The sequence below is a fragment of the Janthinobacterium lyxosi genome (assembly GCF_051380665.1).
Lineage (GTDB): Bacteria > Pseudomonadota > Gammaproteobacteria > Burkholderiales > Burkholderiaceae_D > Janthinobacterium.
Map to the genome: position 1 here is coordinate 1 of NZ_JBNYXM010000038.1, position 44,891 is coordinate 44,891.

Annotated in this window: 37 protein-coding genes, 1 tRNA gene and 3 pseudogenes; 19 read left to right on the forward strand and 22 right to left on the reverse strand. The window is 61.7% G+C overall.

Translation table 11 applies throughout. The features are described 5' to 3' along the window. Positions 1-150 precede the first annotated feature (150 nt). From ACQ4WP_RS25540 to pepN, 3 genes are all read right to left on the reverse strand, one after another. Positions 151-226, reverse strand: a tRNA-Thr gene (locus ACQ4WP_RS25540). A 117-nt stretch (positions 227-343) separates the two neighbouring features. Then, entirely contained in the window at positions 344-1,345 is a 1,002-nt protein-coding gene (locus ACQ4WP_RS25545) for a class 1 fructose-bisphosphatase (protein WP_436525544.1), read from the reverse strand. 33 nt (positions 1,346-1,378) lie between these two features. Further along, the gene (gene pepN, locus ACQ4WP_RS25550; protein WP_436525546.1) at positions 1,379-4,033 is read right to left on the reverse strand and encodes an aminopeptidase N; all 2,655 of its coding nucleotides are present in this window, start codon (positions 4,031-4,033) and stop codon (positions 1,379-1,381) included. A gap of 196 nt (positions 4,034-4,229) precedes the next feature. On the opposite strand from pepN, the gene ACQ4WP_RS25555 reads away from it, so the two are divergent. Continuing rightward, on the forward strand, positions 4,230-4,859 hold the full coding sequence (locus ACQ4WP_RS25555) for a DUF4136 domain-containing protein (protein WP_436525548.1): 630 nt from the start codon (positions 4,230-4,232) through the stop codon (positions 4,857-4,859). A gap of 170 nt (positions 4,860-5,029) precedes the next feature. Here the strand turns inward: ACQ4WP_RS25555 and ACQ4WP_RS25560 are convergent, their stop codons facing one another. From ACQ4WP_RS25560 to ACQ4WP_RS25575, 4 genes are all read right to left on the reverse strand, one after another. Continuing rightward, on the reverse strand, positions 5,030-5,959 hold the full coding sequence (locus ACQ4WP_RS25560) for a quinone oxidoreductase family protein (protein ID WP_436525608.1): 930 nt from the start codon (positions 5,957-5,959) through the stop codon (positions 5,030-5,032). Between the two features lie 93 nt (positions 5,960-6,052). Further along, entirely contained in the window at positions 6,053-6,442 is a 390-nt protein-coding gene (locus ACQ4WP_RS25565) for a methylglyoxal synthase (RefSeq protein WP_436525550.1), read from the reverse strand. A 29-nt stretch (positions 6,443-6,471) separates the two neighbouring features. Further along, positions 6,472-7,392: a DMT family transporter gene (locus tag ACQ4WP_RS25570; protein ID WP_436525552.1), complete on the reverse strand. Its 921-nt coding sequence runs from the start codon at positions 7,390-7,392 to the stop codon at positions 6,472-6,474. Between the two features lie 80 nt (positions 7,393-7,472). Next, a complete protein-coding gene (locus ACQ4WP_RS25575; RefSeq protein WP_436525554.1) occupies positions 7,473-9,944 on the reverse strand; it encodes an alkaline phosphatase D family protein in 2,472 nt (823 codons plus the stop codon). A 229-nt stretch (positions 9,945-10,173) separates the two neighbouring features. On the opposite strand from ACQ4WP_RS25575, the gene ACQ4WP_RS25580 reads away from it, so the two are divergent. The 9 genes from ACQ4WP_RS25580 (at position 10,174) to rng (ending at position 18,146) form a co-directional block, all read left to right on the forward strand. Continuing rightward, on the forward strand, positions 10,174-10,899 hold the full coding sequence (locus tag ACQ4WP_RS25580; protein WP_010401062.1) for a YebC/PmpR family DNA-binding transcriptional regulator: 726 nt from the start codon (positions 10,174-10,176) through the stop codon (positions 10,897-10,899). A gap of 73 nt (positions 10,900-10,972) precedes the next feature. Beyond that, positions 10,973-12,241: a phosphoribosylamine--glycine ligase gene (gene purD, locus ACQ4WP_RS25585; RefSeq protein WP_436525557.1), complete on the forward strand. Its 1,269-nt coding sequence runs from the start codon at positions 10,973-10,975 to the stop codon at positions 12,239-12,241. 125 nt (positions 12,242-12,366) lie between these two features. After that, positions 12,367-13,161 carry a hypothetical protein gene (locus tag ACQ4WP_RS25590; RefSeq protein ID WP_436525559.1) on the forward strand — a complete coding sequence of 265 codons (795 nt, stop codon included), beginning with the start codon at positions 12,367-12,369 and terminating at the stop codon, positions 13,159-13,161. A 103-nt stretch (positions 13,162-13,264) separates the two neighbouring features. Beyond that, entirely contained in the window at positions 13,265-14,179 is a 915-nt protein-coding gene (gene hemF, locus ACQ4WP_RS25595) for an oxygen-dependent coproporphyrinogen oxidase (protein ID WP_436525561.1), read from the forward strand. Next, positions 14,176-14,847, forward strand: coding sequence for a nicotinate (nicotinamide) nucleotide adenylyltransferase (gene nadD, locus ACQ4WP_RS25600; RefSeq protein ID WP_436525563.1), 672 nt, complete (start codon positions 14,176-14,178; stop codon positions 14,845-14,847). The genes hemF and nadD overlap by 4 nt, the downstream gene beginning before the upstream one ends. Next, positions 14,848-15,534, forward strand: a complete 687-nt coding sequence (gene rsfS, locus ACQ4WP_RS25605) for a ribosome silencing factor (protein ID WP_436525565.1) — start codon at positions 14,848-14,850, stop codon at positions 15,532-15,534. A 6-nt stretch (positions 15,535-15,540) separates the two neighbouring features. Beyond that, the gene (rlmH, locus tag ACQ4WP_RS25610; protein ID WP_034747108.1) at positions 15,541-16,011 is read left to right on the forward strand and encodes a 23S rRNA (pseudouridine(1915)-N(3))-methyltransferase RlmH; all 471 of its coding nucleotides are present in this window, start codon (positions 15,541-15,543) and stop codon (positions 16,009-16,011) included. Between the two features lie 7 nt (positions 16,012-16,018). Continuing rightward, positions 16,019-16,639 carry a Maf family protein gene (locus ACQ4WP_RS25615; RefSeq protein ID WP_436525566.1) on the forward strand — a complete coding sequence of 207 codons (621 nt, stop codon included), beginning with the start codon at positions 16,019-16,021 and terminating at the stop codon, positions 16,637-16,639. 43 nt (positions 16,640-16,682) lie between these two features. Then, positions 16,683-18,146: a ribonuclease G gene (rng, locus tag ACQ4WP_RS25620; protein WP_034747098.1), complete on the forward strand. Its 1,464-nt coding sequence runs from the start codon at positions 16,683-16,685 to the stop codon at positions 18,144-18,146. Between the two features lie 118 nt (positions 18,147-18,264). Here rng and ACQ4WP_RS25625 read toward each other — a convergent pair whose 3' ends face one another. From ACQ4WP_RS25625 to ACQ4WP_RS25660, 8 genes are all read right to left on the reverse strand, one after another. After that, positions 18,265-19,077: a c-type cytochrome gene (locus ACQ4WP_RS25625; RefSeq protein WP_436525568.1), complete on the reverse strand. Its 813-nt coding sequence runs from the start codon at positions 19,075-19,077 to the stop codon at positions 18,265-18,267. Continuing rightward, positions 19,077-20,696 (reverse strand): b(o/a)3-type cytochrome-c oxidase subunit 1, encoded by a 1,620-nt coding sequence (locus ACQ4WP_RS25630; RefSeq protein WP_436525570.1) that lies wholly within the window; start codon positions 20,694-20,696, stop codon positions 19,077-19,079. Before ACQ4WP_RS25630 ends, ACQ4WP_RS25625 begins: the two co-directional genes overlap by 1 nt. Continuing rightward, entirely contained in the window at positions 20,683-21,258 is a 576-nt protein-coding gene (locus ACQ4WP_RS25635; RefSeq protein ID WP_436525572.1) for a cupredoxin domain-containing protein, read from the reverse strand. The genes ACQ4WP_RS25630 and ACQ4WP_RS25635 overlap by 14 nt, the downstream gene beginning before the upstream one ends. After that, entirely contained in the window at positions 21,255-21,428 is a 174-nt protein-coding gene (locus tag ACQ4WP_RS25640) for a hypothetical protein (RefSeq protein WP_436525574.1), read from the reverse strand. Before ACQ4WP_RS25640 ends, ACQ4WP_RS25635 begins: the two co-directional genes overlap by 4 nt. Before the next feature lie 9 nt (positions 21,429-21,437). Beyond that, positions 21,438-22,721 (reverse strand): c-type cytochrome, encoded by a 1,284-nt coding sequence (locus ACQ4WP_RS25645; protein WP_436525576.1) that lies wholly within the window; start codon positions 22,719-22,721, stop codon positions 21,438-21,440. A 12-nt stretch (positions 22,722-22,733) separates the two neighbouring features. Then, a complete protein-coding gene (locus ACQ4WP_RS25650; protein WP_436525578.1) occupies positions 22,734-23,459 on the reverse strand; it encodes a c-type cytochrome in 726 nt (241 codons plus the stop codon). A gap of 296 nt (positions 23,460-23,755) precedes the next feature. After that, complete coding sequence (locus ACQ4WP_RS25655; protein WP_436525580.1) at positions 23,756-24,298, reverse strand: hypothetical protein; 543 nt, start codon at positions 24,296-24,298, stop codon at positions 23,756-23,758. Positions 24,299-24,833: 535 nt separating this feature from the next. Next, on the reverse strand, positions 24,834-25,859 hold the full coding sequence (locus ACQ4WP_RS25660) for a LacI family DNA-binding transcriptional regulator (RefSeq protein ID WP_436525582.1): 1,026 nt from the start codon (positions 25,857-25,859) through the stop codon (positions 24,834-24,836). 207 nt (positions 25,860-26,066) lie between these two features. Between ACQ4WP_RS25660 and ACQ4WP_RS25665 the strand changes: the two are divergent. The 4 genes and pseudogenes from ACQ4WP_RS25665 to ACQ4WP_RS25680 form a co-directional block, all read left to right on the forward strand. Beyond that, a pseudogene (locus ACQ4WP_RS25665) lies at positions 26,067-27,305 on the forward strand (malic enzyme-like NAD(P)-binding protein); the annotation flags it as partial. Between the two features lie 251 nt (positions 27,306-27,556). Beyond that, a complete protein-coding gene (locus ACQ4WP_RS25670) occupies positions 27,557-28,768 on the forward strand; it encodes an O-antigen ligase family protein (RefSeq protein ID WP_436525584.1) in 1,212 nt (403 codons plus the stop codon). Positions 28,769-28,819: 51 nt separating this feature from the next. Further along, positions 28,820-30,553 (forward strand): lipid A export permease/ATP-binding protein MsbA, encoded by a 1,734-nt coding sequence (msbA, locus tag ACQ4WP_RS25675; RefSeq protein ID WP_436525586.1) that lies wholly within the window; start codon positions 28,820-28,822, stop codon positions 30,551-30,553. A gap of 35 nt (positions 30,554-30,588) precedes the next feature. After that, positions 30,589-31,689 (forward strand): glycosyltransferase family 9 protein, encoded by a 1,101-nt coding sequence (locus ACQ4WP_RS25680; RefSeq protein WP_436525588.1) that lies wholly within the window; start codon positions 30,589-30,591, stop codon positions 31,687-31,689. Between the two features lie 14 nt (positions 31,690-31,703). On the opposite strand, the gene ACQ4WP_RS25685 is transcribed toward ACQ4WP_RS25680, so the two are convergent. From ACQ4WP_RS25685 to ACQ4WP_RS25700, 4 genes are all read right to left on the reverse strand, one after another. Further along, complete coding sequence (locus ACQ4WP_RS25685; protein WP_436525590.1) at positions 31,704-32,315, reverse strand: response regulator transcription factor; 612 nt, start codon at positions 32,313-32,315, stop codon at positions 31,704-31,706. Further along, a complete protein-coding gene (locus ACQ4WP_RS25690) occupies positions 32,302-33,897 on the reverse strand; it encodes an ATP-binding protein (protein ID WP_436525592.1) in 1,596 nt (531 codons plus the stop codon). The genes ACQ4WP_RS25685 and ACQ4WP_RS25690 overlap by 14 nt, the downstream gene beginning before the upstream one ends. 112 nt (positions 33,898-34,009) lie before the next feature. Then, a complete protein-coding gene (locus ACQ4WP_RS25695; protein WP_436525594.1) occupies positions 34,010-35,398 on the reverse strand; it encodes an ATP-binding protein in 1,389 nt (462 codons plus the stop codon). Then, positions 35,395-36,081 (reverse strand): response regulator, encoded by a 687-nt coding sequence (locus tag ACQ4WP_RS25700; protein WP_436525596.1) that lies wholly within the window; start codon positions 36,079-36,081, stop codon positions 35,395-35,397. The genes ACQ4WP_RS25695 and ACQ4WP_RS25700 overlap by 4 nt, the downstream gene beginning before the upstream one ends. A gap of 157 nt (positions 36,082-36,238) precedes the next feature. On the opposite strand from ACQ4WP_RS25700, the gene ACQ4WP_RS25705 reads away from it, so the two are divergent. The 4 genes from ACQ4WP_RS25705 to ACQ4WP_RS25720 all read left to right on the forward strand — a co-directional run bounded on the left by ACQ4WP_RS25705 (position 36,239) and on the right by ACQ4WP_RS25720 (position 39,095). Further along, a complete protein-coding gene (locus tag ACQ4WP_RS25705; RefSeq protein WP_436525598.1) occupies positions 36,239-37,060 on the forward strand; it encodes a MipA/OmpV family protein in 822 nt (273 codons plus the stop codon). Positions 37,061-37,148: 88 nt separating this feature from the next. After that, entirely contained in the window at positions 37,149-37,703 is a 555-nt protein-coding gene (locus ACQ4WP_RS25710; RefSeq protein ID WP_436525600.1) for a universal stress protein, read from the forward strand. Between the two features lie 46 nt (positions 37,704-37,749). Next, positions 37,750-38,745 (forward strand): VirK/YbjX family protein, encoded by a 996-nt coding sequence (locus tag ACQ4WP_RS25715; RefSeq protein WP_436525602.1) that lies wholly within the window; start codon positions 37,750-37,752, stop codon positions 38,743-38,745. A gap of 119 nt (positions 38,746-38,864) precedes the next feature. Then, positions 38,865-39,095, forward strand: a complete 231-nt coding sequence (locus ACQ4WP_RS25720) for a DUF6139 family protein (RefSeq protein WP_436475555.1) — start codon at positions 38,865-38,867, stop codon at positions 39,093-39,095. A gap of 65 nt (positions 39,096-39,160) precedes the next feature. On the opposite strand, the gene dnaE is transcribed toward ACQ4WP_RS25720, so the two are convergent. Continuing rightward, positions 39,161-42,700: a DNA polymerase III subunit alpha gene (gene dnaE / locus ACQ4WP_RS25725; RefSeq protein WP_436525604.1), complete on the reverse strand. Its 3,540-nt coding sequence runs from the start codon at positions 42,698-42,700 to the stop codon at positions 39,161-39,163. Between the two features lie 137 nt (positions 42,701-42,837). Between dnaE and ACQ4WP_RS25730 the strand changes: the two genes are divergently transcribed. Further along, on the forward strand, positions 42,838-43,731 hold the full coding sequence (locus ACQ4WP_RS25730) for a sulfurtransferase (protein ID WP_436525606.1): 894 nt from the start codon (positions 42,838-42,840) through the stop codon (positions 43,729-43,731). A gap of 144 nt (positions 43,732-43,875) precedes the next feature. Here the strand turns inward: ACQ4WP_RS25730 and ACQ4WP_RS25735 are convergent. Continuing rightward, positions 43,876-44,767: pseudogene (locus tag ACQ4WP_RS25735) on the reverse strand (integrase core domain-containing protein); the annotation flags it as partial. Between the two features lie 2 nt (positions 44,768-44,769). Next, positions 44,770-44,891 (reverse strand): annotated as a pseudogene (locus ACQ4WP_RS25740) (IS481 family transposase); the annotation flags it as partial.

The following is a 44,891-nucleotide window of genomic DNA, read 5'->3' on the forward strand; positions in this document are numbered from 1 at the left end:
AATTTGCCAGGAAATGGAGAGTGTCATCGAGCATAGCCATACAGGTTAACAGCTGGTCCGGGCGTTTACAAGCCCCAAAATAAAAATGCCGTCCAGTCTTAACTGAACGGCATTACCGTTTGAGCGGTGGTTTTTTCTACTGCGAATACTTGGTGCCGTTGGCCGGAATCGAACTGGCGACCTTCACATTACGAATGTGCTGCTCTACCAACTGAGCTACAACGGCGAAGACCCACATTCTACAAACAATGCACAAAATTTGCTAGTGTCAACGCGATCTTTTTTCATTTTTTTTAGCGGCCCGGCTGCGAGCCGCTAAAAAGCGCTGAAAAGTGCGGTTTTTTTACTCAACGTGATAGGCCGTCACGCGGGCCACTTCTTCCTTCGAGCCGAGGAACACGGGCACGCGCTGGTGCAGCTTGTGCGGGGCGATGTCCATGATGCGCTGCTGGCCGTCGGTGGCGGCGCCACCGGCCTGTTCGACGATGAAGGCCATCGGGTTCGCTTCATACATCAGGCGCAGCTTGCCCGGCATCGACGTATCGCGCAGGTCGGCCGGGTACATGAAGATGCCGCCGCGGTTCAGGATGCGGTGCACGTCGGCCACCATCGAGGCGATCCAGCGCATGTTGAAGTTGCTGCCGCGCGGGCCCGTGTCGCCGGCCAGCAGTTCATCGACATAGCGTTTCACGGGCGGATGCCAGTGGCGCGCGTTCGACATGTTGATGGCAAATTCCTTGGTCGTCGGCGGAATCTGCATATTGCTTTGCGTGAGGACCCACGAACCCATCTCGCGATCCAGGGTGAAGCAGTTCACGCCATTGCCGAAGGTCAGTACCAGCATGGTTTGCGGGCCGTACACGGCGTAGCCGGCGGCGACCTGCTTGCTGCCCGCCTGCATGAAGTCCTGCTCGGTCGGCTGCCCCATGCCTTCCGGCGCTTTCAGCACCGAAAAGATGGTGCCGATCGAGACATTGACATCGATGTTCGACGAGCCATCCAGTGGGTCGAACAGCAGCATGTATTCGCCCTTCGGATAGCGGTTCGGAATCGGGTGAATCGATTCCATCTCTTCCGACGCCATGGCCGCCAGGTGGCCGCCCCATTCGTTCGCTTCGAGCAGGATCTCGTTGGAGATGATGTCGAGCTTTTTCTGCACTTCGCCCTGCACGTTTTCCGTGTCGGCCGTGCCCAGCACTTCACCGAGGGCACCCTTGCCGACAGCGTGACTGATGGTTTTACAAGCGCGCGCGACGACTTCGATCAGCAGGCGCAGTTCGGCCGGAATGCTGTTGTTCGAGCGCTGCTCTTCAACCAGGTATTGCGTAAGACTGATGCGTTTCATGAAATCCCTTTTGTTTTGATGATTATTGCGGTGTTAATTGGCCAGCGCCTTGCTGACGACTTCCATCACATCATTCGACAAGCTGGCCTGGCCGGCGACTTTTTCCAGTGCGTCGCGCATGTGGCTTTGCAGCGCAGGCACGTAACGGCGCCAGCGATCCATGGAGCGCGCCAGGCGCGCGGCCACTTGCGGGTTCAGGGCATCGAGCGCGATGACTTGCTCGGCCCAGAAGGCGTAGCCGCTGCCGTCTTGCGCATGGAATTGCGACGGATTGCCGTTGGTGAAATTGAAGATCAGGCTGCGCGCGCGGTTCGGATTTTTCAAGGTGAAGGCCGGATGCGTCATCAACTGGCGCACGGCCTGCACATCGGTCGTTGGCGCGGCCGCCTGCATGGCGAACCACTTGTCGACCACCAGCGCTTCGTTCTCGAAGTCGGCATAGAAACTGACCAGTGCGGCCTGCGCGTGCGATGCGGAACCCGAGTGTATCAGGGCGCCAAGGGCGGCCGCGCGGTCCGTCATGTTGCCGGCGCTGTCGAACTGCTGCTGCGCCAGCGCCAGTTCAGTATTGCCTGGTGCGATCAGCAGGTAGGACAGGGCCAGGTTTTTCAGCGCGCGCTTGCCGGCCGACAGCGCGTCCGGGCTGTAGTCGCCCGGCGTCTGGTTGGCGTGGTATTGCGCCAGCAATTCGGGCGTCAAGGCGGCCGCGATGGTGCGGCGCATGAACTGGCGCGCCGTGTGGATCGCCTGCGGGTCGACTTGCGCCAGGCGCTCGGCGATGATGGTTTCCGATGGCAGGATCAAGGCCAGTTCGCGGAAAGCCGCATCCAGCGTTTCGTCGGCCAGCAAGGCGCGCTGCGCTTCGATGAAAGTGTCGTCCAGCACCAAGGCCTCTCCGGCGGCGACGGCACCCGTGAGTTTCAGCAGGCGCTCCATGGCCAGGCGCTGGCCAGCTTCCCAGCGGTTCACCGGGTCGCTGTCGTGACGGAACAGGTGCAGCAGCTGCGCATCGGTATAGCCGCATTCCAGCACCACGGGCGCGGAAAAGTCGCGCAGCAGCGAAGGTACGGGTGCTTCCTTCACATTCGTGAAGCGGAAGGTCTGCGACGCTTCGGTCAGCTCCAGCACGACGCTGGTGGCGCCGTTCGACGCCACGCCGTCCACGTACAGCGGCAGGTCGCGGCCGTCCGCTGCCAGCAAGCCGACGGTGACGGGAATGTGGAATGGCAGTTTCTTCGGCTGGCCCGGCGTGGCGGGGCAGCTTTGCGCCAGGGTCAGCTCGAACGTCTGGCTGGCAGCGTCGTAGCGCGTGGAAGCCGTCACCACCGGCGTGCCGGCCTGGCTGTACCAGCGTTCGAATTGCGTAAAATCGCGGCCATTCGCGTCCGCCATGGCGGCGCGGAAGTCGTCGCACTGCACGGCCTGGCCATCGTGGCGTTCGAAGTACAGGTCCATGCCCTTGCGGAAACCGTCGCGGCCCACCAGGGTCTGGACCATGCGCACCACTTCGGCGCCTTTTTCGTAGATCGTGACCGTATAAAAGTTATTGATCTCGACGAAAGAATCGGGACGCACGGGATGGGCCATCGGACCGGCATCCTCAGGGAACTGCGCCTGGCGCAAGGTGCGCACCTGGTCAATGCGCGTGACGGCGCGGCCCGTGTCCGTGCCGATCATGTCGGCCGAGAATTCCTGGTCGCGGAACACCGTCAAGCCTTCCTTCAGCGACAGCTGGAACCAGTCGCGGCACGTGACCCGGTTGCCGGTCCAGTTATGGAAGTATTCATGGCCCACCACCGCTTCGATGCCTGCGTAATCGACGTCGGTCGCCACGCGCGAATTGGCCAGCACATACTTGGTATTGAAGATGTTCAAACCCTTGTTTTCCATGGCGCCCATATTAAAATCGCCCACGGCGACGATCATGAAGCGGTCCAGGTCCAGTTCCAGGCCGAAGCGCTCCTCGTCCCAGCGAATCGAGTTTTTCAGCGACTGCATGGCGTAATCGGTTTTATCCAGGTTACCGTCTTCCACCCACACCTGCAGCAGCACTTCGCGGCCGGACTTCAAGGTGTAGCGCTCTTCCTGGCACACCAGGCGCGCCGCCACCAGAGCGAACAGGTAGGATGGTTTCTTGAACGGGTCTTCCCACTTGGCGTAGTGGCGGCCATCACCGAGGTCGCCCTCTTCGATCAGGTTGCCGTTCGATAGCAGCACCGGATATTTGTCCTTGTCGGCGCGCAGCATGACCGTGTACTTGGCCATCACGTCCGGGCGGTCCGGGAAGAAGGTGATGCGGCGGAAGCCTTCCGCTTCGCATTGCGTGAAGAAATTATGGTTCGACACATACAGGCCGGACAGCGAGGTATTGTCTTGCGGCGCCAGCACGGTCTCGATATCGAGCAACACCTCGTCGGGCGCCTTCGGAATGGTCAGCATGCTGGCCGTCAGCTTGTACTGCGACGGCTTCAGCAGCTTGCCATTCAGGCGCACCATCACCAGTTCGATGTGTTCGCCGTGCAATTCGATGCTACGGCTGCTGCTGGCCGGGTTGTGGCGCATGCGGATCCGGCTCGCCACCACTGTGCGGGCGGGATCGAGATCGAAACCAAGTTCGACGCTGTCGACCAGGAAGCTGGGCGGCGTGTAATCTTTGCGGTAAATCGTCTGAGGGCTGTCTGTGCGCATAGGGATTTGGGTGGGAGCGGAGGCAAAAGCCTATTTTACCAACACCAGCCCCCGATAGTCGCGATTCAGCTCAGGAATGTTGGATTCCCTTACACGCAGACATCTCAGGTAACATTCTGTAATAATGAATGGAAACAAATAGAACTATTCTTATAATACTAAGCGATGAATTGCGTCTACTATCAGGAGGTCTGCAATGAAACGATATCTCACCATCATGATGGCCGCATTGACCGTGTTGCTGACCGGATGCGCCACCACCATACGCAGCGATGTGACCGTCTTCCATGAATGGCCTGCGCAATTGCAGGACAAATCGTATGCGTTTGAAGCGCCAGCGGCGGAAAACGACACGCTGGAATACCGCAGCTACCAGAACCTGGTGCGCGCGGAACTGGCCAAGCACGGCTTCGGCGAAGCTTCCGGCCCGGCGGCAGCCAATTTGCGCGTGGCGATGCATTTTTCCACCGTCGACTATCCTGAGCGCGTGCTGCAGGCGTCCGATCCATTCTGGTATGGCCCTGGCTACTGGCCTGGCCGCTACGGCTACCGCTACGGCGCCTGGCCAGGCTATGGCCGCTTTGGCTACAACCCCTACTGGTATGGTCCGATGGAAGTCGAAGAAAGCGTGCGCCATAAATACGAACGCGAATTGCGCGTCACGATCAATGACCGCAGCGGCAAGAAACTGTATGACGTGACCGTGCAATCGACCAGCAACAAGCGCGCCACGTCGCAGGTAATGCCGGCCATGGTAGCCAGCGCCTTTGCCGACTTCCCTGGACAAAGCGGCGTGCCCCGCAAGGTGGAAGTCAAAGTGGAATAAGTAGCTGACGCTCTAAAAAAACCGGCTTGTGCAGCAATGCGCAAGCCGGTTTTTTCATCCTTAAGAATAATACGCCTCGGCGGCAAAGGTGAGCACGCCGATCAGGGCCACGGCCAATAACAACACGACCAGCAGGCGGCCGAACTTCGGCGTGCCGTCATTGGCGCCGCTCATGGCACGATGATGGTCGAGCCGGTGGTCTTGCGCCCTTCCAGATCCGTGTGCGCCTGGGCGATATGGGCCAGATTGTAGCGCTGGTTGATCTCGATCTGTACTTCGCCGCTGCTGACGACGCCGAACAGCGAGGCGGCCATCTCTTCCAGGTTCGCGCGGTTCGAGGCATAGCTGAACAGGGCCGGGCGCGTGAGGAAGAGCGAACCGCGCGAGGCCAGCTCGGACAAGGTAAACGCCGGCACGGGGCCGGAGGCATTGCCGAAGCTGACCATCATGCCCAGCGGCGCCAGGCAGTCGAGCGAGCCCGTAAACGTATCCTTGCCGATGGAATCGTAGACGACAGAAACGCCCTTGCCGCCCGTGATCTCGCGCACGCGCTCGACGAAGTTTTCCGTGTTGTAGTTGATCACGTGGGCCGCGCCATGCGCCTTTGCCAGCGCCGCCTTTTCATCGGAACCGGCCGTGCCGATCAAGTTCACGCCCAACACTTTCGCCCACTGGCAGGCGATCAGGCCCACGCCGCCCGCGGCCGCGTGGAACAGGATGGTGTCGCCCGCCTTCAGGGCTACCGTGCGGTGGAACAGGTATTGCACCGTCAAGCCTTGCAGCATCATGGCGGCCGCCGTATCGAAAGCGATGCGCTCGGGCAGCGCCAGCAGCAGGGCCGCCGGCAAGTTGCGCTGCTGCGCATACGCGCCATTGATGCGCGCCGCGTACGCCACCCGGTCACCGACCTTGACTTCCGTGACGCCCTCGCCCACCGCCTCGACGATGCCCGCGCCCTCGACACCGAGGCCATTGGGCAGCGGCTGCGGATACAGGCCTGAGCGGAAATACACATCGATGAAATTGAGGCCGATGGCCTCGTGTTTCACGCGCGCCTCGCCGGGACCGGGCGGCGGCAGTTCCACATCCACATACTCCATCACGTCCGGGCCGCCCACGCGCTGTACGCGGATGGCCTTGGTGGTAATCGTTGCGCTCACAATATGCTCCTTGAAGAAGAATCGGGAAAAACGTCAGGCGGCCGCGTTGGCCCGCGCCTGCAGCTGCGACAGCACCAGGTGCGCCGATGACAGATTCGTTGCGCACGCCACGTTGTGCACGTCGCAGGCGCGCACCAGGGCGTTGATGTCCGGCTCGTGCGGCTGCGGCGTCATCGGGTCGCGCAGGAAAATCACGCAATCGATCAAGCCTTCCACCAGCAGGGAGCCGATCTGCAAGTCGCCGCCGAACGGGCCCGAATGCTTGCGCTCCACTTGCAAGCCCAGCTCATTGATCAGGCGGCCGCCCGTGGTGCCCGTGGCCGACAGTTCGCAACCCTTGAGAAAGTCCAGGTATTCGCCCGCCAGGGTAATCATGTCATCTTTTTTCTTATCGTGGGCAATCAGGGCGATGCGTGTTTTCATGGTGAGGACCATTTCAGTGGGTGGAGGAATTATTTCTTTTTCGATAGCAAGTAAATACCGGCCAATACCAGGCTGGTGCCTGCCAATTGCCAGTTGGTAATCGGTTCATCGAGTATCAAGGCGCCCAGGAACAGGGTCGAGACGGGGCCGATCATGCCCGCCTGCGAGGCGACGGGTGCGCCGATGCGTTCGACGGCGATCATCGTCATGAAGACGGGCATCACCGTGCAAAAGATGCCATTGAGCAAGGACAGGCCATACACGGGCATGGGCTGGATCAGCAGTTCAACGGGACGCAAAATAAAAAACTGGGCGATGCAGGCAAAGCTGGCCACGCACATCGCGTAGGAAACGAGCCGCATCGAGCCGATACGCTTGACCAGCTCGCCCGAGCCCAGCAGATACACGGCATACGAACAGGCCGAGCCCAGCACCAAAGTGGAACCCAGCGCCACATTGCTGGCGCCGCCCTGCAAGTCGTGCACGAAGACCAGCACGATGCCGCAATACGAGGTCAGCAAGGCCAGCCATTGCAAGCGGCTGATGCTCTGCTTGAAATACACGGTGGTAATCAGGAGCACGAAGGTGGGCGTGAGAAACAGGATCAGCCGTTCCAGCCCCACAGAAATATATTGCAAGCCAAGAAAATCCAGATAGCTGGACAGGTAGTAGCCGACGAGACCCAGCCCGACCAGGCGCCAGCGGTCGCTGGTCGACAGCGGCGGCTCCGTGCGCATCTTCCACCAGGCGATGACGGCGAAGACGGGCAGCGAAAAAATCATCCTGAAGGCGATCAGGGTGACGGCGTCGATCTGGTAGCGGTACAGCAGCTTGGCGACGATGGCCTTGGTGGAAAACAGCACCGCCCCGCCCACGGCGATGGCCAGGCCACCGAGGTAGACGGAACGGGGAAGCGAAGATGGGGTTGCTTGCGGGGAACTGGAGCTCATGCCCAGATTGTAATGGATAAGCACAAGTTTGCCGGGCCGGCCCCTCCGCACCGGCCGCCAGCCCCCATTCCAGCGGCGGCTTAGGAAATACTGACCCCCGCCGTACCAGCCGCTACCGTGGCGGTCGTCACGCGCGCAATCACGTTCGCCGGCGCAGCCGTGCCGATCAGCTTGTTGACTTGCTTGAACTGCGCCACCAGCTTGCCCGGCGTCAAGGTGACCACCGTGTAGCCCTGCGCATCCGTGTTCAGATGCTTGATCCACGGATTGTTACCCAAGCCGGACAATTGCTGCGCCAGGCCCAGCAGGGTTGCATTGAAGTCAGTGCTCGCTTTCAAGCCCGCCTGCACGGCCGCCACTGTGGCATCGAGCTGCACTTCCGGCACGCCCTTGGCTGCCAGCGCACCGCGCAGCTGCACGCGCAGTTGCTCAAGCAGGCTGTCCACGGTAGGCGCCGCCTTGCCCATGGTGTAGTCGAGCAGATTGATGTCGAGATTGACCGTGCCCAGGCCCGTGACGGGAATGGCCAACGGATAGCTGACGAGAGTGCCGATATCGCCCATGCTGCCGGCGGCCGACTTCAGGTAGCTGAAGAAGGAATCGGAGCTGACACCGGCCGACACCAGGTCCACCATGACGGGCGTGCCGCCGCCAGCCGCATCGAAGTCATCGCTGACCGTGCCCGCAAAGAAGGAGTGGATATCGCCGGTAATCGCCACCACGTTGCCGATGGCATTCGTTTTCAAGTGCGCCATCAGGTTCTTGCGCTCGCTGTTGTAGCCATCCCACTGGTCGCAATTGAGCAGGAAGCGCGTGAAGAATGGCGCCAGCGCCGCTTGCTGGCCGGACGCGGCGACAAAGCTCGATGCTGCGCCCTTGGCCTGCACATCGGGCTTGATCCAGCCAAAGGCGATCACTTGCGCCGCGGCGACGGGCGAGCCGCTGTTGTAGGCGGCTACCGTGATGCCGGCCTGGGCCGCGCTCAAGCCGGCGCCCACGGCTGCGGCCCCCTGCGCACCGGCGTTGGCTGCGGCGCCGGCAATCGCCATGGCCGCCGTTTGCGCCACGCCCGATGACGCGCCCGCCGTCGAAGCGGCCACGATGGCGCAGGCCAGCGGCACGTTGCCGCCCACCAAAGGCAGCGTGCTGGCGATGGCCTTGCCCACGTTCGCCATGGCGCTCAGGGCCAGCAGGGTGGCAATCGCATCCGTGCCATTGAGGCCCATGCGCAGCAGGGACACTTCATTGCCCCACAGCTTCCAGGTGGACGTGGCCGCCTTCATCTTGCCCCTCCACCAGTCGCGCTGCGTGCTGCCCAGCATGCCCACGGCTGCCAGCGGGTCGGCGCCGGCCTTGGTGGCGGCGGCCATTTTCTGCCCTTCCACGCTGTCGAACAGCGCTTGCGGCACCAGGTAGCGGCTGCCGATGCTGCCCAGCGGCTTGCCCGTGGCGGGGTTGATAGTCGACTCGGCAATCGCATGATCGGCGCGGTACAGGCGCTCGTCCGTCATCACCAGCTGCATCAGTTTGCCAAACTGGAAATCGCGGTAAATCTGGATATTCTGGAACGTTGTCGCGGCGGCATCGAAGGTGACGTCGGCCGGCATGTATTCGAACCAGGCCTGGTTGGCGCTGCGGCGGCGATTTGGCTGGTGCAGGTCGCTGCCGTCCGTCGCCACGATGCCTTCATAGGTGGAAGCGTCCTGCCAGGCGTCGTCCGTGAACTCGTGGTCGTCCCAGATGGCGATGAAGGCGAAGCGCTCGTGCACGGCTTGCAGGCGCGTATCGGTGCGGTATTTCTTGTACAGGTAGCGATAGTCGGCCACCGTGGTGGCGTACTTGGCGCCGGCGTTGCCGCTCTTGTAAGTGCCATCCGGCAATTTCAGCTGGTCATGGCGGCTTTCCACGGCGCCGCTCTGGAAGGCCTCGCCCACCGTTTCATAGATGTAATCGCCCAGGTGGACGATGAAGTCGAGCGACTCGTTGGCGGCGATATGCGACAGCGCGCCCCAGTGGTTGATGCTCCAGTCCTGGCACGTCAGGTAGGCGAACTGCAACTGGCTCACGTCGGCCGCGACAGCAGGCGCCGTCTTGAAGCGGCCCACGTTCGAGCGCACGTCGCCGGCGATGAACTGGTAAAAATACACCTGGCCTGGTTGCAAACCCGTCACCTTGTGGCGCAAGGTGTTGTCGAAATCGGCTTTCAGCGGCAATGTCGCATCGACGATCGGTGTGCCGGCCAGGGCCGTGTTGCTGCCCAGCGCGGCCGTATTGTCCGCCACGCTGACGATCAGGCGCACGGTCACGTCCGACTTGCCGGCCACGGCGGGCGCGACGGCGTCGAAACTGGCGGGCACGACGCGTGTCCACAGCATGGCGCTGTCGGCGCGCGGATCGCCCGAGGCCACGCTTTGCGGGAATTTCCAGTCGCTGCCGCTGGCCAGGGGCACGCCATGGTCGCTGTAGTCGGTGCTGCCGCAGGCGGTGAGCCCGGCGGTAGCCACGGAAACCGTGATGAAGCCGCCCAGCTTCAGGAACTGCCGTCTATCCATTTGACTTGCCATGATGTCGCGCCCTTTATTAATCTTAGTTATGAGTGGAGGTGATGGGATGATGCATGAGTTCGTGCATGCGCAGCCGCATCAAATAATGCATAAGATGAAAGCGCGTCATTTTAACAACAAAATGTGTCGGCTTGATGACGGGGCCATGCCGCTTGGCAGGGGGGCAATATGCTAAAATGTCGGCCACAATTGAACACCCGTCTAAGGAAGATTCGACATGGCAGGACATAGCAAATGGGCCAATATCAAGCATAAAAAGGCTGCCACCGATGCCAAGCGCGGCAAAATCTGGACGCGCCTGATCAAGGAAATCACGGTCGCGGCCCGCATGGGCGGCGCCGACGCCATCACCAATCCGCGCCTGCGCCTGGCGGTCGACAAGGCGGCTGACGCGAACATGCCGAAAGACAACGTCCAGCGCGCGATCAACCGCGGCAGCGGCGGTGTCGATGGCGCCAACTACGAAGAAGTGCGCTACGAAGGCTACGGCGTGGGCGGCGCAGCCGTCATCGTCGAATGCATGACCGACAACAAGGTGCGCACGGTGGCCGAAGTGCGCAACGCCTTCAACAAGAACGGCGGCAACATGGGCAACGAAGGCTCCGTCGCCTTCATGTTCCAGCACTGCGGCCAATTGCTGTTCGCGCCGGGCACCGACGAAGACAAACTGATGGAAGCGGCGCTGGAAGCGGGCGCCGACGATGTCATCGCCGACGAGGAAGGCGGCTTCGAAGTGCTGACCCCCGTGCACGATTTCGCCACCGTCAAGGAAGCGCTGGAAGCGGCCGGATTCAAGGCCGAAGTGGCCGAAGTCATCATGAAACCGGCGACGGAAACCGTCTACGCGGGCGACGACGCCATCAAGATGCAAAAGCTGATCGATGCGCTGGAGCTGCTGGACGACGTCCAGGAAGTCTTCACCAACGCATTAATAGAGAATTAATCTAGAGAATTAATCACTCTGCACACAAGGGCGGCACCGCCGCCCTGCAACCCACACTGAACGAACGGTCCCTATGAAAATTCTGGTAGTCGGCTCTGGCGGCCGCGAACACGCCCTGGCCTGGAAACTGGCCCAGTCCGAACGCATACAGATGGTGTATGTCGCGCCGGGCAATGGCGGCACCGCGCGCGATGCGCGCCTGGTCAATCTCGACATCAGCGACCCGCGATTGCTGGCCGACTTCGTTCAGCAGGAACACATCGGCCTCACGGTCGTCGGTCCGGAAGTGCCGCTGGCGGCGGGCATCGTCAACCTGTTCCGCTCGCGCGGCCTGAAAATCTTCGGCCCCACGAAAGAGGCGGCGCAGCTGGAATCGTCGAAAGACTTCGCCAAGGCCTTCATGCAACGCCATGGCATCCCGACAGCCGCTTACCAGACGTTTTCCGATGTCGCTCCAGCGCACGCCTACATCGACGCCATGGGCGCGCCCATCGTCATCAAGGCCGACGGCCTGGCCGCCGGCAAGGGCGTGGTGGTTGCCATGACCTTGGAAGAAGCACACCAGGCGGTCGACATGATGCTGGCAGACAACCAGTTCGGCGACGCCGGCGCGCGCATCGTCATCGAGGAATTCCTCGCCGGCGAAGAAGCGAGCTTCATCGTCATGTGCGACGGCAAGAACATCCTGCCGCTGGCCACCAGCCAGGACCACAAGCGCCTGAAGGACCACGACCAGGGCCCGAACACGGGCGGCATGGGCGCGTATTCGCCGGCACCGATCGTCACGCCGGCCATGCATGCGCGCGTCATGCGCGAAATCATCGTGCCGACCATCCAGGGCATGGCCAAGGACGGCATCACGTTTACGGGCTTCCTGTACGCCGGCCTGATGATCGACGACAAGGGCACGCCGAAGACCCTGGAATTCAACTGCCGCATGGGCGACCCGGAAACGCAACCCATCATGACGCGCCTGAAAACCGACCTGGTGACCGTCATGGAGCACGCCGTCAACGGCACGCTCGACGCCGTGGAGCTGGAATGGGATCGCCGCACGGCCGTCGGCGTCGTGATGGCTGCCGCCGGCTACCCGGACGATACCGTCAAGGGCACGCCGATCGGCGACATCCCGGCCGAAACCATCGACTCCGTCACCTTCCATGCGGGCACCCGCATCGAAGGCGAGCGCCTGGTCACCAACGGTGGCCGCGTGCTGTGCGTGGTGGGCCTGGGCGACAGCATCAAGATGGCGCAGAAGCAGGCGTATGAAACGGTGGAAAAAATCCATTTCGACGGCGCGCAGTACCGCCGCGACATCGGCTGGCGCGGCCTGAAGCACTAAGCATGCCGTTGGCGGCAAACGGCGGGGCCGGCGCGGAATGCATCCGCGCCGGCCCCGTTTGCATAGGCGCGCCGGAAAAACGGGGCTTGCGCTAAGATTTTGCCTTTCAGGCAAAGTTACAGCCCATGACCAGTCACATCCATCCCGCCCTCACCCAGGTACGCCAACTCCGCCTGATCACGGACAATGAACTCGACGACGCCATCGCCGAACTGGAGATTCTCGCCCTGGACGAGGAAGACGACGTCGACATGCCACGACTGGCGGCCGACGCGAGTGCCGCCGAGGCGCTGGCATGGCTGCTGCGCACCGACCTGCTGCCGCAGGACGACTTCCTGCGGCGCGTACAGGAGCTGCCGCGCCGGCATGGCGGCGCGGCCCTGCTCGAACGCCAGCAACTGGCCGCCGACGCGCTAAAGCTGGTCAACCGCCAGGCCATCAACACCCTGTACGACGAAGATCTGATCAGCCAGTGGCAACGCGACGCCGCCCACGCCAGATTGTCCGGGGACCGTCTGCTCGCCTCGCCCATCGCCGCCCTGCGCGACATGCTGCGGCAAGGCACCTTGACGGCGCAGCAATTCGAGTTACTGCGCACGCGCCAGCACGGCTCGGAGCTGGGCCGCATCATCGTCGACGCCGCCGCGCGCCAGGCCCGCCGGGAGCGCCCCGCCTATGCGCGCCCGGGAACCTGGGTGAGGGCCGCGCTGATACTGCTGGTACTGGCCTTTGCGGCCCGCGCCATCGTCTCCAGGCAGGCGTCCGCTCCCGCCGCAGCCACCGTCGCCGCGCAAAGCGTTGAGCGGCGCGACCTGCAACAGCGCGCCGCGCACGCTGTGGAGAGTGCGCGCCTGCCCGGCGCCGGCGCAGACCTGTCCATCACCGTGGTGCAGGACGGCGCCACGCCACCGGCGCCCTAAACCACAACAAAAGCGCACAGCGCAAGCGCCGCCCTATCACAAAAACGCGTAACAGGGTACAATCCGTCCTTACTTTTTTATTTCGGCCTCGTCGGCCCACGCGATGTCGTCAACTCCCTCTCCTTCGGCCGTCAAGGCTTATTTGCTCGATTTGCAAAGCCGTATCGTGCAGGCGCTCGAAGCGCAGGACGGCAAGCCCTTCCTGACCGATGCCTGGCAGCGCCCCGAGGGCGGCGGCGGCATTTCGCGGCTGATCGAGGAAGGCAATGTGTTCGAGCGTGGCGGCGTGAATTTTTCGCACGTCACCGGCGCCGCACTGCCGCCATCGGCAGCGGCCGCGCGCCCTGAACTCGGTGGCAAGGCGTGGGAAGCGATGGGCGTGTCGCTGGTGCTGCATCCGCGTAACCCGTATGCGCCCACGGTACACATGAATGTGCGCTTTTTCAGCACCGTGAATGCCGCTGGCGAATCCGTATGGTGGTTCGGCGGCGGCATGGATTTGACGCCGTATTATGGCGACGCGGGCGACGTGAAGCACTTTCACCAGGTGTGCCATGACGCGCTGGCACCGTTTGGCGCGGAGCTGCATCCGAAGTTCAAGCAGTGGTGCGACGATTATTTCTACCTGAAGCACCGGCACGAAGCGCGCGGCGCCGGTGGTATCTTCTTCGACGACTTCAACGCCCTTGGCTTTGACAACAGCTTTGCCATGCTGCGCAGCGCCGGCGACGCCTTCATTGAGGCCTATGTGCCGATCCTGGCGCGCCGCAAGGACACGCCCTACGGCGAACGCGAACGCGATTTCCAGTGCTACCGGCGCGGGCGCTATGTCGAGTTTAACCTGGTGTTCGACCGCGGCACCCTGTTCGGCCTGCAATCGGGCGGCCGCACCGAGGCGATCCTGATGTCGATGCCGCCCGTGGTCAAGTGGCGCTACGACTGGCACCCGGAAACGGGCAGTCCCGAAGCGGCGTTGTATACTGACTTCCTCGTGCATCGCGACTGGCTGCAGGCGTGACCGAAGGTAGTACGGCATGCGTGACGCTGCTGGGCGGCAGCTACGATCCGGTACATAGTGGCCATGTCGCGCTGGGCACGCATTTTTCCAGCCTGCTGCACGCCGATGAACTGCGCGTGATTCCGGCCGGCGCGCCCTGGCAAAAGGGTAAGCTGGGCGCCACCGGCCAGCAGCGCGCAGAGATGGCCAGCCTGGCTTTTGCCGGCCTGCCCCTGTCCGTGGTGATCGACCGCCAGGAGATCGAGCGCAGCGAACATGGCCAGGCCAGCTACACCATCGATACCTTGCGCCAGGTACGCGCAGAACTGGGACCGCGCGCTTCCATCGTTTTCCTGATGGGCGCCGACCAGCTGCAGCGCCTCGCGACATGGCGCGAATGGCAGCAATTATTTGAATACGCGCATATCTGCGTCGCGGCCCGCCCCGGCTTCGCGCTGAATGACACCGCAGTACCGCAAGTGGTCGCCGACGAATTTTCGCGCCGCCTGGGGGCACTGGACAGCATCCGCAACACGCCGCACGGTCTGACTTATCTGGCACAGGACTTCGCGGTGGATATCTCCGCCACCGAAATACGTGCGGCATTACAACGGGGGAATCGGGCAAACTCGCTTGTTTCCCCGCTAGTGCTAGACTATATTGAACAACATAATTTATACAAAAGCTAAATGGACATCAAAAAACTGCAAACCCTCGTCGTTGACGCCCTTGAAGACGTCAAAGGCCAAGACATCGCCGTCTTCGAAACGAGTCACCTGACCAGCCTGTTCGACCGCATCGCGATCGTCTCCGGCACCTCGAACCGTCAAACCAAGGCGCTGGCCGCCTCGGTGCGCGACAAGGTCAAGGACGCCGGTGGCCAAATCATCGGCATGGAAGGCGAGGAAACGGGCGAATGGGTACTGGTCGATCTGGGCGACATGATCGTCCACATCATGCAAGCACCTATCCGCGCCTACTACCGCCTGGAAGAAATCTGGGGCGACACACCGATCAAGCTGGGTGCCGCCAAGCGCGCGCCGAAAAAAGCCAGCGACGACGAGCCGAAGAAAATCAGCGGCCATCTGGCGGCCAGCAAGGCCAAGGTCGAAGTTTCGCCCGTGATCGAGAAAAAGACACCGGCCAAGAAAGCCACGGCAGCCACCGCCGCCAAGAAAGCCCCGGCGAAAAAAGCCGCCTCGAAAGCTGTCGGCAAGACCGTGAAAATCGCACCGACCAAGACCGAAGCGGCTGCCGTGAAAGCCCTGAAAGCGCTGCCAGAGAAAAAAGTGCGCACCCCGCGCGCGGCCAAACCGGCAGCCGATGCTGCACCGGCAAAAACCGTGATCAAGCGTATCAAAAAAGTCGAAGCGTAAGCCTCGATGCAGCTCATCATCGCTGCGGTCGGCCATAAAATGCCGGCCTGGATAGAGACGGGCTTCGCGGAGTACGCGAAGCGCATGCCGCCGGAACTGCGCATCGTGCTGAAAGAAATCAAGCCGGTGGAGCGTTCCGGCAGCAAGACCGCCGCTACGGCGATGGCGCTGGAACGCGAACGCATCGAAGCCGTCCTGCCCAAGGGCGTGCGCATCATCGCCCTCGACGAACGCGGCAAGGACCTGACCAGTGTCGGCCTGTCGCAGCAGTTGATGGCGTGGCAGCAGGATGGCCGCGACACGGCTTTTTTAATCGGCGGCGCCGACGGCCTCGATCCGCAACTCAAGGCGCGTGCCGAAGGCATGCTGCGCATCTCCAGCATGACCCTGCCGCACGGCGTGGTGCGCGTGATCCTCGCCGAGCAGTTGTACCGTGCCTGGTCGATCACGCAAAACCACCCCTACCACCGCGTCTGAACTCCCCATGAAAACGGCTGATCACAAGATCTACCTTGCTTCCAAAAGCCCGCGCCGGCGCGAACTGCTGCGCCAGATCGGCATCGATTTCGAATTGCTGCTGCTGCGCAGCGACGGCCCGCGCGGCGCCGATGTCACCGAGGAAGTCCTCGCTGGCGAATCGGCACTCGACTATGTCGCCCGCGTGTCGAATGAAAAAGCCGCCTTCGCCTGGGACCTGGTGCGCCGCCGCCACCTGACCCCGCGCCCCGTGCTGGCGGCCGACACCACCGTCACCATCGACGGCATCATCCTCGGCAAACCAGCCGACCGGGCGGAAGCCGTGGCCATGCTGCAGCAGCTGTCGGGCCGCACGCATCAGGTGCTCACCTCGATCGCCGTGCACTACAAGAACTTCGCGGAGCAGCGCACGCAGGTGTCGCAAGTGCGCTTCGGCGTGCTGTCGCCCGCTGCCATCGCCGCGTATTGCGCCACGCCGGAGCCGTACGACAAGGCCGGCGGCTACGGCATCCAGGGCAGCGCCGCGCTGTTCGTCGAGCATATCGAAGGCAGCCATTCCGGCATCATGGGCCTGCCCCTGTACGAAACTGCACAGTTGCTAAGGCTGGCAGGTTTGCCCCTGCCCTGAACACGGGTATGATGTCATTCGTTGCCTCCACTCCCCCGCCTCCATGAACGAAGACATCCTGATCAATATCACGCCGCAAGAAACCCGCGTCGCCCTCATCCTGCAGGGCGCCGTGCAGGAATTGCACATCGAGCGCACGCTCACGCGCGGCCTGGCCGGCAATGTGTATTCCGGCAAAGTGGTGCGGGTGTTGCCGGGCATGCAATCGGCCTTCATCGACATCGGCCTGGAGCGCGCCGCCTTTCTGCACGTGGCCGACATCTGGGAAGCACGCGGCCACGATGGCCAGAACGCCACGCCCGCTCCCATTGAAAAAATCCTCTTCGACGGCCAGGTGCTGACGGTGCAGGTGATCAAGGACCCGATCGGCACCAAGGGTGCGCGCCTGTCGACGCAGATTTCCATCGCCGGGCGCATGCTGGTGTACCTGCCGCAAGACAAGCATATCGGCATCTCGCAGAAAATCGAAAAGGAAGCGGAGCGCGAACAGTTGCGCGTACGCCTGCAAAGCCTGCTGCCGCCCGATGAAAAGGGCGGCTACATCGTGCGCACCATGGCCGAGGACGCCTCCGACGCGGACCTGAAGGCGGACGTCGATTATTTGCGCAAGACCTGGAGCACCATCACGCACGGCGCGCGCACGCGTCCCGCCACCAGCCTGCTGCACCAGGACTTGAGCCTGGCGCAGCGCGTACTGCGCGACTTCGTCGGCGATGAAACGGCCACCATCCAGGTCGATTCGCGCGAAAACTATGTGAAATTGCGCGAATTCGCGGAAATCTATACGCCCAGCGAACTGACGCGCTTGCAGCACTACACGGGCGAGCGCCCCCTGTTCGACCTGTACGGCGTGGAAGAAGAAATCCTGCGCGCACTGGGTCGCAGAGTCGACCTGAAATCGGGCGGCTACCTGATCGTCGACCAGACGGAAGCGATGACCACCATCGACGTCAATACGGGCGGCTTTGTCGGCGGACGCAATTTTGCCGACACCATCTTCAAGACCAACCTGGAAGCGGCGCACGCCATCGCGCGCCAGCTGCGCCTGCGCAACCTGGGCGGCATCATCATCCTCGACTTCATCGACATGGACAACGCCGAGCACCGCAACGCCGTGCTGGCCGAACTGAAACGCACGCTATCGCGCGACCGCACCAAGGTGTCGGTGAGCAATTTCTCACCGCTGGGTCTGGTGGAAATGACGCGCAAGCGCACGCGCGAGTCGCTGGCCCACATCCTGTGCGAACCCTGCCCCGCCTGCGCCGGCAAGGGTCAAGTCAAGACCTCGCGCACGATCTGCTATGAAATCCTGCGCGAACTGCTGCGCGAGGCAAAACAGTTCAACCCGCGCGAATTCCGCATCCTCGCCTCGCAGGAAGTCGTGGATCTGTTCCTGGAAGAAGAGTCGCAGCACCTGGCCATGCTCGGCGACTTCATCGGCAAGAAAATCTCGCTGCAGGTGGAGAATGCCTACCATCAGGAGCAGTACGACGTGATTTTGATGTAGGCGACCACGCTCTCTTCCCAAGAAAAAAACCGCTGGCCTGGGCCGGTTGCTGCTGTATGCCCCATGCGGGCGCCGCCACCTCGGTGACGTATGGCGCCTGGATGGTGCTGGCGCGTGATCACTGGTGCCCGGGCGCCGCCTTTCTGGCATAGAACGTGGCCACGCTGTCGATTTCCTCGTCCGTCATCGGCCGGGCCATATTGCGCATTTGCTGTTGCCCGTCATTTGTGCGCCGGCCATGTTTGAAGTCCTCCAGTTGCTGTACCAGATAGGGTTTTGGCATGCCTTCCAGCCATGGCGCGCCCAGTTTCTGGTCGACGCCGCCATGGCAGGAAATACAGGGGGCGATATTGCGCATGGGGTCACCCACGCGCACCAGCGCCGGCAAGGCTTCGTCGTAGGTGGTTGGCGCCGTGCGCGCCTTCGGCAGGCTGGCATAGTAGGCCGCCAGATCGGCGATGTTTTCTTCTGTCAGGTTTCTGGCCAGCGCCGTCATGATCGAGCTTGCCCGCTTGCCGCTCTGGTAGTCGAGCAGCTGCTTACGGATCACCTCCGGATATTGCCCTGCCAGGTTGGGCGCGTCAGAGCGGCTCATGCCGAGCGCGCCGTGGCACATGGTGCAGTTCAGGGCCAGCGTGGCGCCCCGCCCCACCGATACCGATGACGCTGGCTTGCCCATCGCCGGCAGCAGCACCACATTGGTGGCGACCGTCGGCGCACCTTCCCGCCGCCCGGCGCCGTCCAGCCATTTCCCGGGCACGCCGGCGGCGCGGCAGATGCTATCCCACAGGCCTTGCGCGCGGAAGTCTGCCTGCGCCGAGGGCAGCCAGGCAAAGGCGACCAGCGCCGCGACAAGAGTAAACACGGTGAGGCCCACGGTGCTCGCCCATGCCACGCGATTGGTTTTGGAGAAAAAGCCGTGTTCTCGCATTATCGCGCTCCGATTGGAACAATAGGGACGGACGCCTCGGGCGTCAGTGCCAGCTGCAAGATGGGATAGCCGTAGTTGACGACGGTGAGTGCGATCATCATGGTCACCCACAGGCCAAAGCCATTCAAGGCGGCCGGCACCCTGGCGTTGGGATGAACCGCCTGGCTGAACGTGAACGCGGGCACCTGAGCGTCCTGCCGTCTGGCCGCGGCCAGGATGTACAGAAATATCGCCGCGGAAATCACCAGTATCAGGCCGCCAAAGGTGGACATGGTGACCGTGATGGCCTGCGGCGCCAGCAAGGGATGCGTGTAGTCGTAATAGGCCATGCGGCGCGGCGCACCGAGGAGGCCCACCAGATGCCATGGCATGGTCAGTATCATCATGCCGATAAACCAGGTCCACAGCTGCGTTTTCACCAGGCGCTGGGACAGGGGTTGGCAGGCGCGCAGCTGCGGCCACAGTTCATAGGCCACCATGAAGTACATGATGACGATGGCGCCGGCGAAGATCAGGTGGAAGTGGCCCGTGACCCATTGCGTGTTGTGGATCGATTCATTCAACTGATAACTCATGTTGATGATGCCGCCCGCGCCGCCGAATCCCAGCATGATGAAGGCCAGCGTCACGGCCAGCATCCATGGGTTTCCCCACGGCAGCGCCTTGACCCAGCCTAGCGGTCCCTTGCCGCCGCGCAGCCGGCCCACGATTTCGGCCGAGGCGACGATGGTAAACACCGTGAGCAGGGTCGGGATGGAGACCATGGCCGTCATGGCGGCATGCACGAACTTGAAGCCGGCGCCCACCTGCGGATCCGCAAACAGGTGGTGGATACCGATCGGCATCGAAAACACGAGGAACAGGGCGAACGCCACGCGCCCCATCGTGTCACTGTACAGCCGCCCGCCGATGGCGCGCGGGAACAGGGTATAAAACGCGATATAGGCCGGCATCAGCCAGAAGTACACGATGGCGTGCAAGGTCCATGAAAACAGCACCCGCGCCAGGCCCACGTTGATGGTATCGGTGAATCCCGTGGATGCGGGCAGGATCAGGACCAGGATTTCCACGGCCGCGCCGACTGAGGTCCAGGCCCACAGATAGGCGCCGGCCACATTGCCGAACATGGCCAGCGGCATGGCGGCGCCGGGGTGGGCTTTTTTCCACGCCCGAAGATTGATGGACATCAGCGCCACCCAGATCCATGAACCCACCACCACCAGCACGATGCCCAGGTAATAAAAGGTGCTGCCTATCATGGGCGGATAAAACGTGTACAGCACCGACGCCTTGCCGGATGCCGTGGTCAGCGCCGCCATCAAGGTGCCGGCGATGACCAGCCAGAAACCGGCCCAGGCCCAGCGCAAGCCGATCAGAGGACGCTTGAGCGCCAGTTCCGTAATCGCGTAACCGAAGCCCATGGCCACCAGCGTGGGCAGCACGTATGCCATTACCGTGCCGTGCGCCGTCACCGAACGGTAATAGTACTCCGGGTTGTTCACCCAGGGAGACAATGGGCTGCGCACGAACATCTGCCACTCGCCCAGCAGGATGGCCGCGAAGAAGGCGACAAACGCCACCCAGAAGTGCGCCAGCACCAGTCGTTTAGCCAGGTACACAGCTCATCCTTTCTGCCACTTTCGCTTTGGCGAAAAATTCTTCGGATGGGATCACCTGGAATTTGGCCCACATGGCCTCATGCCCTGTGCCGCAGTATTCGTGGCAGGGCATCAACTGCTCGCCGACCTTGGGAAAGGTGGTGGTAAAGGTCGAGATGAAGCCGGGGATCAGCATGGTATTGGCGTTGGTGCGACCCACAACAAAGCCGTGGATCGCATCGGTGCTGGTGCCGCGAAACGTGACAGGCACGCCAGCGGGCACCACGATGCATTGCGGCGCAAACGAGTATTGCTGGCCGATCAGCCGCACGACCACGCGGCCATCCTTTTCGACCGCCGTGCCCAGGTTGCTTTCGACGAACTCGCCTTTGAGGTGCAGCGTCTTGACGTCGATCGTCTCGACGCGCGACGGCGGCATCGCGGCCCAGTGCAGGCCCGTAAAGATCATGACGCCCAACAGCAGCGCGATGATGGCAATAACGATATAGGCCCAGCGCCGTTCTGCCGCCACGGCAACCATCTCGGACGCCTGGTGCAGGTCTGGAGTCGCGGGCTGGTTCATTGCACCGTCCCCCGTGGCAGGTAGACCAGCCAGTAAAACAGGAAGAAAATGGCGAGGACGATAAAAGTCGCAAGACCCGCCACCGCAAAGGCGCCTGAAGGTCCGCGGCTGACTATCTCATCGATGCGTTTATCGAGCTCATCGGGCTCTTCATGACCAGGCGTAGGCATGCGATTCCTTTACTCGGGTAGTAACTTGCGCAAGTCATTGACTTGGATGGCGCTGACGGGCGTGCCGCCATTGCCCCAGGCGACGCGAATATAAGTGACGACGGCGGCGACTTCATCGTCGTTCAGGAGGTGCGAGAACGGTGGCATGCCGTGCGGCCGCGGATTTTTTTGCGTGCCCGGCGGGTAGCCGCCATTGAGCACCATGCGGATCGGATTGACGGGCGTGGCCATGGTGATGGAGCGGTTGCCCGCCAGGATAGGGAAGGATGGCGGCTGCCCGCCCCCTTCCGCGCCGTGGCACATCGCACACTGTGCCACATACACCTTGCGGCCCGTCTCCATCACTTCCGGGTCGACCAGCCGTGCCTGGCTGGTGGGCGGCGCAGTATCGTCCTTTTGCGGCAGTGCCTTCAAATACACGGCCATCGCCTTGGCGTCTTCATCCGTCATGTATTGCAAGCTGTTGTAGACAACTTCGGCCATCGGTCCGTACACCGTGCCCCGCTGCGACACGCCCACTTGCAACAGGTCGGCGATGTCGGCGATTTCCCAGTCGCCCAGGCCCGCTTCGCGGTTCGACGTGAGCGACGGCGCATACCAGTTCTGGTTCGGGATCATGCCCCCTTCAAACGCTTTCGATTCGCTCGACCCGCCCAGGGCGTTGACGGCCGTGTGGCACATGGCGCAGTGCCCCAACCCCTTGACCAGGTAGGCGCCCCGGTTCCATTGCGCCGTTTGCGCGGGATCGGGCTGGAACTCGCCCTGCTTGAAGTACAGGGTGCGCCAGCCGATCAGCAACTCGCGGTTATTGAAGGGGAAGCGCAGCTCGTGTTCCCGGTTCTTCTGCTTGACTGGCGGCACCGACATCAGATAGGCAAAAATGGCGTCCGAGTCGGCCCGCGTCACTTGCGTGTACGAGGCAAACGGCATGGCCGGATACAGCAGCGTGCCGTCGCGCGAAACGCCCGTGTGCATCATCCGGTAGAACTCGTCCGGCGTCCACAGGCCGATGCCGGTGTCGTCATCGGGCGTGATGTTCGGTACGTACAGGTTGCCAAACGGGGTCGCCATGGCCCGACCGCCGGCAAACACGGGACCATTGGGCACTGTATGGCAGGCAACACAATCGCCCGCGCGGGCCAGATATTCCCCCTTGTTGATGAGCTGTGTCGAGGCGCTCGGTTCCGTCTTTTTTTGATTCGGCAACTGGCCAGGGCTGAGAAAGTACAGCGCCGCGAGCGCGACTAGCGCCAGGAGCAACAACGCAAACAGGATGTGGAGGCCTTTGCGCATGGAACGCCCGCCCTACCGTTGGCTGCCGCAAGCAACCGGCATGCGAACGACGTTGGACGGCTCAGGGGAAGCATCGGCTGGCGGGGTTTGCTGGGCGAGCCAGGCGGCGACCGCAGAAATGTCGGTGTCGGACAGGCGCGTGGCAATGCGTTTCATGCAGTCGGGATCGGCGGCGCGCCGCTCTCCCACGCGCCATCGCGTGAGCTGGCCCACGATGTAGGTGGAGCGCAGGCCGGCCAGACCCGGGATGCCCGGCTCCATTCCCGTCAGGCTCTTGCCATGGCAAGCGATACAGGCCGGCACGCCTTTGGCGCTGTCGCCGCTGGTGGCGAGCAAGCGTCCACGTTCGGCCATGGCCGCATTCGCCAGCGCTGTTTCGGGCGGCTGAAAGGCGGGGCGCTGCGCCGCAAAGTGCCGCGCCATTTCCTTCAGATAGGCGTCGGGCAGATAGGCCACCAGGTAGTTCATGGGCGGATAGCTGCGCGTACCGTCGCGGAATCCGACCAGCTGGTTGTAGAGGTAGCCGGCGGGTTTGCCCGCAATGCGCGGAAAATAGCCGTTCGCCGTACCTTGCCCCTGCTGGCCGTGACAGGTCACGCAACCCTGAACACGCGCTTCGATGGAATCGAGCTTGCTGAATGCCGGGACGGCATCGCTATGCTGCTTGAGCTGGCCGCTTGCATGCGCCGCGCAGAAAAGCAGCAATGCGCCTGCCAGGGGTTTGGCAACATGAAGCATGGCGTACACTCTCCAAAGGAAAAGTATGCTCTTGCAGCGTTGATCCGGATTGCGACGTCTGGAACCCGAACCGCCGATCCGCCATGCCGATATCCCGCATGGTGCAGGCGATTGGTGTGGCGGAGTGGATAAGTGAACTCAGTCTAACATCGTTTTTGCGCGCACAATTGGAGGCCGATAAATTTCCATCGTTAACAAGACAACCGTACCAGCGGGAGGAGAAGGGAAAGGCAGATGGGAAAGAACGGCGGCGCCGCCGGGACAGATATCCAGCACCGCCGCGTAGAGCAAGGGTATCAGGCAGGAACTGGGTCCAGGTAAAACACGGCGTACACCTTCAAGGGCGTCGTTACCGTCGCCTTTTCCGAGCGCACGACGGCGCAGTCATCGGCGGCCATGCTGCGCCAGTTCTGCACGCCAGCCTTGGCAAACATGGCATGCGCGGGCGCATTCGCGGCCAGGTCCAGCACCAGGCAGGCATTGCGCGGGCCGGCGGGCGCATAGCTGATGGCGCGAATTTCAATGCCGAAAGTCGTCATCCAGGCTGCCCACAAGCCTTTTTCCTTGCCGGCCGCCATACGGTCCAGCATCTCGCCGAAAGACAGGCCTTTCTTGACGGTGCCGCGCAGGGCAGCCAAGGATGGGGCCAGGCGGGGATCTGGCTGCTTGTTGCCGGCGCGGATTTCGGCGATCGCCTTCAATTCCTTGATGATGGCGGCGTCGCGCTCCGTGTAATCGCGCATGCGCGCATAGAATTCGGCATCGAGGAAGGGATTGACGGTCAGCTTGACGGCGCCCTCTTCGCGGCGTTTGGCGGGAGGCGTGGTGGTTTTTGTCATGGCGATGGAGGGCAAGGAAAACAATGAGGGCCGCCAGTTTAACACCATGCGGCACCAGCGGCATACCTTGCGGCCGCTTTCATGCCATGCCTGGCGGGAGCCGGACGGTGCGACGCCTTTGGTGCGCGTGCCAGGCGAAAAGAGAAAGCGGCGTGGTCCGACGCCCGCGTACAGCGTCGTCAGCGGAAAGCGTACTTGATTCAGTATTGGCTGGCGCCGATGGCTCAGTTTCTAAAGATCGGCCAAGTGCAGCCTGACAGTATCAACAAGTTGGCGACGCTGAACACGAGGAGCGCCAGGCGAATCTTGCGGGGAGACGGTGTTTTCAATTTATTTCCTTGGTCAAGCGAGATTGAGCGCGGATAACCATCGTTGAACCGGCCGATATGGCCGATATGGCCGATATGGCCGATATGGCCGGCAATGCCAGGCCAACGATAACGTCGGGCATTTCACTATAGCAGGTGGCGCAGGACGATCCCGCATGTAACCATGTGTTCGCCAGTGAAATGGCAAACAGGGGAGCGGATGAGGTTCAAGCGCGCGGCGGTGCCGTCGATTCGCGCACCACCAATTCCGGCTTCAGGCGCACGTCGAGCACCGCGGAATCGGGCGAGGCTATGGTTTGCAGGATCAGCCGCGCCGCCTCGGTGCCGATGCCGTGGTGGCGGATGCGGATGGTAGTCAGGGGCGGACGGATCATGTCCATGTAGGGCATGTCGTTGTGGCCCACCACGGAGATATCCTCGGGGCAGTTCAAGCCCAGTTCGCGGATGGCATCGTAGCAGCCGATGGCCACCAGGTCGCTGCCCGTCACCACGGCCGTCGTCTGCGGCGACTGGCGCAGGAGCGCCAGCAGGGCTGCCTTGCCGCATTCGCGCGAATAGCCGCTGCTTTCAAAAACGAAGGCTTGCGAGGGGTCGAGTTCGCTGGCCTGGATGGCGGCCAGGAAACCGAGGCGGCGCACGTGGCCCGTGGAAAGGTTTTCCGGCCCAGCAATGTGCGCGATATGGCGGTGGCCCAGCGCCAGCAAGTGCTCCACGGCCAGGCGCATGCCGACCACGTCGTCGCTGACGACGCAGGAAGCGACGCCCGTCTCGTCGCTGCGGTTGACGGTGACGACGGGCACATTCTGATCGATGCACATCTTGATGACGGGATCGTGGCGGCGCGCCGTGGCCAGGATCAGGCCATCGACCTGCTGCCCCAGCAGGCGGTTGATGACGAACAGCTGCTCTTCCTCGTCGGCGCCCACGTTGGCGACAATGGCCAGGTAGCCATGCTTGCGCAAGCCTTCCTCGATACCCAGCAGTATCGGTGGAAACACAGCGTTGGTAATGTCGGGCAAGACCACGCCGATGATGCGCGACTTGCGCGTGACCAGGGTGGAGGCGGCGCGGTTGGGCCGGTAACCGAGCCGCCCCGCTTCAGCCAGCACGCGCGCAGCCACCTCGACGCTGACCATTTGCCGCGTTTCCGGATTCATCACGCGCGAGACGGTGGAAAAGTGCACACCACTGGCCCGTGCAACGTCGCTTAAGGTGGGGTTCTTGTTTGTCATGGGCTTCCCGGATCACAATACAGTGATTTTATCGTAAAAATTCCTCTTCCCGTTAAAAACCGAGCAAACGCTTGCATTGAAATAAAGCCATTTTCCAAAGCGGTTTTGATCGACTTCCCCTCAAATGAGCCTTGACAGCGTGCAAACGCTTGCATAACATGACCCGGATTGACCACTCGGGCCCTGTATGCCCTTCCCAGAATTCTTATGTCTACTTCCCACAGCAAGCACGCCGACCAGAATGGCGAAACTTTCAACTTGAAAGAAGCCGCCCTCGCCTATCACGCCGAACCCCGCGCAGGCAAGATTTCCGTCACGCCAACCAAACCGCTGGGCGACGCCCGCGCCCTGACCCTGGCGTACTCGCCGGGCGTGGCCTTCGCTTGCGAAGCCATCGTCGAAGATCCCCGCACGGCCGGCATCTACACCTCGCGCAGCAACCTGGTGGCCGTGATCACGAATGGCACGGCGGTGCTGGGCCTGGGCGATATCGGCCCGCTGGCCAGCAAACCGGTGATGGAAGGCAAAGCTTGCCTGTTCAAGCAATTTGCCGACGTCGACGTGTTCGATATCGAACTGGCCGAGAACGATCCCGACCTGTTCATCGACACCGTGGTGCGCATGGAGCCGACCTTCGGCGGCATCAACCTGGAAGACATCAAGGCGCCGGACTGCTTCTATATCGAACAACAGTTGCGCAAGCGCATGAACATTCCCGTCTTCCACGACGACCAGCATGGCACGGCCATCATCGTCGCGGCCGGCATCCTGAACGGCCTGGAACTGGTGGGCAAGGATATCGGCAACGTCAAAGTGGCAGTCTCGGGCGCTGGCGCGGCGTCGATTGCCTGCCTGGACTTGCTGGTCTCGCTGGGCCTGAACAAATCGCTGCTGAAGGTATGCGACAGCCAGGGCGTGATCTATCCGGGCCGAGATGCCAGCATGGAAGAGAACAAGGCGCGCTACGCGAATGACACGAGCGACCGCGACCTGGCCGATGCCATGGTCGGCGCCGACATCTTCATCGGTGTCTCGAAGGGCGGCGTGGTCAGCGCGCAAATGGTCGAATCGATGGCCGCCAAGCCGCTGATCTTCGCCCTGGCCAATCCGCATCCGGAAATCGCCCCGGAAAAAGTGCATGCCGTGCGCGACGACGCCATCGTGGCCACGGGCCGCTCGGATTACCCGAACCAGATCAACAACGTGCTGTGCTTCCCGTACATCTTCCGCGGCGCGCTCGACGTGGGCGCCACCACCATCAACGAAGAGATGAAGCTGGCCTGCGTGCGCGCCATCGCCGCGCTGGCCAAGGAACCACTGCCGGGCCACACCACCAGCGCCCTGACGCCGCTGCAACTGATTCCATCGCCGTTCGACGAGCGCCTGCGCAGCTGGGTCGCGCCTGCCGTGTCGCAAGCAGCCATCGCTACCGGCGTGGCCACCCGCGTGCCAGCCAGCGCCTGAGACGCATGACGGGCCTTGCGGCCTTGGCAAAATAACAGCAAGTTACCATTGCTTACAAAAAAACCATGGCTAAACACCATGGTTTTTTTCATTATCCCCTTGAAACCACCCATACAGTTGCCAAATAGTAAATTTCAGGAGGCGTTTTTGCCATCGCCTTCGATTACAATGACGCCTACTTTATGTTGCTACAGTTGCCATAATGGCGACGACGTGCGTTACCAAGGATATTCATGCTCGGCCTGACCTCTGTTTGTGTTTTTCTCTTTTCGGCATTGGCGCTGGCTGTCAACAGCGGATATTCCCTTGGTGCACTGGTGCTGCTGCTGGCCAGCAGCTGGCTGCTATGGAAACGCCCCCGCCTGAACCTGCAACGCCAGGACTATCTGCTGCTGGGCACCCTGCTGCTGTACTTCTTCATTTTTACCGCCAACATGCTGTACCACGCCGATCCGGCCCGTGAACTCGACATTCCGCTGCGTGCACTGCTGGCCGCGCCAGTGCTGCTGCTGCTGCTGGCATACCCGCCCCGGCCAGAGGCCTGGTGGAGCGGCCTGGCCATCGGTGCCATCAGTGGTGCGGCTCTGGCTTTCTGGCAATTTCTCGCACTCGATATGTACCGCCCGCAAGCGGCAACCAGCAATGCCATCCACTATGGCAATGTCAGCATGCTGCTTGGCATGCTAGCCCTATGTGGCCTGGGGTGGGCACGTGAGCAGAGCCGTCGCCTGGCATGGAACCTGCTACTGCTAGCCGGCGGCCTGTCCGGCATTCTGGGATCCGTCATCAGCGGTAGCCGCAGCGGTTGGCTGGTGTTACCCGTCTGTGGCTGCCTTTTTTCATATTATTATTCGAAGGGCCGCGGCGCACGCTATCTGGCCGCTCTGCTCGGTGCACTGCTGGCGGCGTTCATACTTGCCTACACACTTCCCAACTCCCCCGTGCCCCAGCGCGTGGCAGTGGCTGTCAATGACATCAAACAGTTCCAGGACAGCGACAATGTGACCACGTCCATTGGCCAGCGCATGGAAATGTGGCGCACCGCATGGTCCTTATCAAGTAACCATATCTGGCTCGGCATGGGGCGCAACGGTTATTTGGCTGCAAAGCAACAGATGGCAGACGAAGGCAAAATGGATAAAGTCATCAAAAACCATACCAACGCCCACAACGACTACCTCGATGCCCTGGTCAAGCGCGGCATTATCGGTGTCTTGGCCTTGCTGGCACTCTTCTTCGTTCCATTGGCCCTGTTTGCCCGCGCCCTGCGCCACGATGCCGCGCCAGCGCAGCCATATGCGCTGGCAGGCGTAGTACTGTGCACCTGTTATATGATTTTTGGCCTGACAACGAGTTCGCTCACCCTGAATATCGGCATCATCATGCTGGTCTTCCCGATGGTGATATTGTGGTCTCTGCTGCGCCATCAAAAGTGCACTACCTGAGCTCGTTTTCCGCCTGACCGTTTTTGCTATCTCCTGCAAGGAACCCTACCGATGCTCACGCCCGACCTGAAGCGCCTCACCGCGCTGCACGCGCCGTATAAAAAACATCTGGCCCTGGCTCTGCTGGCGATGGTCGTCACGGCAGCCACGGAACCACTGTTGCCGTATGCACTCAAGCTGCTGCTCGACAATGGCTTTGGTGGCAAGATCGATTTTTCCTTCTGGCTGGTGCCGCTAATCGTCATCGGTATCTTTGCCATGCGCGGCGCATCGACGTTTGCCAGCAGTTACCTGATGAGCTATGTCTCCACGCGCATCCTCAACGAATTGCGGCGCCGGATGTTTGCCAGCATGCTGAACTTGCCCATCGACTTCTACAACACGCATACGGTTGGCAAAGTCATCAATTCCATCATGTTCGAAGTGCAGCAGATCATTGAAATGGTGACCAAGGTGTTTACCTCGATCGTGCGCTCCTCGCTGACCGTGCTGGGACTGCTGGCGTGGCTGCTATACCTGAACTGGGTGCTGACTCTGGTCACCCTGGTGCTGCTGCCTCTGCTGACCATCGTCGTGCGCACCACGGGCAAGCGCCTGAAAAAACTCAACCGCGACTCGCTGGCCGTCAATGCCGAGCTGACCCAGGTCATCGAGGAAACCACGCGCGCGCAGCAAGTGATCAAGATCTTCGGCGGCCAGGACTACGAAAAGGCGCGCTTCGAAGAACGCGCCGAACAATTGCGACGCTACAGCATGCGCATGACGACGACCTTTTCCGCCACCGTGCCCATCACGCAGGTGATCACGGCCGCCGCCGTGGCCCTGGTCATCGTGATGGCCCTGTTCCAGTCGGAACAGGGGCAAATCACGGTCGGTGGCTTCGTTTCCTTCATCACGGCCATGCTGATGCTGCTGACGCCCTTGAAGCAACTGGCCGAAGTCAACGGCCCCCTGCAGCGCGGCATGGCCGCCGCCGAGGAAGTCTTCCAGCTGATCGACAAGACACCGGAACGCACGGGCGGCAAGCCGCTCGCTGGCCGCAGCAAAGGCCGCATCGAGTTCAAGGACGTGAGCTTTGCCTACCCCGGACATCAGGAACCGGCCCTGCGACACATCGATCTGAGCATCGCGCCAGGACAAACGGTCGCCTTTGTCGGCATGTCCGGTGGCGGCAAATCGACCCTGGTCAGCCTGCTACCCGGCTTTTACTCGGCCAGCAGTGGTGAAATCTTGCTCGATGGGCAGAATATCGATGCCATCGCCCTGACGAGCCTGCGCAGCCAGATCGCCATGGTCAGTCAGCAGGTGGTGTTGTTCGACGATACCCTGGCCGCCAATATCGCGTATGGCGATGCAGCCCCGGATCGACAGCGCGTCGAAGCGGCGGCGGCCGCCGCCTTCCTGTCTGACGTCATCGATGGCTTGCCCGACGGCCTGGAAACGCGCCTGGGCGACAACGGCTCGCGCCTGTCCGGTGGTCAGCGCCAGCGCGTGGCTATCGCCCGCGCCATTTACAAGGATGCGCCCATCCTGATTCTCGATGAAGCCACCTCGGCACTGGATACGGAGGCGGAACGGGCCGTACAAGCGGCACTGGAGCACCTGATGCAAGGTAAAACTACATTGGTTATTGCTCATCGGCTATCAACAATTGAACGTGCGGACCGTATCGTGGTATTGTCACACGGGAAAATAATGGAAACCGGCAATCACCAGCAATTATTGGCTGCCAACGGCGCGTATGCCAATCTGCATCGCCTGCAATTTTCCCAGCAAGTGCTTTGACACCATCGAATGAATACCTGAAATCGTACTGATACATGACGCCTTTGATTCCCGCCGAACTTCTACAAAAGTCGGACAAAATTCTTTTCATCGCCCATCTGGCGCTGGGAGACTTTACCTACCTGCAAAACGGTTTCCGCGCCTTTGCCGCGGCCTATCCCCACATTCAGATCCACCTGTGGGTCGATGAAGTGCGGCGCACGTCCGACGCCAGACAATGGGAAGGCTTGCGCACCTATTCGCTGTACGACTGGGTCGAACAGTCGGGCCTGTTCTCCAAGGTTTACCGCAAGACCTACAGCCCAGCGCTCTACGAAGCATCCTTGCGCGAAGCACAGGCGGAGCAGTATCCTGTCGTCGTGTCGCTGGCCCACGTACGGCCGCAGCAATATGCGGATCTTGCCCGCGCGATCAGCCCGAACGGGCTGGTGATCGGCACGCGCAAGCCGTTCAGCCCGTTACGCCCCTGGCATTACCTGGCCTACCGCAAGATCGATGCGGTCCTGGCGTCGTATGCGGGTCAGGATGCCGGCGAGCACCATATCAGCAGCGTGTATGCGGACTGGTTCCATCAATTGACGGGGCTCGACATTCCTGTCGCAGAACGCTATCCCTTCGTGCACATTCCCGAACTCGCGTTGCAACAGGCGCAGGAACAGTTGAGCGCCTGGGGCTTTGCCCCGCGCCAGGGTCCGCTCGTACTCCTGAATCCGTTCGCCAAATCGCACAAGCGCAGCTGGCCGCTGGAGCGCATTGCCGAGCTGATCGCACGCATGCAAACGATGCCCGAATGGCAGAACGCCTGCTTCCTGATCAATGCCATGCCGCAGGAACTGGCCAAGGTGAATGCCGTCGTGCAGACGCGTGGCTTGCCGCGCACGCAGGCCTTCAGTGCGGTCGACAACTTTTTCCAGCTGCCGGCCATGCTGGCGCAATGCGACCTGATTATTTCGGTGGAAACGTCGATCATGCACCTGGCGAACGCCGTGCATGTGCCCGTGGTGGCATTGATGCGCAAGAAAAATCCCGAATGGGCCCCCTTCGACAGTGCCAACAGCACCGTCATCACGGTGGCGCGGCGCAGCGACTGGGTCAAGGCGATTTCAGTCGATCAGGTATTGAAAACCATCGCCTAGAGAATCTTTAACGGTTAGCCGGTGCCCAGCATGCTGATGCGCACCAGGTCAGCCACATTATCGACCCCAAGCTTGTCCATCAGGCGTGCCTTGTGCACTTCCACCGTGCGCACGGAAATGCCCAGCAGCGGTGCGATATCGCGGTTGTGCTGGCCCGTCACCACCAGGTGCATCACTTCCCGCTCGCGCGGCGTCAACGCGCGCAGCAAGGCTTGTCCCTCCACCTGGCGCAGCAACTGGCCGCGCGCACGTGCCTCGCGCGAAAACGCTTCATCGATGGCTGCCAGCAACTTGTCGTGGTCAAATGGTTTTTCCAGGAAATCGCTGGCCTGTGCCTTGAATGCCTGGCGTGCCAGGGCGACGTCGCCGTGTCCCGTGATAATAATGACGGGCAACATGCACCCCAGCTCCAGCAAGCGGCGCTGCAGACTCAGGCCATCCATGCCCGACATGCGGATATCGATCAGCAGACAGCCGGCCCACTCGGGCCGCCAGCCGTGCAGGAAATCCTCGCCGCAGGAAAACAGGGCCGTGCGATAGCCGCGTATGCCCAACAGCAAACCCAGCGCATCGCGCACGGCGGGATCGTCATCCACGATAAACACCGTCAAATTACTTGTCACCATGCTCTCCTGTAGCGGCCGCACTGGCGCGCGCCAGGGGCAGGATAAAACGAAAAATACCATGCCTGCCCACTTCGGCCCATAGCTGGCCGCCATGCGCTTCGACTATGGTGCGGCTGAGAACCAGCCCCAGCCCCAGGCCGCTGGCCTTGGTCGAGACAAACGGTTCGAACAGGCGTGCCGCCAGGCTATTGGAAATGCCGGGCCCGCTATCTTCCACGGACAGTCGCAACCGCCCGCCTTCGAGCCGCTCGGCCGACACCGTGATGCGGCGCTGGCCGCGCGGCTGGCCCATTACCGCATCCTGCGCATTGGCCAATAAATTACGCAGCACCAGCTCGATCTGCAGGCGATCGGCGTTGACGGCCAGCGGCGACGGTGGCGCCAGCACCAGCTCGATGCCATGCTCATGGAACAGCGGCGTGAACTGGCGCGCCATGCCCTCGATCAAGGCGCTCGCCTCCACCGCTTCAAGCTGCATCGCGCCCGTGCGGAAAAAGTCGCGCAGGCGACGCACCACGTCTGCGGCGCGTCCCGATTCGACGATCATATGCCCCACTGCGCCCTGCAACAAGGCGCCAGTCTCTCCCCGTTCCAGCAGGTATTCACACGCCTTGCCATAGGTCGACAAGGCCGTCAGCGGCTGGTTCAGCTCATGCGCGAGAGCGGCCGCCATCTCGCCGGCCGCCGCCAGGCGCATCGTGTGCTTCAGTTCGTCGGCCACCTGGCGCATTTCATCGACGACGATGCCGATAAAAAATCCCACCAGCGCCAGCACGGCATCGAGCGGTTGCAATTCATAAAACTGGATATCGACCGCATTCGTCCATTTCACCAGGGTAATGATGCATAACTGCAATACAAACACGGCCAGCACGGCACCATGCAGACCCTGGCGCGAGGCGGCCCAGATCACGGGGAGAAACAGGAAATAGAAATGCTTGTATTCGGAACGCACGATGGAACCGAAGAGGCTCCACAGCACGAAGCTGGCGAGGGCCAGATACGCCAGGGTTTCCCAGCGCCAGACGGCAGCATGCAGGCGCTCCCGCCCGCGCTCGCTGAACAGCACCCAGATCAGCGGCATCGACACCAGCATGCCTACCGTGTCGCCAATGCCGAAACGCCATACTGCCGTCCCCCATTCGCCGGCCGGGATGCGCCCCGTCAGCGACAACAAGGAAATATAGCCGAGCGCATTGAGCACGGTACCCAACAGCACGACGGCGACCCAGGTGCCCAGGCGGCGCCGGTTATCGAAGATATCGCTGCTGCTGAAACTGCGACGCAAGACTGCGCCGATACCACCATAGCCGAGCACCAGCCACGCCGAGCAGAGCAAGGTCAGGGGCAGACCTGCCGGCATGCCGCGTACCAGCACCTCGCCAGCCAGCAAAGCGATAAACCACGGCAGCGCCGCCTTACGGCCGTGGATCAGCCAAAACACCAGGCCCAGCGCGGGATCTGGATTCCAGGGGGTGATGTTCAGCCCGTACATCGGGTCGATATAGGTCGCCCAGTCAAACAGCAGATACAGGCCGACAAAGGCGGGATACGGCAGATAGCGGGACAGGAATGGGCGCATAACGGTGTTTTTTGACTGTCCTGCATTATGCATCGCAGGCGTGCGCCACGCCATGCCATCTTGCGTTATGGACACACATCTTCATGCCATATCACGAAGTCCGCCAGCACACTCAGGCATCGGCCAACGGCAACCTGACCTCCACCAGCAAGCCCAGGCCGCCATTACCGCTGTGCAACTGAATCGTGCCGCCATGCTGGCGCACGACGGAAGCGACGATGGACAAGCCCAGGCCACTGCCCGGCTGCGCCTGCTGCGGCGCGCGGAAAAAGCGGTCGAACACGCGCGCATACAGCGCCGGCGCGATGCCCGGTCCCTGATCGGCCACATGCAACACGGCCTGGCCCCGCTCCGCATGCAGCGACACCGTCACGCTGCTGCCGCGCGGGCTGTACTTGATGGCGTTTTCCACCAGATTGTCGATCAGCGAAACCAGGCTCTCGCGCTGTCCGGGCACGCTGAGCGAGACGCTGGCTTGCAACTCGAGCTCGATATCCCCCGCCTGGGCCAGGCCGGACAGGGCCGCCAGCCGGTCTTGCAGCAAGGTATCGAGCGCCTGCCGCCGCGGCAGCTCGCCAGCACCGGCCTGCACTTCGCTGCGCGTCAGCTGCAGCAGCTGGCCCACCAGGCGCGCGGCCCGGTTGCCACTGTTCAAGATACCATCCAGCAGCTCTTGCTGGCGTGCATCATGCGCCTGGCCCTGCAAGGCCTCGACATTCACGCGCATGGCCGCCAGCGGCGTGCGCAGCTCATGCGTAGCGTCGGCGATGAAGCTGCGTTCACGCGCGGCACTGGCATCGACCCGCTGCAGCAGGGCGTTGATATTGTCGACCAGTGCCGCCAGTTCGCCATGCGGCGGCTTGAACGCCAGCGGACGCAAATCCTGCGGCCCGCGCGCCGCTACCTCCTGCGCCACCTTGCGCCACGGGCGCATCGCAAGGCGGATCGACAGCCAGGCCGGCACCAGCAAGAACGGCAGGCTGATCAGCAGCGGCAGCAGGTAATAGCCATGTGAATTGATCGTGATGAAAAACTGCCAGGGGCCGCCCACCTCCAGCACCGTCACGCGCGTGGCCCCCTCGGTCAGGCTGCGGCTGCGCCAGGCCTGTCCCTTGATATACACCACTTCCATCTGCTCGGGGCCGGCGCTGCGGATACCGCTGGGCGCATCGGGCGACTTGTAGACCAGCGTGCCCTCGCGCCAGACAAGGATGCGCGGCGCCAGCTCCGGCACTTTCCCCATTTCAAACTCTTCGCGCAAGGCTTCGTCGATCGCGCGCAAGCTTTGCTCCTGGCGCTGCGGCTGCTCGGCCAGGTTATCGGCCACGCTGATAATGGCGTGCAGGACGCCGCGGGTCACATTGCTCGCTTCGCCCGTACCCTCGACCAGCACATACGCCACGGCCAGGCTCCACAACACGGTCAGCATCAGCATTTGTGCGATCATCAGGCGGCGCACCAGGGTAGGCCGGCGCAGCATGGCCCAGAAACGCCCCATCATGCGCCAGCACCCGGCGGGGTGGATGTTTCGCCTTGCTGGTCGATGACATAACCAACGCCGCGCACGGTACGGATATAGCCTTCGCCTATCTTGCGGCGCAGGTTACCCATATGCACATCCAGGGTATTGCTGGCATTGGCCAGCCCGCCGGGCAGGATATGTTCCTCCAGCACGCGGCGCGTGATGACGCGGTTGGCGCGCATCAGCAAGGTCTTCAGCAAGGCATATTCACTGGCGGTGAGCTCCACCGGCCGGCCGTGCACGCTGACACGGCGCGTGGGTACCTGCAGCAGCAGGCCGCGCAACTCGATGGTGTCGCCATCGAAGCCATAGCTGCGGCGCGCCAGGGCACGCACGCGCGACAGCAGCTCGGCCAGCACGAAGGGTTTCACCAGGTAATCGTCGGCGCCGCCGTCCAGGCCCCGCAGGCGCTGTTCCAGCGTGTCGCGGGCGCTGAGGATCAGCACCGGCAAGCGGGCCGCGCGCAGTCGGGCCAGCAAATCGAGTCCATCGCCATCGGGCAAGCCCAGGTCCAGCAGCACCAGCTCGCAACTGTCGTGCCCGATGCTGCGCGCCGCATCCTCCAGGCTGCGCACCCAAACCACTTGCATGCCCTGGTCGCGCAAGGCAATCCGCACGCCATTGCCCAGGTCCATATCATCTTCAATCAGCAGTATCTTCATGCAACATATTAAACCACCGCAAGCTGAAGAATGGGTAAAGACGGCGTCTTCATGCAACCTTCATGCAGCGCTCATTTTTCCTTCATGGCACAGGCCGATACTAGCCACAGTCAATCGAGCCACTCCGGACTCGGTTCTCCACCTGACGGAAAACTCCATGCACGCATCTACAACCCTGTTGACCTCGCTGGCACTGGCCTGCGGCCTGAGCTTGAACCCCCTGGCCGCCGCGGCAGCCGAACCGCCCCCGGAAAATGTCTTCACCATCGGCGGCGGCGTCGCCGCCGTGTCCAGCTATTCCGGCTCCGACAAGCTGTCGGCCTCGCCGCTGATCATCCTCGACTACGCCATGGCCAATGGCCTGTTCATCAGCACCTCGCGCGGTATCGGCTATGGCGGCCAGGCCGGCCCCCTCAGCTATAGCGCCGCACTGGGCTACCGCGGCAACCGCGAAGACCACAAGCGCACGGGCGTCAACGGTTTCGGCGGCAGCGATTACCTGAAAGGCATGGGTGAAGTCAAGGGCAACGCCAGCGCCCTGCTGAGCGCGGGCTATTCGCCCTTGCCGGGCCTGTCGCTGAGCGTTTCGAGCGACATCCCCCTGTCGAATCGCGAAAATGGCGCGAACGTGCATTTCGGCGCGACAGGCCAGATCTACGGCCGCGCCGATGCCAAAGGCGTGCAGCAAGACAGCGTGAGCATCGGCGGCCAGCTGGGCTGGGGCGAACGCAAGTACGTGCAGACCATGTATGGCGTGACGGCCACCCAGGCCGCAAATACTTCGTTCAAACAATACACGCCGAAGGGCGGTTTCTATGAAGCGCAGGCCACCGTCAACTGGGAGCACCGCTTCGATGCGCGCTGGGGCATTAATACCCTGGTCGGCGTCGAGCGCCGCATGGGCGACGCGGCCAAGAGCCCCATCGTGCAGCGCAAGACATCCCCGATCGGCGCCGTGTATGTCACCTACCGCTATTAAAACAGGACCGACATAAGGGAAACCCGTACGCTGTTTCGCCAATTTACAGGGGGGGATGGCATGGATAACATGACATGGTTTTCCGACTATGGTCATCCCTTCCATGCATGCATCGCGCCTTGCCCCGCAACCTCACCGCGCCCAGGACAGCGCCGCGGGCGCGTACGGCAAGCCGGGCCAGGATACCCTGCTGCTGCTCTTGCCAGTCAAGCGCGCCAGCGACATCGTCTACGGTGCGCGCTACCCCAGACGCTTGCAGGAATGGGGCATCAAAGTCAGCGTCTGCCTGCTGCACGTGACACCGGCGCCACCGCGCCGGGCCGATGGATTGCCCCGGCACAGCGCCAGCGACTGCCATGCGCTGGACCTGGCCACGCAGCAGATGATGCACGAGACGGGACTGTATCTGAACCGTTCGCAGCTCGCCTTCAGCACCCATATTTTTGCCGGCGAGCTACTTTTCACAATACTCGACACAGCTGAACTGCTGGGTTGCCACGAAGTTATCTTGCCCGCGCACAGGCACAGCGGCTGGCCCCGCCATTTTTCAGGCGGACTGGCCGGCAAGCTGGCGCGTAGCACCCGCAGCACCACCATCTTGCTGGCAAACCACGAGGGCGTCAGCAGCCCGGTACCCGTTTGAGCCAAAACAGCTTGGACGTTCTCTCTTTATCATGGACATGCGCACGATGATGCCAACTATTACCCTGTCTGACGGCTTGATGGCGATGCCGAACGGCATACGCCGCTGGCGCGAAATGTTCAAACTGCATCTGCGCGCCCGCCTGCAACAGCGCCAAACCCGCCTCTGGCTACAACTGCTGAACTCACATCCGGTTTTTCATGAGCTGATACAAGCCTATCCGCACATGATCCACAAGGTCTACCGGCCTTATGTGACCCTTACGCTGAATTGCCGCCAGCGCGTTGCATTGCTGATCGAGCACTACCACTTCATCTTGCAGCAAGGCTGGGGCAAGCTGATGAGCCAAGCGGCCCGCGGCCCCGTGCGCCTCGGCACGGTGCCGGGCAAGTCGGGCATGCCCTACCATCTGCAACTGTGTTCGCTGCACCCCATGGACCGCGAAGGCGAGATGGTGCTGCAACTGATGCATGACGATGACGTACTCTATTCGATCGCATTCTCTTTCTTCGGCTGCCCCCTGCGCGCCACCTTGGGCGTGAGCGTCGGCTGCCTGCAAGGCCCGAAGGGCCAGGAAAGCGCGCACCGCGTGCGTGAGGCAACGCGCGACCTGCACGGCATGCGTCCCAAGACGCTGATGGTGCGCCTGGTGCGCCAGCTGGGACACGAACACGGCTGCCGCAAGATGCTACTTGTCGGCAATATCAACCGCGCCGTGCACCACTCCGCCAAGAAAGGCCGTTTGTTCGCCGACTACAATGCGTTATGGCAAGAACTGGGAGCGCAAGCGCGCCAGGATGGCGATTTTGAGTTACCGTGCGAAGACCTGCCCTTGCCGGCACTGCAAGAAATTCCTTCAAAAAAACGCTCGGAAGCACGCAAACGCCACGAACTGACACTGGCCATGATCGCCAGCCTGCGTAGCGGTCTGGACGCCCATCGCAGCACGGTGCAGACCACCACGGCAGGCGCTACGGCCACCGTCAGCGAGGTACGGCAATCAGCCAGCCTCGACGACGACTACGCTTCCGCTATCGCCTGAACGTCCCTCCCTCTTGCGGCACACACTACAAACCGTACGCGGCACAATCCTGTTACGCTAGCGCTATCGGTACGCACTGCGGTGCGCCGGTTCCCCCAACGCTTACAAGGAGGCAAGTCATGCGCGTAGACATCTACCGCCGGGCCGAACACGACGGCATTTTTTCCTACCTCGCCGTGCCGGAAGGAAAGCTCATTCCTGAAGAAGTGACCAATACCGACTGGCAGCTCGAAGTACGCGCCAGCGAAGTGGCAGACGATGCCCAGGCCTTGCCCGACTACCATATCGAACAGCCACACCAGCAGATCGCCGCCAAAGGCTATGCGATCACGGGCCTGAAAGACATGTAAACGTCAAAAGCCAAACCCGATTCGCATCCGGTTTGGCTTTGGCGTAGTGTCTGCGCTGCTGCCGGTCAGTACTCGACCGCCACCTCTTGCGCTCCCAGCATTTGCTCCAGTGCCATCTGCAATTCATCCGATGGCGCCACTTTCCACTCGTCCCCAAACTGCAGCACGCAACTGACGCCTTGCGGGCTGACCCGCGCAGCGATCGGCAAGCCCGTCTCGGCCCGGTGCGGCATGATCACGTCACGGATGCGCTTGGCGTCCAGGGTAGCCGGCAAGGTCAAGCCCAGCTGGCGGCCATACTGCACGCGCGCGGCGATGATGTCGAAGGCGCTCTCGGCCGTGATGCGCAAGCCACCCGAAAAACGGTCTTCCGACACCTTGCCCACGACGGCGAGGAATTCATCTTCCTTGAAGATTTTCCTGTTGGCATCGAACAATTCGCCATACACCGTCACTTCCACCGTGCCGCTCTTGTCATCGAGCGTGACGATGAGGATCTTGCCGCGCTGCGTCATCTGCGTGCGCAAGCCCGTGATGACGCCGGCCATCATGCGCGGCTCGCGCGATGGCGACAATTCAGACAGTTTCGTGCGCGCAAAACGGCGCGCCTCGGGCGCATACGAATCGAACAGGTGGCCGGACAGGTAGAAGCCCAGGGCGATCTTTTCTTCCGTCAGGCGCTGTTTATCGGTCCACACGGGCACCTTGACGTACTCGGGCGGCGCCACCATGTCGCTGTCGTCGCCGCCGAACAGGCTTACCTGGTTCGCCGCCTTGGCGGCCTGGTCGGCGCATTCCATGGCGAAGGCCACGGACGCGAGCAGGATGGCGCGGTCGACCTTCAGGCAATCGAAGGCGCCGCTGCGGATCAAGGACTCGATGGTGCGACGGTTGATCTGCTTCTTATCCACGCGCTTGCAGAAATCGAACAGGCTGGTGAAGGGTCCGCCCGCCGTGCGCGCGGCGATGATGGCTTCGATGGCGTTCTGACCCGAGCCCTTCACGGCGCCCAGGCCATAGCGGATCTGCGTGACTTTCTTGCCGCTCACGGACGGTGCTGCGCCGCTCGGCGTGAAGCGGTAATCCGATTCGTTGATATCCGGCGGCAACAAGGTCAGCTTGCAGATTTCCAGCGAGTCTTCCACCAGGATCTTGATCTTGTCCGTGTCATCCATGGCCAGCGACAAGTTGGCGGCCATGAAGGCGGCCGTGTGGTGCGCTTTCAAATACGCCGTGTGGTACGACAGCAGAGCGTAGGCGGCGGCGTGCGATTTATTGAAACCGTAGCCGGCGAACTTTTCCATCAAGTCGAAGATCTCGTCGGCCTTTTCCGCCGTCAAGCCGTCTTTCGCCGCACCGGCACGGAAGATCTCGCGGTGCTCGGCCATTTCTTCAGCCTTCTTTTTACCCATGGCGCGGCGCAGCATGTCGGCGCCGCCCAGCGAGTAGCCGCCGACGATCTGCGCCATCTGCATCACCTGCTCCTGATACACCATGATGCCGTAGGTTTCGGACAGAATCGCTTCCGTGCGCGGATCGGGATAATCGAAGCGTTCGCCGTGCTTGCGTTTGCAAAAGTCGGGAATCAGGTCCATCGGGCCGGGACGGTACAAGGCCACGAGCGCGATAATGTCTTCGAAACGGTCGGGACGCGCGTCTTTCAGCATGCCCTGCATGCCGCGCGACTCCAGCTGGAACACGGCCACGGTCTTGGCCTTGGTCAACAGATCGTAGGACGGCTTGTCGTTCAGCGGCAAGGTGGCCAGGTCAAAGTTCGATTGCGCGGGATCGAGTTGCTTGATGTAGCGCACGGCGCGGTCGAGAATCGTCAGCGTGGTCAAGCCCAAAAAGTCGAACTTCACCAGGCCGACAGCTTCCACGTCATCCTTGTCGTACTGCGAGACGACGCCCGAGTCGCCACCCTGCGTGTACAGCGGGCAGAAATCCGTCAGCTTGCCCGGGGCGATCAGCACGCCCCCCGCGTGCATGCCGATATTGCGCGTGATGCCTTCGACCTGTTGCGCCAGGTCCAGCAGCTGCTTGACCTCTTCCTCGTTTTCCAGGCGCTCCTTGAGCAACGGCTCTTCCTCGATGGCGTCGGCGATCGACACGGGCTTGCCCGGCTTGAACGGAATCAGCTTGGAAATACCGTCGCAGAAGTTGTAGCCGAAGTCCATCACACGGCCCACGTCGCGGATCGCGCCCTTGGCCGCCATGGTACCGAAGGTGGCGATCTGCGAGACCGCCTCCTTGCCATACAAATCCTTGACGTGCTGGATGACCCGGTCGCGTCCTTCCTGGCAAAAGTCGATATCGAAGTCGGGCATCGAGACGCGTTCAGGATTCAGGAAGCGCTCGAACAGCAGGTTGTATTGCAGTGGGTCAAGATCGGTGATCAGCAGCGAATACGCCACCAGCGAACCGGCTCCCGAACCGCGGCCCGGGCCGACGGGCACGCCGTTTTCCTTGGCCCACTGGATAAACTCGGCCACGATGAGGAAGTAGCCGGGGAATTTCATATTGCAAATCGTGTCCGTCTCGAACTTCAGGCGCGACTCGTAGCGCGGACGCTCCTTTTCGCGCCGTTCCGGGTCCGGATACAGCTGGATCAGGCGTTTTTCCAGGCCGGCCTGCGATTCGGCAACGAGGAACTGGTCGATCGTCATGCCGGGCGGCGTGGGAAAGTTCGGCAGTTGCGGCTTGCCCAGGGTTAACGTCAAGTTACAGCGCTTGGCGATTTCCACGGAATTGGCCAGCGCGGCCGGCAAGTCGGCGAACAGTTCCGCCATGTCCGCCTGCGACAGGAAGCGCTGACTGTCATTAAAGCGTTTCACCCGCTTGGCGTTGGCCAGCATTTCGCCTTCGGCGATACAGGTGCGGGCTTCGTGGGCAATAAATTCCTCGGGGGAAATGAATTGCACGGGATGCGTGGCAACAACAGGCAAACCCAGCTTGGCCGCCAGGGCCACCGCATGGCGCACCTGCGCTTCCTGGTTGGCCTGGCCGCCGCGCTGGATCTCAACATAAAAATGCCCGGGGAAAATCTCGGCCCAGCGCTGGGCGTTGCGCTCGGCCAGGGCCAGGTTGCCATTCTCGATAGCGATGCCGACATCGCCGAAATGCGCGCCCGACAGGGCAATCAAGCCATTCGCCGCGTTTTCGCCCGGGTACAGATCATAGGTATTCGTCGCCAGCGCCTGCAGCCACTCAATGCGCAGCTCGGCACGCCCCTTGTACTGGTTGGTCAGCCAGGCCATCGACAGCAGTTCGCACAGTTGCAGATAGCCCATGCGGTTCTTCGCCAGCAACAGCAAACGCGACGGCTTTTCGCGGTTGTCGTCATTCGTGATCCACACGTCGACACCGACGATGGGCTTGATGCCCTTGCCGCGCGCTTCCTTGTAGAACTTGACCATGCCAAACAGGTTCGACAAGTCGGTGACGGCCAGCGCCACCTGCTTGTCCTTCGCCGCCGCCTTGACCACATCGTCGATGCGCACCAGGCCATCGACGATCGAGTACTCCGAGTGCACGCGCAAGTGGACGAAGGCAGGACCGGGCTGCATCGCTTGCTGTGAACCTGCCGGAGCGCCGGCCTCTTGCATTACCATTTCCATCCTGTGTACCGTTTCGTGCAAAATTCAATGGGGTCTATTCTACCGCGTCGCGGGTAAGGACCGGGTATCCTGGCTGGCCTGTCGGGCTTATAATATCGGCTGTTCAGTCTAAGCCGATCGCCATCATGCAAGCCATCACCCCAGCAACACCCGCCGTTTCCGCCACCGTCTGCCCGCTGGCCGCCACGTTTGTCAATATCGCCGCGTACAAATTCATTACGTTAGACGATACGGAAGTCATGCGTCCCTTGTATCAGGAGCAATGCCAGACACTGGGCCTGAAAGGTACGATCCTGCTGACGCCGGAAGGCATCAACATGTTCCTGTCCGGTACGCGCGAGCATATCGACAGCTTCCTCGCCTGGGTCCGCAGCGATGAGCGCCTGGCCGATCTGGAATGGAAGGAAAGCTTGTCGAATGAGCAATCACACAAGCGCATGCTGGTCAAGCTGAAAAAAGAAATCATCACCATGCGCATGCCGCTGATCAAGCCGGAACTCGGTCGCGCGCCGTCCGTCGACGCGCATACGCTCAGGCGCTGGCTCGACGCCGGCGTGGACGACGCTGGCAAACCCGTGGTCATGATGGAAACGCGCAATGCCTTTGAAGTGGACGTAGGCACGTTCAACAACACGCTTGATTACCGTATCGACAAGTTTACAGAATTCCCGGCCGTCGCCGCCGCGCACAAGGAAGAACTGGAAGGCAAGACGGTCGTCACCTTCTGCACGGGCGGCATCCGCTGCGAAAAGGCTGCCATCCACATGAAGGAAATCGGCTATGACAGCGTGTACCAGCTCGACGGCGGCATCCTGAAATATTTCGAGGAAGTGGGCGGCGAGCACTATACGGGCGACTGCTTCGTGTTCGACTACCGCACGGCGCTGAATCCGAAACTGGAACCGACGGAAACCGTACAATGTTTCGTCTGCCGCGCCGTCGTCACGCCGCGCCAGCAGTTGGCGCCGGAATACGTGTATGAGGTGTCATGCCCGCATTGCCATGAGAAAAAAGTATAACGCGCACTGCCAAAAAAAACACGGCTCTATGCTGTTCTGTCAGGGCCAGGGTATTAAAAATCCTTTATAAATAGATAGTTGCAGCAGGGTATTGTAAACAAAAGGGAAGTATTGTTTGCTTTTGAAGCAGGAGTAGGCATGAACCTAGGCATCAAGACCCGCCTGGTTATACACGCGCTTAACGAACGATTCAGGTTTCTTTTTCTGCCATTCCTTGAGTGCCTGAATCGGTGTCATATGGTTTAACGCGCGCTGCGGAATGCTGTTGTTGTAGATTTTCAGATAGCCGCGCAGCGTTGATTCGAGTTCGATGGCGTATGCGAATCTGGTTTGGTAGATGACCTCACTGATGCGTCCGTTGAAGCGCTCCAGCATGCCGTTTGTTTGCGGATGGCGTGGCGGGATGAAGCGATGTTCGATGTCCAGCTACTTGCAGGGGCAATCAACGACGTGGTGGCCAGAAGGGATCTGCTTGCCCTCGGCCCCCTTCTTCCTGCTGGTGTCGCGGTCGATGAATTGGCTGCCGTTGTCGGCCAACAGTTTGACGATGGTGACCGGACAGGCATTCTTTACATTGATGAGAAAGTCGGTGCTGCTGCTGTCGGACTGGTCGTCATAGATTTCCATGAAGACCCAGCGTGTGGCGCGCTCAATGGCCACGAACAGTTAGCGCCGCGACGACTCGTCTGACATCTGCGATAGGTACTTGATATCAATGTGGATGAAACCTGGCTCGTAGTCCTTGAAGGCCCTCTTCTTCGCCGGCGCGTCACTTTCCTGGGCCACCAGGTCGCTCAGTTGCGAGACTCCATGACGGCGCAGGCAGCGTCCCATACCGGCAGGAGACAACCGGATTGATGAACTCACGCGTGATGGCCAGCAGATCGTCGGTGGGCAACAATAGCGACGTGCGCGACTCGACGACGATGGCCTCCTACGCTGGCGTGAGCGTGGTGCACAAGGTCTCGGGGCGATAAGAGCGGTCTTCGGCGCTGTCGCGCCCCTACCACTTGCAGATGGTTTTCCGCGTAACGTTGTCTAAATGTCAAGACCCGCTTGGTTATAAACGCGTTTAACAAATAAATCCGGCTTCTTTGCCTGCCACTCTTTGAGCGCCTGGATGGGTGTCTGGTGGTGTAAGGCGCGCTGCGGGATATTGT

Bases quoted from the DNA above. Each gene is read 5' to 3' on its own strand.
- ACQ4WP_RS25720 (WP_436475555.1), top strand. From the start codon at position 38,865: ATGCGCGTAGACATCTACCGCCGGGCCGAACACGACGGCATTTTTTCC.
- ACQ4WP_RS25565 (WP_436525550.1), bottom strand. From the start codon at position 6,442: ATGAAAACACGCATCGCCCTGATTGCCCACGATAAGAAAAAAGATGAC.
- ACQ4WP_RS25555 (WP_436525548.1), top strand. From the start codon at position 4,230: ATGAAACGATATCTCACCATCATGATGGCCGCATTGACCGTGTTGCTG.
- ACQ4WP_RS25715 (WP_436525602.1), top strand. From the start codon at position 37,750: ATGATGCCAACTATTACCCTGTCTGACGGCTTGATGGCGATGCCGAAC.
- rsfS (WP_436525565.1), top strand. From the start codon at position 14,848: ATGGACATCAAAAAACTGCAAACCCTCGTCGTTGACGCCCTTGAAGAC.
- ACQ4WP_RS25570 (WP_436525552.1), bottom strand. From the start codon at position 7,392: ATGAGCTCCAGTTCCCCGCAAGCAACCCCATCTTCGCTTCCCCGTTCC.
- ACQ4WP_RS25670 (WP_436525584.1), top strand. From the start codon at position 27,557: ATGCTCGGCCTGACCTCTGTTTGTGTTTTTCTCTTTTCGGCATTGGCG.
- ACQ4WP_RS25580 (WP_010401062.1), top strand. From the start codon at position 10,174: ATGGCAGGACATAGCAAATGGGCCAATATCAAGCATAAAAAGGCTGCC.
- pepN (WP_436525546.1), bottom strand. From the start codon at position 4,033: ATGCGCACAGACAGCCCTCAGACGATTTACCGCAAAGATTACACGCCG.
- ACQ4WP_RS25700 (WP_436525596.1), bottom strand. From the start codon at position 36,081: ATGAAGATACTGCTGATTGAAGATGATATGGACCTGGGCAATGGCGTG.
- msbA (WP_436525586.1), top strand. From the start codon at position 28,820: ATGCTCACGCCCGACCTGAAGCGCCTCACCGCGCTGCACGCGCCGTAT.
- ACQ4WP_RS25625 (WP_436525568.1), bottom strand. From the start codon at position 19,077: ATGCGAGAACACGGCTTTTTCTCCAAAACCAATCGCGTGGCATGGGCG.
- hemF (WP_436525561.1), top strand. From the start codon at position 13,265: ATGTCGTCAACTCCCTCTCCTTCGGCCGTCAAGGCTTATTTGCTCGAT.
- ACQ4WP_RS25655 (WP_436525580.1), bottom strand. From the start codon at position 24,298: ATGACAAAAACCACCACGCCTCCCGCCAAACGCCGCGAAGAGGGCGCC.
- purD (WP_436525557.1), top strand. From the start codon at position 10,973: ATGAAAATTCTGGTAGTCGGCTCTGGCGGCCGCGAACACGCCCTGGCC.
- ACQ4WP_RS25575 (WP_436525554.1), bottom strand. From the start codon at position 9,944: ATGGATAGACGGCAGTTCCTGAAGCTGGGCGGCTTCATCACGGTTTCC.
- ACQ4WP_RS25640 (WP_436525574.1), bottom strand. From the start codon at position 21,428: ATGCCTACGCCTGGTCATGAAGAGCCCGATGAGCTCGATAAACGCATC.
- ACQ4WP_RS25680 (WP_436525588.1), top strand. From the start codon at position 30,589: ATGACGCCTTTGATTCCCGCCGAACTTCTACAAAAGTCGGACAAAATT.
- ACQ4WP_RS25560 (WP_436525608.1), bottom strand. From the start codon at position 5,959: ATGGAGTATGTGGATGTGGAACTGCCGCCGCCCGGTCCCGGCGAGGCG.
- ACQ4WP_RS25645 (WP_436525576.1), bottom strand. From the start codon at position 22,721: ATGCGCAAAGGCCTCCACATCCTGTTTGCGTTGTTGCTCCTGGCGCTA.
- ACQ4WP_RS25685 (WP_436525590.1), bottom strand. From the start codon at position 32,315: ATGGTGACAAGTAATTTGACGGTGTTTATCGTGGATGACGATCCCGCC.
- ACQ4WP_RS25710 (WP_436525600.1), top strand. From the start codon at position 37,149: ATGGTCATCCCTTCCATGCATGCATCGCGCCTTGCCCCGCAACCTCAC.
- ACQ4WP_RS25730 (WP_436525606.1), top strand. From the start codon at position 42,838: ATGCAAGCCATCACCCCAGCAACACCCGCCGTTTCCGCCACCGTCTGC.
- ACQ4WP_RS25635 (WP_436525572.1), bottom strand. From the start codon at position 21,258: ATGAACCAGCCCGCGACTCCAGACCTGCACCAGGCGTCCGAGATGGTT.
- dnaE (WP_436525604.1), bottom strand. From the start codon at position 42,700: ATGCAAGAGGCCGGCGCTCCGGCAGGTTCACAGCAAGCGATGCAGCCC.
- ACQ4WP_RS25615 (WP_436525566.1), top strand. From the start codon at position 16,019: ATGAAAACGGCTGATCACAAGATCTACCTTGCTTCCAAAAGCCCGCGC.
- rng (WP_034747098.1), top strand. From the start codon at position 16,683: ATGAACGAAGACATCCTGATCAATATCACGCCGCAAGAAACCCGCGTC.
- rlmH (WP_034747108.1), top strand. From the start codon at position 15,541: ATGCAGCTCATCATCGCTGCGGTCGGCCATAAAATGCCGGCCTGGATA.
- ACQ4WP_RS25590 (WP_436525559.1), top strand. From the start codon at position 12,367: ATGACCAGTCACATCCATCCCGCCCTCACCCAGGTACGCCAACTCCGC.
- ACQ4WP_RS25660 (WP_436525582.1), bottom strand. From the start codon at position 25,859: ATGACAAACAAGAACCCCACCTTAAGCGACGTTGCACGGGCCAGTGGT.
- ACQ4WP_RS25545 (WP_436525544.1), bottom strand. From the start codon at position 1,345: ATGAAACGCATCAGTCTTACGCAATACCTGGTTGAAGAGCAGCGCTCG.
- ACQ4WP_RS25690 (WP_436525592.1), bottom strand. From the start codon at position 33,897: ATGCGCCCATTCCTGTCCCGCTATCTGCCGTATCCCGCCTTTGTCGGC.
- ACQ4WP_RS25705 (WP_436525598.1), top strand. From the start codon at position 36,239: ATGCACGCATCTACAACCCTGTTGACCTCGCTGGCACTGGCCTGCGGC.
- ACQ4WP_RS25695 (WP_436525594.1), bottom strand. From the start codon at position 35,398: ATGATGGGGCGTTTCTGGGCCATGCTGCGCCGGCCTACCCTGGTGCGC.
- ACQ4WP_RS25650 (WP_436525578.1), bottom strand. From the start codon at position 23,459: ATGCTTCATGTTGCCAAACCCCTGGCAGGCGCATTGCTGCTTTTCTGC.